Genomic DNA, 57671 nt, shown 5'->3' on the forward strand with positions numbered 1-57671 from the left:
CCGGCGCAACTGCTCGACCTCGCGGAACGACCCCGCGTCCAAAAGCAGCTCGATCCGCTCGCGCGCGGTCAGCTTGCCCTTCGCGTGCTGTGACTCCGTCGCCTTGTCGCTGGGTCCGGCCAGCGCCTGCGCACGGATCTCGTGCAGTTCGGAGACCTGATTGCGTGTCGTCACTACCGATAGCCGCCTCTCGGCCGGGGAACGGCCACCGTGGCGTTCGCCTCAACAGGGTGGAGGCGACGCCGCGATGACCGCCCGGGATGACCCGCGGCACGCCCGCCCAGCGGGTCTCGAGGGCGCGTCGTGCCGCGCGGAGTGGTCTTCGACGCTAGGCGGGCGCGCTCACACGGCGGTAACTCGGCCTCCCCGAGCCCCGGTTCGGCCGGGCCCGCTCAGTCGGTGGCGATGAGCGTCCGCACGAAGTACTGCGTGTCGAAGAACTCGCGCATGGCCTTGATCCGACCGTCCTGGATGGAGAACACCGAGACGATGTTCGCCTCGTAGGGCTCGCCGGAGCGGGCCGCGGCGCGGGCCACGCAGTCGAGCACGACCGTGTCGCCCTCGGCTATGACCTGCGAGATCTCGATGGTGTACGGGACCTCCGTGGAGAACAGGTCCATCAGCGGCAGCATGAACTTGTTGAGGATCTCGTCCAGGCCGACCCAGTTACCGGCGAGAGGGTGATCACCGGGAATGCGGAATTCGGCGTCCTCCCAGAGGGTCGCCTGAATGGCGTCCGGGTCCCGCTCGTCAATGGCCTTGAGATATGCGAGGACAACGCTCTTCGCGTCAGTGAACGTCATGACTGCTCCCGGTGTTGGGGTGGTTGACGAGAGGGGGCCGGGCTCCGGCTCTGCGACGGGGCTTTGGCACACCGTTCAAACGGAGCCGGCCCGAAGATCGCCACGTGCGGCCCGGCTTTCCGGACTGACGTGAACTCATCGGAGGCTACACCGGCCGGACCCCCGCACTTCCGGCCAGGAAAGCGCCGAACACCCGCCACAGAGACGGCGATTGCCGGGCAATGAGCAATCGAAGACGGAACAATGAGAGGGCAGCGGAAGCGGCCTTGACCGGCGGGAACGGCCGACGGAGAGCCGTCGAACGGAACTTCGAGCAGTGTCGGATACCACAGCTAGGCACTGTTAGTCACACTTGTTTTAGGGCATCACGATGGTTAGAGTGACCCTACTGGCCCAAAACGGTTGACCGCCGAGGGGCTTGTGTTCGTCACACACGGGGTACCGCTCGTGCCTCCGGGCATCAGCGGGTGACACACAAGGGGAGATACCGCACTTGCAACAAGCCTGTGCATCAGCCGTTTCAGCGTCACTCGTCGGCCTGCAGCCCGCTCCGCCCGTCACCGGCGCCGGGAGCCTGCTGCAAGAGCCCTGCGGAATCACTAATTCCGCCCCTTAGATCCGCCGTCGGTCCCGCCCATCGCGAGGGCGCGGGCCTAACCGCGGTTCGGCACAAGCCCCCGGCCCGGATACTCCCGGTAACCCGCCTCGGCCTGCCGGGGCACGGAACCGGAGGACGGGACAACCCACGGGCCGCCACTGGCTTTTCGCCCGGACCACGAAAATCGAATGCTCAACACCGAATGCTCAACAGAGACGCCAGTCTGCTGATACGGATTCAGTTAATTGAGGAGCAGTCATGTGGTTTCGAATACTCGGGCCATTGGAAGTCCTCGACGGCAGCCGACCCATCGCCCTGGGCGGGACCAAACAGCGCGCCACGCTGGGGTATCTGCTCCTGAACGCCAATCGGGTGGTCCCCACCCGAGAACTCCTCAGCGCGCTGTGGGCCGACGGAACACTGCCGACCACGGCGCGCAAAATTCTGCAGAACGCCGTATGGGGTCTGCGCGGCTCCCTCGCGGCCAACGGCGCCGACCGGCAGAACGGGCTCCTTCTCACCAAGGCTCCCGGATACGTCATGCAGGTCGAGCGCGACCAGGTCGACCTGCACCTCTTCCACCGCCGGATTCAGGAAGGGCGTACCGCCCTGGAGTCCGGCTCCCCCGCGCAGGCCGCGGTCATCCTCCGCGACGCCCTGTCCCTGTGGCAGGGCCAGGCCATGTCCGACCTCGTCGAGAGCGGGATCAACTGGCCCGAGCTCGACGCGGCGGAGAGCACCCGGCTCGGCGCCATGGAGGACTACTTCGAGGCCGAACTCCGCTGCGGGCGGCATCAGTCCGCACTCGGGGCACTGGAGTCGATGGTCGAGGCACAGCCCCTGCGCGAGCGCCTGTGCGGACAGTTGATGCTGGCCCTCTACCGGTGCGGCAGGCAGGCCGACGCGCTGAGCGTCTACAGCCGGGTCCGCGCGTCCCTGATCGAGAACCTCGGCCTGGAGCCGCGGCGTGAGCTGCAGTCCCTCCAGCAGGCGATCCTGACCCAGGACTCCGAGCTGTCGCCGCCCGAGACCCGCTCGCCGGCGCTCGCGCTGGTGCGCACGGACTCCGGCGCGCCGCGGGAGCACACCCCGGCGACCCTGACGCCGGCCCCGGCCCCCGCCCCGGTCCCGCCGAGTGTGCATGAGGCCGCGGTCCCCGAGAAGACGGGCCGCACGGGCCGCACGGACCACACGGACCACGACGACCCGGAGCACAGCAGGATCGTCACCTCCGACACGCACGGCTTCAGGACGCGCGTACGGGTACCGCGCCAGCCCACCGCTTCGGCGAGCCAACGCCGCCCGGTGAGCGTGCTGTTGCTCAGGACCGGACTCCGGTCGCCCGCGGGCGGCGGGCGGCCGAACAGCACCGACGAGGCGCGCGACCGCCAGGCCGACCGCATCCGGGAGCTCGTGGGTCAGCTCGGCGGTTCGGTGATCAGCTCCATAGGCTCCACGCAGCTGGCCGTCTTCGGTCCCGGCCGCGACGGTCACGACCACGCCGATCGAGCCGATCGGGCCATCAGGGCCGCCCTGGCCATCCGGGACGAGTTCCACACCGCGCCCACGGTCACTCCCCTTGACCGCTCCGCCCGGCGCACCGGCGGCGAGGCGGGGGTGCACGCCGCGGTGGCCACGGGAGAAGCCCTGCTGCGCTACGAGGCCGACGGCTCCGAGTCGCTGCGGTCGGCGGACGGAGCGCTGCTCGACGAGTGCCAGTCCCTGTTGTCCCGGGCCTCCGCGGGGGAGATCTGGGTCTGCGGGAACACCCGGCAGCAGACCGCCTCGGCGCACACCTTCGTCTCCGTCGGCGATTCGCCCCGGGCCTGGAAAGTGAACCGGTCGCGTCCGCGCGCCGAGCAGCCGCTGCCGGCGGGTGTGGTGGACAGGGAGATCGAACTCGACCTCCTGCGGGGCATGTTGGAGCGCGTCCGGCACCGCGAGACCCCCCACGTGGTCACGATCGTCGGAGAACCCGGCATCGGGAAGAGCAGGCTGCTCAAGGAGTTCGAGCGCCGCTCGATGGGACAGCCCGCCGCCACCTGGTTCCTGGGGCGCGGCGACACTGACCAGGAGCGCCGTCCGGCCCGCAATGCTCACCTTTTCCATTTGCGAAAGAGTCCGCTCTTCGATCCGTACGGGAACGAGACGCTGGAGATCGATCTGACGCAGGCCCTGAAGTCGGGCCAGAACCCCCTGGAGCGCATCGCGCAGGACTGCCCGCTCGTCATGTTCGTCGACGATCTGCACGAGGCGGACAACGCCCTGCTCGACTTCGTCGGCAGGATGAGCAGTGAGGTGGCCAGGGCTCCGTTATTCATCGTGGCCACGGCGCGCCCCCAGCTCTTCGACCGGCGTCCGGGCTGGGGCGGCGGGACACCGCACTTCACGACCATCTCCATCGATCCGCCCGGCATGTCCTGCCGCCTGCCGACGAGGCCCGGGGCCGCTCCCGCGAACCGCCCGCTCTCCGGTCTCGCCGACTGCACACCTTGACCGCCCCGACCCGCCGATCTCCGACCCGCGACCCTCCGACCTCCCCCTGCGTCAGTGGTGAAGTCCCTTCTTGCCGGGTGTCCAGAAGGGCTTGACCTTGATCTGCGTACGAGGCCACTTGCGCACGTGCACGAGGTGGTCCCGGACCGCCTGGCAGGTGCGCGCCTCACCCGCGACGTACGCCATGCCGACCTCCTCGGGGAGGCCGAGGTCGGACACGGCACCCAGCAGAGTCTGCGAGGAGACCGCGGAGGCACCCTTGCGGTGGGCGCGCCTGAGGACGTGCGGTCCGGGCACGGGCACCTCGTCGTCGGGGGTCTCGCTCTCCAGGACGCCGTACACATGCGCCTCGGGGCCGAGCGCCCTGATCATGGGGCCGAAGGCCGCGGTCGCCGTCTCCTCGCCGATGAACACGTGGTACGGAGCGTCCGGTTTGAGGTCGAAATCGCCCAACGGGCCCCAGAACGAGACCTCGTGACCCACCTCGACGTCGCGGACCCAGCGCAGTCCGATACCCTCGCCGTCATAAAGATGCGCCCGGATTTCAACTTCCCGGCCGTCATCCGACTGATCCCAGACCGAATAGGTGCGGAGGGTTTCTCCGGGGCGCAGGATCCCGTACAACGACAGAGGGTCGTTGATCTGGATCCGGATGTGGCGCCCCGGGGGGATGGCCGCTCCGCCCAACCCGTCGGCGGCGATCCTGATGCGCTTCATCGTCGGGGTCACCGATCCCGCCTCCGTGATCACCCCCTCGAGCCGCTGCTTGGCGAAGAGGTGTTCAAGGGGATTGAGTGACGGGCGCCGCGCGGGCTTCACCGTACCGTCCGGCATGGGGACTCCTTCTCATGATCAAGTGATGCCAGGGCACTTCGGCGCCCGTCTCCAGCGTGTCGATCAGCCGCTCGTCCGTCGGTCCCGGCGTCCCTCACTCACGCGCCGGCGCCGCCGCCTGCCGCATCGGCAAGCGCTTTCACACCCGGGCCCCGCGCATCGCGACCGTGGACCATGCGTCGCTTTCTCATTAATGTTTCACGCAATGACTTAGATTACTGCCACTAACAAACCATAGCTTGCCTATCATGTCAATGACTGGAAGTGAGGACTGAAGATGACGCAGCAGACGTCAAGCAGCCGCGTGCAGAAGCGTCGGCAAGCCACCCTGCTGGAGATCCGCAGCACGGCCCGCCAGCTCCTGCGCAAGCACGGGCCGACAGGCGTGACGGTCAACGCCGTGGCCCGTGAGATGGGCATGAGCGGACCCGCCGTATACCGCTACTACGCCAGCCATGACGCGCTGGTCGAAGCGGTGATCGCGGATTTCTACCAGGAGCTGACGACAACCATGCAGGCAGCTCGGGACGCCTGCCCGCCGGAACAGCCCGGCAGACGCCTCGCGGCCACATGTCGCTCGATGCGCGCCTGGGCGATCGACCACCCCGGCGAGTTCAGCTGGATGTTCGCGAGCCCGGTCCACGCGGCCACCCGCGAGGACGCGGAGTCGCCCCGACTGCGCGCCGGACAGCAGTTCGAGAAGGTCTTCCTCGACCAGTTCGTCGAGATCTGGGAGAAGAACCCCTGCCCGTCCACACGGTTCGAGGAGCTGGCCCCGTCCCTTCAGGAGCAGATCCTCGATTACGCGGCCAGGTCCGGGAGCCCGCTGCCGCCCGAGGCGCTGCACCAGTTCCTGACGAGCTGGATCAGGCTGTACGGACTGCTGTGCATGGAAGTCCTCCACCAACTGGACTTCGCCTACTCGGACCTCGAGCCCGTCTTCGAGGAGAACCTGAAGGAACTGTGCGCCATGCACAACCTCGAGTACGAGCCGCCGCAGGCGTCGTAGCGAAGCCCCGGCCGCCCGCCCCCGCCCTCTGGGAGAGAGGCCGGGCGCGGGCGGCCGGGACGCCTTCTCAGCGCGCGTCCGGCGCGGGGAAGTGGCCGACGCCCACGAAGAAGTCGACGTACTTGCGGAAGAGTTCCTCGGTGAGCGGAGGGCATTCGACGCCGGTGCCGACCAGGGCCGCCTCCGTGGAGGTCGTGTCGATGCCCGCGTTGGAGCCGTCGCCGCCGAGCGCGATCGCCTCGAAGGCGTCGAAGAGCGGCAGCATGGCGTTGTCGCGGTCCGCCTGTACGCGGGCGCGCCAACTGTCGTGGTCCGCCTCGTCGATCGTGTAGCCGTAGCCCCGCAGGTACTCCACGCAGGTGCGGAAGGTCGCCCCGCTCTGGTTGAAGAAGTGGAAGATCTGTCCGGACGCCTCCTTCTTCCCGGACAGGGCGACGATCCCCGCGCTGACGTAGTCGACGGGCACGAAGTGCACGTCCCCGCCGAGCCCCTCGGGGGCCGCGCCGGCCTGCACCAGGCCCTTGAGGCTGAGCCACACGAAGTCACTGGTCTGGCAGGCACCCCGCGCCTGGTCGCCCGAGATGACGTCGGCCCGGTGGATCGTCACCGGAAGACCCCGGTCGCGGGCGAGGCCCACGATCTGCTCCGCCACCCACTTGCTCTGCACATAGCCGGTGGGCTGCCGCTCGACGGGCGCGGTCGGATCCTCGGGCCTGCGGGGCAGGCCGCCGGGCTCGGAGCCGGCGAAGACGCCCGTGGTCGACACGTAGTGCACGGGCACCGAGCGGTGCCGTGCGGCGAGGCGCAGCACCTCGACGGTGCCGGAGACGTTGGGCGCCTTCAACTCCGTGTACGGGTAGAGCCAGTTGACGGTGGCGCCAGCGTGGTAGACCGCGTCCACGCGCCTGGCCAGGGTGTCGAACTCCTCCTCGTCGAGCCCCAGGCGCGGCGCGGCGAGGTCGCCGACGACCACGGAGAGGCGTGCGGGGTCGATCTCGTCCCAGACCCGGAACCATTCGAGGCCCGCCTTGAGCCGTGCCCGCGCGGCCTCTTCGTCGGCGCCGCGGACCAGGCAGTGCACCGTGCCGTGTCCCGTGCGCATCAGGTCGCGGAGCAGGAAGGCGCCGAGGAAGCCGGTGGCGCCGGTGAGCAGGACCTCTGCCGGGTCCGTGACCTCGTACGACACCTCGTCGGCGGGGACGATGTCGGCGGGCAGGTCGATCTCGGCGGCGAAGTCCACCGCGTCGCGCGAGGTGGACACCTGGTCCCCGAGCCGTTCGAGCAGGACGGTCCGCAGGAAGGCCGCGAGCTCCGTCGGTGTGGGCCGGTCGAAGACCACCGTGGCCGGGAGCCGGCAACCGGTGGTGCTCGCGAGCTGGTTGCGCAGTTCGACCGAGGTCAGGGAGTCGAAGCCGAGGTCCGAGAACCGCTGTTTCGGCCGGATGCCGTCGGCGTTCATGTGTCCGAGCACGGTGGCGGTCTCGGCGAGGACCAGGTCGAGGACCCGGCTCAGCTGCTCCTTCTCGTCGAGTGCGGCGAGGCGCCCGAGGAGGGTGTCGAAGCCGTTGTCGACGTTCTGGGCCGTGCGGCGCACCGGTGTGCGCAGGAGTCCCCGCAGTACGGCCGGTACCTGCGAGGGCCGTTCGCGCAGGGTCGCCGCGTCCAGCGGCATGCCCACCAGGGCGGGCGTCCCGAGCCGCAGCGCGGTGTCGAGCATGGCCTGACCCTGTTCCTGCCCGATGGGGCGGAAGCCGCCGCGGGCGATGCGGCTGAGGTCCGCCTCGTCCAGGTGTCCGGTCATGCCGCTGTCCTGGGTCCACACGCCCCAGGCCACCGAGGTGGCGGCGAGCCCCGCGGCGGCGCGGTGCTCGGCCAGGGCGTCGAGGAAGACGTTGGCGGCGGCGTAGTTGGACTGTCCGGCGCCGCCGATGACACCGGCGACGGAGGAGAACAGGACGAACGCCGTCAGGTCGAGGTCGCGGGTGAGTTCGTGCAGGTGCCATGCCGCGTCGACCTTGGGGCGCATGACCGTGTCGAGGCGCTCGGGCGTCTGGTCCTGGAGCAGCCCGTCGTCCAGGACACCGGCGGTGTGGACGACGCCGGTCAGCGGCCGGTCGGCGGGCACGCTCGCCAGCAGGGCGGCGAGGGCATCGCGGTCGGCGATGTCGCAGGCGGCGATGTCCACCTCGGCGCCGAGGCCGGTCAGTTCGCGGCGCAGCTCGTCGGCGCCGGGGGCGTCCGGGCCACGCCGGCTGACGAGGAGCAGCCGTGCGACGCCGTGCTCGACGACGAGGCGCCGGGCGAACAGGGCGCCCAGGGAGCCGGTACCACCGGTCACGAGGACCGTGCCGTCGGGGTTCCACCGGTTGCGGTCGGGGCCCGTGGCGGGGGTGGCGGGCGGTGCGACGCGGCGCAGGCGCGGTACGAGGACCGCGCCGTCCCGGATCGCCGTCTGCGGCTCCCGGGAGGCGAGGACCGCCGGCAGCGCGGCGACGGAACGCGGGTCTGCGTAGGGATCGCCGTCGCCGTCGCCTGTGAGGTCGAGGTCGAGGTTGCCGTCGAGGTCGACCAGGACGATCCGTCCCGGCGCCTCGGACTGCGCCGAGCGCACAAGGCCCCACAGTGCGGCGGCCTGCGGATCCGTCGTGCCCTCCCCCAGCGGGCTCATGGCTCCCCTGGTCGCGATGACCAGCGGGGTGGCGGCGAGTTGCTCCTGTGCCAGCCATTCCTGCAGCAGCGCCAGCATCCGGTGGGCCGCCGCGCGCACGAAGCCGGGGACGTCCGCTCCGGCCGGCGGCTCGTGCGGCCGGGTGAGGTCGAGCAGGACGGCGTCCACGGGTGTGTCGGCGGCCGTTACGGCGTCGATGCCGGCGAAGACCGGGGCGCCGGGCACGGTGAGGCCGGGGCGGTCGCCGAGGAGACCCCAGCGCGGGGCGCTCGCTGCGTCCGGCGATCCGTGCAGCGGTTGCCAGACCGTCTCGAACAGGGCGTCGTAGCTGTGCTTGAGCGACGTGTTGAGGGTCTGGGCGGTCAGGGTACGCGGGGTGACCCGCTCGGCGGTGAGGACGGGGTGCCCGACACGGTCTGCGGCCAGCAGGCTGAAGCCGTCCGCGTTCCGGTCGATGCGGACGCGCAGGGCGGCGGCCCCGGTGGCATGCAGACGCACGCCCCGCCAGTCGGCGGTGATCGGCGGGGTGGTGCCCGCCTGATCGTCTTCCGCCAGGCGTACGACCTGTGTAGCCATGTCGAGCAGTGCCGGATGCAGTCCGAAGTACGCGCAGCCCGACTGGAGTTGTTCGGGCAGGCTTACCTCCGCGAACAGGCTGTCGCCGGAGCGCCAGGCGGCGGTGGCGCCCGGCAGTGTCGGCCCGTGTCCGGTGGTGGCCCCGTCCTCCAGGGCGATTTCCTCGGCGCCGGGCGGCGGCCACTCCGTGATGCCCGTTTCGTCGGCCGCGGCGTCCGCGCTCAGGAAGCCCGAGGCGTGGACAGTCCAGAGCGTGTCGGCGGCGTCGGTGCGCGCCGAGACGGTGACGGTACGGCGGCCGGTGTCGTCCGGCGCGCCGACGCGGACCTGGAGTTGGAGCCCGCCCGTCTGCGGCAGCACCAGCGGGGCGGCGAGGGTGAGTTCCTCCAGGACCGTGCAGCCCGTCTCGTCGCCCGCGCGGACGGCGAGTTCGACGAACACCGAGGACGGTACGACGTCGGAGCCGAGGACCGTGTGCCCGGCGAGCCAGGGATGGGTGAGCCGGGACATCCGGCCGGTCAGCAGGACCTCGTCGCCGTCCGCGACCGGCACCGCGGCGCCCAGGAGCGCGTGCCCGGCACCGGCGAGGCCGAGGCTCGCCGCGTCGCCGGTCACGGCCTGCTCGTCGAGCCAGTACCGCTTGCGCTGGAACGCGTAGGTCGGCAGGTCCACCCGCCGGGCGCCCGCTCCGGCGAGGGCGCGGGACCAGTCGACGTCCACGCCCTGCACCCACACCTCGGCCAGCGAGGCAAGGAACCGCCCGAGGCCGCCCTCGTCACGGCGCAGAGTCCCCGCCACCACGACGGGAACCTCCGGGCGCGTGGCGTTCTCCAGTATTTCCTGGACGCTCATGGACAGCACCGGGTGCGCGCTGACCTCGATGAACGTACCGAAGCCCTCGGCGGCGAGGGATTCGACCGCGGAGTGGAAGCGCACGGTCTGGCGCAGGTTCCGGTACCAGTACCCGGCGTCCATCGTGGAGGTGTCCAGCCACTCGCCGGTCATCGTCGAGAAGAACGGCACCTCGGAGGGCTTGGGGCGCACGTCGGCGAGGACGCGGGCCAGTTCGTCCTCGATGCGCTCCACGTGCCAGGTGTGCGAGGCGTAGTCCACGGCGATCCGCCGGGCCCGCACGCCCGCCGTCCCGCACTCCGCGAGGAGCTCGTCCAGGGCGTCCGGGTCGCCCGCCACCACGACGGACGCGGGGCCGTTCAGCGCCGCGACCTCCAGGCGGCCCGGATACCGCGAAAGGCGCGTCTCGACGTCCGCGAGCGGCTGCGCCACGGACACCATCCCGCCCCCGCCGGCCAGGCCCGCGGCGATGGCCTGCGACCGCAGCGCGACCACGCGCGCCCCGTCGTCCAGGGTCAGCGCGCCGGCCACGCACGCGGCAGCGATCTCGCCCTGCGAGTGGCCCACCACCGCTGCCGGTTCCACGCCGTAGGAGCGCCACAGCGCCGCGAGCGACACCATCACCGCCCAGGTCACGGGCTGCACCACGTCGACGCGCTCCAGGGTCGGCGCCCCCGGGGCCTGGCGGAGCACGCCCTCCAGATCCCAGTCCACGAACTCGGCGAGCGCCCTGCCGCATTCGCCCATCCGCTCGGCGAACACCGGTGAGGAGTCGAGGAGTCCCACCGCCATGCCCGTCCACTGCGTGCCCTGGCCGGGCAGCACGAACACCGGGCGGCCCGCGGTACCGGCCGCGGTGCCCTTCACGACGCCCGGCGCGGACTCGCCGCGGGCCAACGCGCCCAGCCCTGCGACCAGTTCGTCGCGCGAGCCGCCGGTGACGACCGCGCGGTCCTCGAAGACGGCACGGCTCGTCACCAGCGACCAGGCCACGTCACGGGGCGCCGGGGCGGGATCGGCCTGCACGGCCGCGAGGAGCCGCGCCGCCTGTCCCCGTACGCCTTCGGCGGTGCGTCCGGACACGACCCACGGCACCACTGCCTGCGAACCACCGGAGGCATCAGCCTTGGCCGGCTCCGGCGCGGGCTCTTCCGGGGCCTGCTCGATGACCACGTGCGCGTTCGTCCCGCTCACGCCGAAGGAGGAGACGGCGGCCCGGCGCGGCGCCCCCGTCGCGGGCCACGGCCTGGCCTCGGTGAGCAGTTCCACCGCGCCGGAGTCCCAGTCCACCTGCGGTGTCGGCGCGTCCACGTGCAGCGTCTTGGGCAGGACGCCACGGCGTATCGCCTCGACCATCTTGATGACTCCGCCGACCCCGGCGGCGGCGACGCTGTGTCCGATGTTGGACTTCAGCGAGCCCAGGTACAGCGGACGCCCGTCACGGCGCTGCTGCCCGTATGTGGCAAGGAGGGCCTGCGCCTCGATCGGGTCGCCGAGGCGCGTCCCCGTGCCGTGCGCCTCCACCGCGTCCACGTCCGCGTACGACAACCCCGCACTGCCCAGCGCCTCCCGGATCACCCGCTCCTGCGACGGACCGTTCGGCGCCGTCAGACCGTTGGACGCACCGTCCTGATTGACCGCTGAACCCCGCACCACGGCAAGAATCCGATGCCCCAGACGCCGGGCGTCCGAGAGCCGTTCGAGCAGCACCAGACCCGCGCCCTCCGACCAGGCGGTGCCGTCGGCCGCGGCGGCGAAGGACTTGCACCGCCCGTCGGCGGCGAGACCGCGCTGCTTGGCGAAGTCGATGAGCCCGCCGGGGTCGCAGCTGACCGTCACACCACCGGCGACGGCCAGCGTCGACTCGCCGGAGCGCAGCGACCGTATCGCCGAGTGCATCGCGACGAGGGACGAGGAGCAGGCCGTGTCGAGCGACACCGCGGGGCCTTCGAAGCCGTACGTGTACGAGATGCGTCCGGAGGCGACGCTGCTGAGCTTGCTGGTCATGAGGTAGCCCTCGAACTCCTCGGGGGCGTTGAGCCCGAGGTAGCTCTCCTCCACGATGCCGACGAAGACACCGGTGCGGCTGCCCTTGAACGCGGTGACGTCAAGCCCTGCGTGCTCGAAAAGCTCCCAGGAGGTTTCGAGGAGGAGCCGCTGCTGCGGGTCCATCGCCACGGCCTCGCGCGGCGAGATGCCGAAGAACCCCGCGTCGAACAGGGGGGCGTCGTGCACGAAGCCCGCCTCGACCGAGTAGCTCTTCTCCTTGATCTTCTCGATGTCCCAGCCGCGGTCGTGCGGCAGTTCCGTGACCGCGTCGGTGCCCTGCTCGACCAGGTTCCACAGGTCGGCGGGCGATGCGACCTCGCCGGGGTAGCGGCAGGCCATGCCCACGATGGCGACGGGCTCGTCGTCGGCCGCCTCCCGCTCGGCCAGCCGCCTGCGGGTCTCCTGGAGGTCGGAGGTCACCCGCTTGAGGTAGTCGACAAGCTTGTCTTCGTTGGACGTCGGCATCGACTCGGTATCCCTTTCAGGAAGTTCGGGAAGTCGGGAAGTCTGTCTGACGGGAGGGCGGCGGGTTGCCGGGTGACGGGGCCGGCCGCCGGGGTGCCGGGGAATCAGTCGGCCGGGCCGGAGAGTTCCGTGTCGATGAGGGCGAACAGCTCGTCCACGGACGCGGACTCGATCCGGTCCGCCGGGGCCGGATCATCCCCTGCGGCGGTCGCCTGTGCCGGGATGTCGAGCCTGGAGGTGTCGAGCCTGGACGCCATGGTCTGGAGGCGCCGCCGGACCATCTGCCGGTGCCGCTCGTCCTCGGAGACCGCGGCGAGCATGGTGTCGAGGCGGTCGAGCTCGGCCAGGACGAGGGTGGACACGTCGGTCTCGGCAGGACCGAGGCGGTCGAGGACGTGACCGGCGATGTCGCGCGGGGTCGGGTGGTCGAAGACGAGGGTGGCCGGCAGGCTGAGCCCGGTCGCGGCCGTCAGCCGGTTGCGCAGCTGCACGGCCGCGAGCGAGTCGAACCCCATCTCCTGGAACGCCTGGTCCGCGACGATCGCGTGCGCGTCGGACCGGCCCGTCACGGCCGCCGCCTCCGCCCGCACCAGATCCAGGACGAGCGTCGTGCGTTCCGCCTCGTCCAGGTCGGCGAGCCGCTCGGCCAGCGTGGCGGCACCCGCGTCGGCAGCGGTGTGCGCGCTGCGGCGCGCCGGGCCGGGGGCCAGGTCGCGCAGCGCGGGCGGCACGGCCTCGTGGGCGCGCAGCGCGGCGCGGTCCACGACGCCCGCGATCACCGCGGCGGCACCGCCCGCGTCCTGGCCGAGGGCGAGTGCCCGGTCGAAGAGGCCGCGCCCCCGGGCCGCGGAGAGCGGAGCGAGCAGATCGAGACCGGAGCGCCGGGACTCGGCTTCCGGGTGTTCCCAGGCGGCCCAGGCCACGGCGGTGGCGGGCAGGCCGAGCGCCTTGCGGTGGCGGGCGAGGGCTTCGGCGTACGCGTCCGCCGCCGCGGTGTTCGCCCGGCCGGGGCCGCCGAACGTACCGGCGGAGGAGGCGCAGAGCACGAAGGCGGTGAGGTCCAGGTCGCGGGTGAGCTCGTGGAGGTTCCAGGCCGCGTCGCTCTTCGGGCGCAGGACGCGGTCAAGTTGCTGCGCTGTCATGGCGGAAAGGACGCCGTCCTCGAGCACGGCGGCCGTGTGCACCACCGCGGTCAGCGGACGGTCATCGGGTATCGCCGCAAGGACGGCGGCCAGCGCCTGCCGGTCCGCCGCGTCGCACGCGGCCAGGGCCACCCGGGCGCCCAACTCGGTTAGTTCTGCGGCCAGTTCGGTCGCACCGGGCGCGTCGGCGCCACGGCGGCTGAGGAGCAGCAGGTCCCTGATGCCGTGCTCGGCGACCAGATGCCGGGCCAGCACGGCACCGAGGGTTCCGGTGCCGCCGGTCACCAGGACCGTGCCGTCCGTCTTCCACGGCTGCCGGGCCGGGTCGTCGGCCGGGACCGGACGCAGGCGGGGCACGTGGAGCCGTCCGGCGCGCACCGCCGATTCGGACTCCCCGGCCCGCGCCGCGGACGCCAGCAGGTCAAGGGGCGGGGTGTCCGTGTCGGCATCGGCCAGTACGAGACCGCCCGCGCCCTCGGCGCCCGCCGTACGCAACAGGCCGCGTACGGCCGCCGCTTCCAGGTCCAGGCGCGCCGCGTCGTCGTCGCCGGTCACGACCGCGTCGCGGGAGAGCACCACGACCGGGGTGTCCCGCAGCGCGTCGGCGGCCAGGAGTTCCCGCGCGAAGGCGAGCGCCCGGTGGGTGCCCTCGTGCACGTCGCCCGTCGACCGCCAGGGCACGAGCAGCAGGTCGAAGGGCCTCTGGCCCGACTCGACGGCCCGTGCAGCCGCCGCGAGGTCGTCGAAGCGGGGGATGCCGGGCACGTCGGCGGCGACCGCCGCCCAGCGGGCAGCGGGTCCGGGAGCGGCGTCGTAGGGCACCCATTCGATCGCGGACAGGCCCTCGCCGCGCGGGGTCGCCGCGCCGAACTCCTCCTCGGGCACGACCCGGTAGGCGAGCGACCCGACGCCGAGCACCGGCCGTCCCTCCGGGTCGAGGAGGTCGAGGGTGACGGTGTCGTCGTCGAGGCGGGCCGAACGTACTCCTACGGTGTCGGCGCCCACGGCGTGCAGCCGTACGTCACGCCAGACGGCGGGTACGACTATGCCCTCTGCGCCGTCCGCCGCGGGGGACGGCGGGAACGCGGACAGTGCCGCGTCGAGCAGGGCGGGATGCAGGCCGTAGCCCGCGGCGTCCGCCAGCAGGTCTTCCGGGAGGCTGACCTCGGTCGTCCTGCCCTCATGGCCGCCGGGGGCCACCGCCGGAGCGCTCGGGGCCGCCGCCGGACCGTCGGCCGCGAGAAAGCCTTGGGCGCAGGCGGTCCATGGGCTGGGGGTGTCGGGGTCCGCGCCGTCGGGCCGGGCGTGGACGGTGAGGGCGCGGCGGCCGGTTTCGTCGGGGGCTCCGACGCGGACCTGGAGCTGGAGCCCGCCCGTCTGCGGCAGCACCAGCGGGGCGGCGAGGGTGAGTTCTTCCAGTACGGTGCAGCCCGTCTCGTCGCCCGCGCGGACGGCGAGTTCGACGAACACCGAGGCGGGCAGTGCTTCGGTGCCGGGGACGGTGTGGTCGGCGAGCCAGGGATGGGTGTGGCGGGAGACGCGCCCGGTGAGCAGGACTTGGTCCTGGTCGGCGACCGGCACGGCCGCGCCGAGCAGCGGATGCCCGGCACCGGCGAGCCCTAGACTCGCCGCGTCCCCGCCGCCGGCCCGCTTCTGAAGCCAGTACCGCTGGCGCCGGAAGGCGTACGTCGGCAGGTCCACCCGTCCCGCACCCGGCAGCACCCGGTCCCACTCGACCCGCCGCCCGCGGGTGTGCAGCCGGCCGAGCAGCGCGGCCAGGGTCTCCTGCTCCGGCCGGTCGGCCCGCAGCACCGGCGCGGCCAGGCCGGGGGCGCGTTCGGCCCCGGCCGAGACCAGGGCGCTGAGCACTCCGTCCGGGCCGAGCTCCACGAAGTCGGCGGCGCCCTCCTGCTCCAGGCAGCGCACCGCGTCGAAGAACCGTACGGCCTCGCGCAGTTGCCGCACCCAGTACCGCGGCGAGCACGCCTCCTGAGCGGACAGCACCTTCCCCGTCACCGTCGAGACCAGCGGGATGCGCGGCGCCCGGAGCGTCAGGCCGGTGACGACCTGCTCGAACTCGTCGAGTACGTCGTCCATGTGCGGCGAATGGAACGCGTGGCTCACGCGCAGCCGGCGCACCCGCCGCTCCTCCGCGCGCCAGCGGGCCTCCAGCTCCTCGACGGCGTCCGTGTCACCGGACACCACCACGTTGTCGGGGCCGTTGACCGCCGCGAGCGACACCTTGCCCGCCAGCCCGGCCAGGTCGCCGGCGACCTTCTCCGGGTCGGCCTGGACGGCGAGCATCGCGCCGCCCTCACGCGCCGAGCCCATCAGCCGGCCGCGCTCCGCCACCAGCCGGGCCGCGTCCGCCAGCGAAAGGACGCCCGCCGCGTGCGCCGCCGCCACCTCGCCCACCGAGTGCCCGGCCACGAAGTCCGGCACCACACCGAACCGCTCCAGGAGGCGGAACAGCGCCACCTCCACCGCGAACAGCGCGGGCTGCGTGAACTCCGTACGGTCCAGCAGCCGGGCCTGCTCCGAGCCCTCCTCGGCGAACACCACGTCCTTCAACGGACGTGCGAGGTGCGCGTCGAGCGCCCCGCACACCTCGTCGAACGCCGCGGCGAAGCCGGGAACCGACTCATACAGTTCGCGGCCCATGCCGAGCCGCTGGGCTCCTTGCCCGGTGAACACGAAGGCGAGGTCGGCGGCGTGACGTGTGCGTGACTCCCCCACCACCACCGAACCGTCGGGCGCACCCGACGCCAGGGCCGTCAGGCCGCGCACCAGCTCCGCCCGGGTGCCGCCGACCACCACCGCGGCGGTGTCGAGCACGGCCCGCTGCGACACCAGGGACCAGGCCACGTCTCCCGGCTCCGGGGCGGGATCGACCCGCACCGCCGCGAGCAGCCGCGCCGCCTGTGCCCGTACGCCTTCCGTCGAGCGCCCCGAGATCACCCACGGCACCACCGAAAGGCCGCCGGCGGCGGAGTCCTGCGACTCCTCCGACTGAGCGGCTCCCGCGGGAGCCTCGGGGGTCGCGGGAGTCGCGGGGGCTTCCTCCACGATCACGTGGGCGTTCGTGCCGCCGATGCCGAACGAGGAGACGCCCGCGCGGCGCGGCCTCCCGTCGGTCACCGGCCAGGGGGTGGCCCCGGTGAGGAGTTCCACCGCGCCCAGGTCCCAGTCGACTTGCGGCGACGGCGCGTTGACGTGCAGCGTCGCGGGCAGCACCCCGCGCCGCATCGCCTCCACCATCTTGATGACTCCGCCGACGCCCGCGGCGGCCTGGCTGTGCCCGATGTTGGACTTCAGCGAGCCCAGGTACAGCGGACGCCCGTCAGGCCGCTCCTGCCCGTATGTGGCAAGGAGGGCCTGTGCCTCGATCGGGTCGCCGAGCCGCGTCCCGGTGCCGTGCGCCTCCACCGCGTCCACGTCCGCGTACGAAAGCCCGGCACTCTCCAACGCCTCCCGGATCACCCGCTCCTGGGAGAGCCCGTTCGGTGCCGTCAGACCATTGGACGCACCGTCCTGATTGACCGCCGAACCCCGCACCACCGCCAGCACCCGGTGCCCCAGACGCCGCGCGTCCGAGAGCCGTTCGAGCAGCAGCAGACCCGCGCCCTCGCCCCACACCGTGCCGTCCGCCTCCGCCGCGAACGACTTGCAGCGTCCCGAAGGCGAAAGGGCCCGCTGCCGCGAGAACTCCACGAACGAGGTCGGCGTGGCCATCACCGTCACGCCACCGGCCAGCGCCAGGTCGCACTCCCCCTGGCGCAGCGCCGTCGCCGCCAGGTGCATCCCCACCAGCGACGACGAGCACGCCGTGTCCACCGCCACCGCCGGGCCCTCGAACCCGAACGTGTACGCCACGCGGCCCACGGCGATGCTGCTTGACGCGCCTCCCGCGACGTAACCCTGGATGTCGACGGGGACGTCGTCCAGGATGCTCGCGGCGAACCCCTGGTACATCAGCCCGGCGAAGACGCCGGTGCGGCTGCCGCGCAGCGCGGCCGGCACCAGGCCCGCGCTCTCCATCGCCTCCCACGCCGTCTCCAGGAGCAGCCGCTGCTGCGGGTCCGCCGCCAGCGCCTCGCGCGGCGACATCCCGAAGAACTCCGGCTCGAATCCGGCGACGTCCTGAAGGAAGCCGCCCTCGCGCACGTAGGTCTTGCCCGCACGGTCCGGGTCCGGGTCGTAGAGGTTCTCGTCCCAGCCCCGGTCGGCCGGGAACGGGGAAATCGCGTCCACCCCGCGGTCGAGGAGGTCCCACAATCCGTCCGGGCCGCTCACCCCGCCGGGGAACCGGCATGCCATTCCCACGATCGCGATCGGCTCGCTCGCCCGGTCCTCCACCTCGCGGAGCCGCCGCTTCGCGTCCCGCGCGTCCGTTATCGCGCGCTTGAGGTACTCCCGCAGTTCCTTCTCATCAGCCATCGGTTCCAACCGCTCCAAAGTCATGCGTACAGGCGAGGTGGGCAAAGAGACGGGCCGTGAATCGTGGGGCGATGAAATTCAGCGGAACCACAATCGCGCAAAGCCTAAACGGGGCTTAGTCACGACCCGGTAATTGCTGGCGCAGATGGTTTGGAGAGCGGCTCGTTACCGCGGAGTGCCCCGCTCACGAAAGGCCGACGACCGCAGGTCAGGGCGTGTACCGGCGGGGGCGTTCCGGTCATGTGAGCCGCCGGTTGACGGCAGATGTGCACGCCCGCTTAATCTTCAATCGAATTCGGCGATTTCGCGCCGCACAACACAGGGGGTATTCGGATCATGGATCTGAGGTATGCGGGGGAGTCCGTGTCGAGTGTGGCGCCGGGTGCGGGACGGTGGCCGTCGCGAAGTCCGTACTTCCGTACGTCGTCGAAGGAGAAGGCGATCTGATCACTCCGCCGAGCGCGGCATCACAACTCTTGTCACTCTCCGGGAAGGTGTGCGAGACCGACGTGGAATTCTCCGTACTTGGACCGCTGCGCATGAACGAGCGCGGCGAGTCCTACACCCCGACGGCGCCGAAGCAACGACAGCTGCTCACCCTGCTGCTCCTCAACGCGAACCAGGTCGTTTCCACCAACACGTGCATAGAAGAGCTGTGGGAGAACTCGCCTCCCAACAGCGCGCTTTCCACCCTCCAGTCGTACATACTCCAGCTGCGGCGCAGCCTGCGCCGGGTGCCGCGGATCGGCAGCCTGCAGGCCGCCCGCCTCATCCTGGAGACCCGTGACGGCGGCTATCTCCTCGCGGTGCGCGGCGACGAACTCGACACCAACCGCTTCTGGGCGCTGGTGCGCGAGGGGCGTGCGGCGCTCCACCACGACGACGTACGGGCTTCGGCCTGTCTCTCCGAGGCCCTGCTGCTGTGGCAGGGGGCCGCGCTCTCCGACGTACAGCGAGGTCCTGTCCTGCGGGCCCATCTCGTGGGCCTTGAGGAGGAGCGGACGAGCGTGCAGGAGCAGCGCATCGGCGCGGATCTGCGCCTCGGCCGGCACCAGGAGCTGCTCGGCGAGCTGAGCCGGCTCACGGCCAAGTATCCGATGCACGAGAGTCTGCACGCCCAGTTCATGCTCGCGCTGCACCGCACCGGCCGTCGCACCCAGGCCCTTGAGGTGCTGCGGCGGCTGAGCACCGTGCTGCGCGAGGAGCTTGGCCTCGATCCCTCGCCGCGGGTGCGTCGGCTGCACCAGGCGATCCTGGCGGGCGACCCCGCTCTCGACCTCCTGGCGCACACCGACTCCGTGCTTGCCGCGGAGCCCGGCGCGCCGAACGGGCGGCTGGTGCCCGCGGGCGGTGAGCTGGTGACGGCGGGGGCGCCCGCGAGGCGCCGGGAGCAGCTGGTGCGGCGCTGACCTGACCGTGCCACGCGGCACTGTGACGAGGTACGAGATACGAGGGCTGAGGTGACCCCTTGCCGGGGCGGCGCCTCAGCCCTTCCCGCTGCCGCCCGAAGCGGCCTTCCCTGGCGGCGGGTTGGCCGCGAGGAAAGCGTCGGCGACGGTGTGCACGTACTCCGCGCCGAAGGTGCGCTCCGCGAGGAGCCTGCGGAACATCAGCGGGCCCGCGAGTTGGTCGATGGCCAGCTCGGTGTCCAGGTCGCCGGGCAGTTCGCCGTTCTCCTTGGCCAGCTCGACGATCGCGCGGAACCCTCCGGAGCCCGCCTGGTACAGCGACTCCTTGAGCTCGGCGAACGTCGGGTCCACACCGGCGCGTTCGATGACCACCCGCATCCCGCGCTCCCCCACCGGGTCGTGCAGCAGGGCCCGGAGACCGTTGAGCTGCCCGATGAGATCTTCACGCAGGATGCCCGTGCGGGCGGGGCGGGCGTTCGCGATGCGCTGGGCGATGGCCTCGTAGATGAGGGACGGGGAGTCGGGCCAGTGGCGGTACAGGGTCGTGCGGCCCACCCCGCTGCGTGCGGCGACGGCGACATGGGTGACCGCGGCCCAGCCCTGTTCGACGAGCAGCTCCTGCGCCGCCGCGAGAGCGGCGGCCCGGCTCCGGGCCGCCCGCGGGTCCATCCCGCGCCCCGGCACCCGGCTGCGACCTGCGGCATCGGCCTGCGTGGCCATGGCGGCTCCCCGTGGTTCGGTGATCTGTTGTCCGGTACAGAGTGTGCCACTTCGCTCCCCTGCGGGGCGGGTCCCGGAGGGGCACGGTCCGCCTGGGGCGGCGCCTGGGTTCGCCCGTGGCGGCGCCCGGGTCCGCCTGAGCCGGTGGGCGGGTCCGCCCGGGCCGGTGGGCGGGTCCGCCCGTAGCGGCGAACTTCGCTCCCCTGCGGGGCGGGTCCCGGAAGGGCGCGGTCCGCCTGGGGCGGCGCCCAGGCCCGCCTGGGCGGTGGACGGGTCCGCCCGTGCCGGCGCCAGGGTCCGCCTGGGCCGGTGGACGGGCCGCCCGTAGCGGCGCCCGGGTCCGCCTGAACCGGTGGGCGGGTCCGCCCGTGACGGCGCCCGGGTCCACCCGGGCCGGTGGACGGGTCCGCCCGGGAAGTGTGCGGCTCCTCCCGAGAAGCCCGCCGGCCCGCCCGAGAAGAGCACAGGCCCGTCCGGGAGGGCGGGCATCCGTCCGGGAAGGCGGGCACCCGTCCGGGAAGGCGGACACCCGGCCAGGGAAGGCCGCCACCCGTCCGGGAAACCGGGCCCCGGCCAGGAAGGCGGGCCCCCGGCCGGGAGCGCGCACGCCCGTCCGCCGGCCCACCCGGGGATCTGCGCACGCCCGTCCGCCGGCCCACCCGGGGATCTGCGCACGCCCGTCCGCCGGCCCACCCGGGGATCTGCGCACGCCCGTCCGCCGGCCCACCCGGGGGCCTGCGCGCGCCCGTCCGCGAAACGTGCCGCGCGCAGGCCCGCCCGGAAGGGCCCCGCGTTCGTCAGGCGCGGTAGAAGTCCAGGTGGTCGTGCGCCCAGGTGGCGAAGGAGCGGGGGGCGCGGCCCAGGACGCGCTGGACGTCGGGGGAGAGCCGGCCGTGCAGTTCGCTGCCGTGCTCGATCGCCTCCTCCAGTGTCGTGATCACCCCGTTCACGGTCTCCTCGGAGAAGTGGCGCAGCATCATCTCCCGGTGCGCGGCCAGCGGCACCGTCTCGAAGCGCAGGTCGCGCCCGAGCAGTGAACCGAGCACGGCAAGCTGCTCGCGGCCCGTCAGCGCCTGCGGCCCCGTCAGTTCGTACACCCGGCCCTCGTGGCCCTCTTCCGTGAGCGCACGCACCGCCACCTCGGCGATGTCACGGGGGTCGACGATCGCCTCCGGCACGTCCGCGAGCGGCCCGCGGGCGACCCCTTCGGCCTTGACCGAGGCGGCCCAGCCGAGGTTCATGCTCATGAAGCCGTTCGGCCGCAGGATCGTCCACGGCACCCCGGACTCCCGCAGCGCGTCCTCGGCGACGCGGTGCCAGTGGCCCAGCGGGTTCTTCTTGGGGTCCTCGGCCATCTCCACCCCGAGGGTGGACAGCTGCACGATGTGCTCGACGCCCGCCTTGCGCGCGGCGGCCACCAAGTGCGCGTCGTGCGTCGCCTTGTTGGCGCCGAGCGACATCAGGAAGACCTTCTGTACGCCGTCGAGCGCGGCCGGCAGCGTCTCCGGGCGCCCCAGGTCGGCGGCGACCACCTCCAGGTCCGCGCCCGTGTCGAACGCCGCCTTGGCCGGGTCGCGGGTGAGCGCCCGCACCTTGTGCCCGTCGGCGCGCAGCAGCGAAAGGACTTTGCCGCCCACGTTTCCCGTGGCTCCGGTCACCAGAATCATCGTCGTCTCCTCGTTCGTCGTCCGTACAGGGGTGGGTGGGTCGGAACCGGGCTAGCCGGCCGCCGGGCCGGGCCGGTCGAGGACCGTGCGCAGGGCGTTCTCCAGGGCCTCGCCCGCGGCGTCGGTGTCCGCGGGCGCGCCGCCCGCGCGCCAGGCGACGAAGCGGTCGGGCCGTACCAGGACCGCGCCCGCCGCGCTCACGCCGTAGCTCTTCTCCCACTCGGTGCCCGCGAGCCGGTGCACCGGCAGGGTGATGCCGAGCCGGTCCGCCGCGCGGTCCGCCGCGGCCGTCCACGCCTCGCCCGTGCCCTCGCCGGTGAGCAGCACGAAGGAGCGGCCGAACAGGGCGGTGGTGGACGCGGCGGGCGAGCCGTCGGGCAGCGCCACGTAGGGCGCCCGCGAGCCGGGGCGGCCGGTCGGGGCCGCCGGGTCCTCCAGGAGTTCCCCGGCGTCGTCGGCCTCGCGGACCACGGCACCGGCCGCGCACCGGTAGCCGAAGGCCTGCACGACGGGCGGCAGCGGCGCGGCGAGCGCCCCGTCGTCGAGGTAACCCGCGAGGCGTTCCACGGTGTTGCGCAGCTGCTGCTCGCCGATCATCTCGGAGACCGGACGGCGTTCCGCGTCGTGGCTGTCGAGCAGTCCGGGCCCTGCCTCGCCCTTGACGACCATGGCCAGCTTCCACGCGAGGTAGAAGCCGTCCGTGATCGCGGTGTTGCCGCCGAGGCCGCCCGGCGCGGGCACCAGCCTGGCCGCGTCGCCCACCAGGTGTACGCGGCCCTCGCTGAACCGGTCGGCGATCTCGCTGACGATGTCGGTGCGGCCCGTCTCGACGACCTTCAGCGGCAGGTCGGGCAGGCCGAGGCCGGTGCGGACGAGGTCGGCGCACCGCTCCTCGGTGAACGTGCCGAAGTCCGGCGGGTTCTGGGACATGCCGAGCACATAGCCGTAACGGCCGGGGACGTCGGTGGTGTAGAAGACGCCGGGTGCCGGCTGCTGCAGCCAGAAGAGCGCGAACTTGCGGCCCTCGGCGACGCCGGGCAGCTGCCGCAGCGGCTCGCTCAGGTCGGCGTCGAAGAAGACCCGGAAGATCTCGCCGAGGTTCCCGCGGCCGTGCATGCCGATGCCGAGCTCCCGCCGCACGGGGCTGTGCGCGCCGTCGGCGCCCACCACGTAGTCGGCGGTCACCGTCCGCTCGGTGCCGGTGCCCACGTCCCGCAGTACGGCGGTGACCAGGTCCGGCGACTGGGTGAGCGAGAGAAGTTCGGTGTCGAAGCGGATCTCGGCGCCCAGTTCGGCGGCCCGGTCGGCCAGGATCTCCTCGGTCCGCTCCTGCCCCGCCATCGCCCAGTCCTCGGGCGAGACATGGCGCATCGCCATCTCGCCCTCGGTCATGATCCGCTTGAGGACGGGTCCGGCCAGGCTGTCGGCCACCACCATGTAGAACTCGCCGGTGCCCTCGTCGGGGCCCGCGGCGGCGATCCGGTCGGCGATGCCGCCGATCCGCAGGGCCTCCATGGTGTGGGGGTACTGCCCGCGCGCCTTCATGATGACCGAGGTGCCCGGGTGTTTCTCCGCCACCAGCGGCCTGACGCCGTGGAGTCCCAGGAACAGCGCGGTGGTCAGGCCCGCGAGGCCGCCGCCCACGATGAGAACGGGTACGTGCTCGTCCGACACGGCCACTCCTTGGTCGCTTGGGTCTTCTCGCCTCGACCCGGGCCGGCTCGGGGCCGGCTCGGGTCGTCGGGGGGCCGTCGCCACAGGTCCGGACGGCCGGGCGCCCAGTCTGCGGACGGCCGTTGGAGGTCCGATGGGGTTCCGGTGGGCGGCGGCGTCCTCCACCACCGCCCCAACAGCCCATCAGCGGACGCCTCGAAGGTGGCAGCAGCGGCTCGCGCGAGCGCCGCCCACCCTTCGAGACACAGGAGTCGTCGTGGTCGTCTTCGTCAACAAGCTGACACTCACCGGAGCGGCCGAGGACCTGGAACGCATCTACGCCCATGTCGCCGAGTTCATGCGCACCCGTCCCGGTCTCATCCGCTACCAGCTCGTCCGCTCGCAGAGCGACCCGTCCGTGTACTTCAACGTCGCGGAGTGGGAGGACCAGACGTCCTTCGAACAGGCCCTGAAGGAGCCGGAGTTCCGCAACCGCCTGAAGGCCCTGGGTACGGTCATCAAGGGTGAGCCGCACCTGTCCGACCTGGTCGAGTCCGGCGTCGGGGAGGCCTGAACCATGCCAGGACCCCTCAAGATCACCACCCCGGTCGACGCCGAGACGTACTCCCGGATCACGCAGTTCTACGCCCACCAGATGCAGCTCCTCGACGAGCGGGCGGCCGAGGAGTGGGCCGACGGATTCACCGAGGACGGGGTCTTCGCGCAGAACGTGAAGCCGGAGCCCTGGACGGGCCGCGCGGTCATCGCCGAGCGGATGCGCGCCGGCATGGACCGCCTCGCCACCAAGGACGTACAGCGGCGGCACTGGTTCGGCATGGTCGCCACCGAGCGGCAGGACGACGAGACCGTACTGACCCGCTATTACGCCATGGTCTACGAGACCCCGCGGGGCGGCCGTGCCGCCACGTATCTCAGCACCACCGGCGAGGACGTCCTGGTCCTCCAGGACGGCCAGTGGCGGATCAAGCACCGCCTCATCACCCACGACGGCACCTGATCCGGCCGGCACCCAGGAACGAAAGAAGGTTTTGAGCATGACCGAGCTGACACGCGAACGGGTGGCGGCGGCGTACGCCTCGCTGGTGACCGGGGACCGGGAGCAGATTCTCCAGTACTGGTCGCAGGACGTGCGCTTCCAGATGCCCGGCAACCACCAGTACGCAGGCTGGTTCGTCGGTCTGGACGACTATCTGTCGAAGATGGGCAAGCTGATGGCCGCCACCGGCGGGCGCATCTCCTCCGAGACGCTCGACGTCCTGGTCGACCAGGAGGCCGGTGTGTCGATCGACGTGTACCGCCTCGACGGCTACCGCGAGCACGCCAAGGAGGGCGCGACCTCTCCGTACGAGCGCCTCCAGGTCGAGGGCGTGCACGTGCTGCGCTGGCAGGACGGCCGGATCGTCGAGGGCCGCAGCGCCCTGTTCGCCGACGGCGTCACCCAGGGCAACCTGTGGTGGTCCCCGGTCGGCGCCGACGGCGAGCGCTACGAGTACTGAGCCACGAGTACTGAGCCACGAGTACCGAGCCACGACTACCGACACCCCGCGAGGCCGTCCGGGCGCGTGTCCCCGGCACGGCCCCGCGCATCCCAGCGAGGCAACGCGACGCAGCGAGGAAACGCAGCCATGACTGAGCCAGCACAGGGTCTGCTCCAGGACCGGGCGGTGGTGATCACCGGGGGCGGTACGGGCATCGGCCGGGCAGCCGCGCACGCCTTCGCCGCCGAAGGCGCCCGGGTAATGGTGGTCGGCCGCAGGACAGCCGTACTCGCCGAGACGGCCCGCGGTCACGCGGGCAGCATCCATCCGTTCGGCGCCGACCTCTCGGACCCGCGGACACCGCGCGCCGTGGTGGCGGCGGCCGAGCGCGAACTCGGCGGCATCGACGTCCTGGTCAACAACGCCGTCACGATGGGCTCCGCGCCGCTGGGCCGCATCGACCCCGACAACACCCGCGACCAGGTGGCCGTGAACCTGCTCGCGCCGCTGTTCCTGACCCAGGAGGCGCTGCCCGCGCTCGAGTCCTCCAAGGGCCTGGTCATCAACGTCACCACGGCCGGCAACCAGCGCGGCTGGCCCGGCCATTCGGTCTACGGCGCCACCAAGGCCGCCCTCGACTTCCTCACCCGCACCTGGGCCCTGGAGCTCGCCCCCAAGGGAGTCAGGGTCGCCGGCATCGCCCCCGGCCCGGTGGACACACCGATCGCGGAGCACGCCGGGCTCGACCCCGAGGGCATCGCGCAACTGCGCGCACGCCAGCGCGGCCGGGTGCCGCTCGGCCGGGTGGGCCAGCCGGAGGAGGTGGCCTGGTGGATGGTCGCCCTGGCCCGCCCCGAGGCGTCGTTCGCCACCGGTCTCGTCCTGCCCGTGGACGGCGGCGCGAGCGTCGTCTTCTGACCGCACTCCCGGGCCGCCCAACAACCTACGGAGCCAGCATGCAATTCGGCATCAACTTCTTCCCCACCGTCGGGCCGGACGACAAGGACGCGGCGGACTACTTCGAGGAGAGCCTGAACCTGGTCGAGCTCGCCGAAGAGCTCGGCTTCGACCACGTCAAGACGGTGGAGCACTACTTCTTCAAGTACGGCGGCTACAGCCCGGACCCGGTCACGTTCCTGACCGCCGCCGCGGCCCGCACCAAGCGCATCAAGCTGGTGACCGGCGCCGTCATCCCCGCGTTCACGCACCCGCTGAAGCTGGCCGGCAAGCTGGCCATGCTCGACAACATCTCCCGCGGCCGGCTCCAGGTGGGCTTCGGACGCGCCTTCCTGCCCGACGAGTTCGACGCGTTCGGCATCGACATGGACGAGAGCAGGGCGCGCTTCGAGGAGGGTCTGCGGGCCTGCCAGAAGCTGTGGAGCGAGGAGGACGTCGTCTGGAACGGCAGCTTCCACTCCTTCGGCCCGGTCACCCTGCTGCCGCGCCCCTACCAGCGCCCGCACCCGCCGATCCTGGTGGCCACGGCGAAGACGCCGTCCTCCTGCGAGCAGGCGGGGCGTGACGGCCACGGCCTGATGATGGTCCCCTCGATCAACAAGCGCGAGGTCGTGCAGGACATGCTCGGCCTCTACCGCAAGGCGTGGGCGGACGCGGGCCATCCCGGCGAGGGCGAGGTCCACATGAGCTACAACTGCTACCTCAGCGAGGACCCCGCCGAGGCCAGGGCCAAGGGCAAGGAGTACTCGCAGCGCAGCAACCTGGTCATGCGGGACGCGGTGGCCGCCTGGGGAGAGCGGCGCAGCGAGGTGTACGCGGGCTACGAGAAGGTCGTGGAGAACATCGCCAGGGCCGACTTCGACCGCTCGCTGGCCGACAACAAGGTCCTCGTCGGCACCCCGGACGAGGTCACCGAGCGGCTCCGGACGATCCGGGAGTGGTTCGGCGACATCGCCGTCAGCCTGCAGGTCATCTCCGGCAACCCCAGCCACGAGGAGTCGGTGCGCAGCATGCGGCTCTTCGCCGAGCAGGTCATCCCGCGCTTTAGCGACACGTCGGCCGCCGTCTCCTGAACCGGCGGCACACCGTAAAGGGCTCCCCCGGACCTGGTCCGGGGGAGCCCTTCGCCGATGGACCCGGGGCCGGTCAGGGGCGGACCAGGTCGTCGACGAGCAGCGAGGTCACGCGTGCCGCGACGGCGGCCACGGTCAGCGCCGGCGGGACTCCGGTGCCGGGCAGCAGCGAACCGTCCACCACGTAGAGGCCGTGGTAGCCGCTCACCCGTCCCGCGTCGTCGGTCACGGTGCCGAGCGGTACGCCGCCGCACACGTTGCCGCCGGTGGTGCCGATGCGGCTGAACGCCGTACGGGTGCCGGTGTTGGCCTCGTTGAGCCGGTCCAGGGTGTGGGTGATGGCGGACTGCGCGCGGGCCAGGGCCGGGTCGTCGGCCGGCCAGTGCAGGACGACGTCGTCCTTGTCCGGGTCGTAGCGGAAGGCGCCGAGGGCCGGTGCGGGCACGGCTCCGATGGTGGTGGTCCAGCCCTCGCCCTCCGGGGCGTCCGGCCAGGGGAAGTTGAGCAGGGACACCGGGCCGAGGGGGTTCTCCTTCCAGTCCTGCGCGAAGATCGCCGCGGGGCCGCCCTGCCGGGGGTTGTTCTCCGCCATGCCGGTACGGGCCGTGATGACCTCGCTGTTGCCGACGCGCGTGCCCAGTGCGTCGTGCAGGGCGGGCAGTGCGCCGCTCTGCTTGGCGCGCAGCAGCAGCCGGTTGGTGCCCAGGGTGCCTGCGGAGAGGATCAGGCGGGTGGCGGTGACGCGGTGGTGTGCGCGCACCTCTCCGCGCTCGTCGATCGTCTCGTAGTCGACGTGGTATCCGGCGCTGCCGTCGCCGCCGTCGACCGGGTGCACGGCGGTGACGACGCTGAGCGGCCGTACGTCGATGTGGCCCGATGCCTCGGCGCGGGCGAGCAGCGTGCGGTCGAGGCTGCGCTGGGCGCCGCTGTTGACGCCGAAGACGTTGAGGCCGTCGATCTGGGAGCGCACCCGGGTGCCGGCCATCTCCTCGCGGACCACGTCCCAGTCCACGGCCAGGTCGACCTTGGTCCACGGGATTCCGGCCTTGTCCAGCTGGTCGGCGAACGAGCGGGCCGACCGGTAGAACTCGGAGTGGTAGATGTCGTCGGGGATCGGCGCGCAGCCGATCAGTTCGCGTGCCTGCGGATACCACCGCTCGGTCATCTCGCGGTGGTCCAGGACGTCGCCCAGGGTCTGTCGGAACAGTTCGGGCGACGGTTCGCACATCGTGCCGTTGGTCGCCAGTGAGGCGCCGCCCACACCGGTGCCTGCCAGGACGTTCATGCCGCTGCCCTCGACGAACTCCAGGACGCCGGTGTAGACGTCGAGCTTCGCGTCGGTGAGCGGTGATGTCTCGCTGAGCCATGCGGCGCGCCCGTCGGGGGCGGTCTGTGTCGCGAAGGTGTCGCCCGCGTCGTCGACGGGCCAGCGCCGTCCCCGCTCCAGGAGGACGGCGTCGACCCCCGCCTCCGCCAGCCTGAGGGCGGCGATCGAACCTCCGTAACCGCTGCCGACGATCACCACGTCGGCGCGGTGCTGCTGCCTCTCCACTGAGCGGCCTCCCTGCCTTTTTCGTCCCGTTCTTTCGGACAGGTCGAACATCCCGGACGGCGATGGAGGCTCACTGTGAAGCCGCTGCAGAGCCGATCAGTCCGGCGACAACGCCAACGGCCGCCGGACGACGGTGTGGTGACCGTGGTCCGGCGGCCGTGTGCGGTGGGCGCGCGCTGAGCCGAGGGGGACGGATCACGTTCCGTCGGCCGTGCTTCCCAGTGTGGGAAGCGGGCCCGGGAAGCAGCTGGGGGCCCGCTGGAGAGCCGTCGCGGGGCGCTGCCCGAGATCGAGCCTCCAGGGCGTGCTGCGAGGGTGCGGCTGTTCCTGTCTACCGTCTCGCGCCGAGCCGTACCGGCCCCGTCCCCAGGAGGCAGCCATGTGCCCGAACACTCCCCCGCCGCCGGGTCCCGCACCACGCGGTGTGGCCCTGCTGTTTCCCGGCCAGGGCGCTCAACAGCCGTTGATGTCGGCGGGGTTGTACCGCGCCCATCAGCCGTTCCGCCGTCTCATGGACGAGGCGTTCGAGGTGTGGGGCGCCGAGGGCGCCGCGTTGCGGGCCGACTGGCTCTCGGATTCCCCCGCCGTGGATCTGGACGGCGTGCGCAGGGCCCAGCCCCTGCTGTTCGCCGTCGACTGGGCGCTCGGCCGAATGGTCCTCGACTGGGGGGTGCGGCCCGCCGCCCTGCTCGGCCACAGTGTCGGCGAGGTCGCGGCGGCCACCCTGGCCGGTGTCTTCACGCTGGAGGAAGCGGCCGGGCTGATGGCCGAGCGGGTGGCGCACATCGAGTCCGCCCCGGCGGGCGGCATGCTCGCCGTGCACGCGGCCGCCGCCGACATGGCGCCCTATCTGCACGCCGACGTGGTCGTCGGCGCCGTCAACGCGCCCCGCCAGGTGATCCTCGCCGGTTCCGAGGCGCCGCTCGCCGCGTCCGAGGCCCGGCTGCGCGCGGCGGGATTCACCTGCCGCAGGACCCGCGCCCTGAGCCCGTTCCACAGCCCGGCGCTCGCCCCGGCCGCGGAGGCGGCGCTGCCCTCGCTGGCCCGCCTTCCGCTGCGGGCCCCGCGGCTCCCGGTCGTCTCGGCGTACACGGCAGGACCGCTGACTCCGGCCGAGGCGGCCGATCCGCGGTTCTGGGCCGGGCAGCCCGCCGCCCCCGTGCTCTTCGGTCCCGCGCTCGACACGCTCCTGTGCACCGGCGAGCTGCTTTTGCTCGAAGCCGGGCCGGGGCAGGGTCTCACCGCTCTGGCCAAGCGGCATCCGGCGGTCGGCACCGGCCGCTCGGCCGCCCTGGGACTGCTGCCCGCGCGCGCCCGGGGCGACGCGTCGGACCTGCACACCCTGCGCAAGGCGGTCGAACGTCTTTTGTCCGAGGGGCAGTTGGCGCACGACCCGCTGCCGTTGCCGTCCCCGGCGGGCGCGCCGTAGCCAGGACCAGCACGCAACCAGAGGCCCACCATCCCGCCTCCAGGCAGGACTGCGAGCGTGACAGCTCGGGGCCGGTCACCGGCCGGACCCCGCCGACTGTGAGTGAGGATGTCATGGAGCGTCGCATCGTCATTACGGGGATCGGTGCAGTGGCCCCCGGCAAGCCGGGCGCGAAGGAGTACTGGGAGCTGATCTCGAACGGCCGCACGGCCACGCGTACGATCTCGTCCTTCGATCCCGCGCCCTACCGGTCCCGGGTCGCCGCCGAATGCGACTTCGACCCCATCGCCGCCGGACTGCGCCGGCAGGAGGTCCGGCGCATGGACCGGGCCACGCAGTTCGCCGTCGCCGCCGCCCGCGAGGCCGTCGGCGACAGCGGGCTCGACCTGCCCGCGGCCGACCCCACCACCGTCGGGGTGTCCCTCGGCAACGCCGTGGGCTGCACGACGAGCATGGAGCGGGAGTACACCGTCCTCAGCAACGAGGGCGCCGACTGGCTGGTCGACCACCGCTACGCCGTGCCGCATCTCTACGACCACTTCGTGCCGAGTTCCATCGCGGTCGAACTGGCGCGCCTCGTGGGGGCGCAGGGCCCGGTGGCGCTCGTCTCGGACGGCTGCACCTCGGGCCTCGACGCGATCGGCCACGCCACGGACCTGATCCGTGAGGGCAGCGCGGACGTCGTGATCAGCGGCGGCACCGACGCCCCGATCTCGCCGATCACCCTGGCCTGCTTCGACGCCATCAAGGCGACCACGCCCCGCAACGACGACCCCGAGCACGCCTCGCGTCCCTTCGACGCGACGCGCAACGGGCTCGTCCTCGGCGAAGGTGCCGCCGTGCTCGTCCTTGAAGAGCTGGAGCACGCCAGGCGGCGCGGCGCCCGGATCTACGCCGAGGTCGCCGGGGTCGGCACGCGCTGCAACGCGTATCACATGACCGGACTGCGCTCCGACGGCACGGAGATGGCCGACGCCATCACGCACGCCCTCGCGGAGGCCCGCCTCGCGCCGGAGTCGATCGACTACGTCAACGCCCACGGGTCGAGCACCAAGCAGAACGACCGGCACGAGACCGCCGCCTTCAAGACGGCGCTGGGCAAGCACGCGTACGACGTGCCCGTCAGCTCGGTGAAGTCGATGATCGGGCACTCGCTCGGCGCGATCGGCGCACTGGAACTGGTCGCGTGCGTGCTCGCCATGCGCGACGGGCTCATCCCGCCGACCGCCAACCTCCACGAACCGGACCCGGTCTGCGACCTGGACTACGTGCCGCTGAAGGCCAGGGAGGCCGAGGTCGACAACGTACTGAGCGTCGGCAGCGGTTTCGGCGGCTTCCAGACCGCCGTCGTTCTGGCCCGTCCCGAGCGGGTCGCGGCATGAGCGTCGACACCACGGTGCGCACCGTGGTCACCGGGGTCGGCGTGGCCGCGCCCAACGGCATGGGCACGGAGGCCTACTGGGCGGCGACGCTCGCGGGCCGCAGCGGCATCGCCCCGACGACCCGCTACGACGCCTCCGGATATCCGCTCCAACTGGCGGGCGAGGTACCGGACTTCGAGCCCGAGCAGCACATCCCGAGCCGCCTGATCCCGCAGACCGACCACGGCACCCGGCTCTCCCTGTACGCGGCCGACGAGGCGCTGCGCGACAGCACGCTCGACCCGGGGCAGCTCGATCCGTACGGCATGGGGGTGGCCACGGCCTCGTCGATGGGCGGCTTCGAGTTCGGGCAGCGGGAGCTGCAGAACCTGTGGAGCAAGGGCGGGCGGTTCGTCAGCGCGTACCAGTCCTTCGCCTGGTTCTACGCCGTCAACACCGGCCAGATCTCCATCCGGCACGGCCTGCGCGGCTCCAGCAACACCGTGGTGACCGACGCGGCGGGGGGTCTCGACGCGGTGGGCAATGCCCGGCGGCAGATCCGCAAGGGAACCACCGCGATGCTCACCGGCGGTGTCGACGGCGCGCTGTGCCCGCTCGGCTACGCCGGGCAGTACAGCTCCGGCGCGCTGAGCACCGCCGGCGACGCGGACCGCGCGTTCCTGCCCTTCGCCGACGACGCGCCCGGCCAGGTGCCGGGCGAGGGCGGCGCGTTCCTGGTCCTGGAGGACGCCGCGAGCGCGCGGCGGCGGGGCGCGCGGAGCTACGGCGAGATCGCGGGCTACGCGGCGACGTTCGACCCGGGTCCGCTGCCGCCCGGTCAGGAGGGTACGGGCCTGGTGCGGGCGATCCGGCGGGCACTGCGGGACGCCGGTACGGCCGCGGAGGACGTGGACGTGGTGTTCGCCGACGCCGCCGGTGTGCCCGACCTCGACCGCGCCGAGTCCCGCGCGCTCGCCGAGGTGTTCGGCCCCGGCGGTGTGCCGGTGACCGCCCCCAAGAGCATGACGGGCCGGCTCTTCGCGGGCGGGGCATCGCTGGATCTGGCGACCGCGCTGCTCGCCCTGCGGGACGGCACGATCCCGCACACCGCGAACGTGTCGCGCCCGGGCTCCGGGCATCCGATCGACCTCGTCACCGGGGAGCCGCGCGAGGCGGACCTGCGCCGCGCGCTGGTCGTGGCGCGCGGTCGGGGCGGCTTCAACGCCGCGGCGGTCGTACGACGGGACGCCTGACGCCCCCTCCCTTTGCACATCCACGCACGCACGCACGCACGCCTGCCGAAAGGAATCTCATGAGCGACGCCAACGCGACTGTGACCGGAGTGACCGAACTGACCGTGGAGGACCTCACCCGCATCATGCGGGAGTCCGCGGGCGAGGACGAGTCGGTCGACCTGAGCGGCGACATCCTCGACTCCGACTTCACGGAGCTCGGCTACGACTCCCTCGCCCTCCTGGAGACCGCCGGGCGGATATCCCGTGACTACGGTGTCGAGCTGAGCGACGACGACCTGGACGGCATCGCGACGCCGCGGGAGTTCCTGACGGCCGTCAACCGGACGCTGACCGCCGCCGCGTAACCCGGCGGTCCGGTCGCGCGGACGGGCGGGCGGGGCACACCCGGTGCGGTGTGCCCCGCCCGCCCGTCCGCGTGTCAGCGGCGCGCGGCCGTGTCCCCGTGCCGGACGCCCGTCTCCTCCAGGACGCGGCCCAGCAGCCGGGTGGCGTTGCGGTGCAGCGGGAAGTCGGTGCCGGGCGGCATGATGCCGCTCTCCTCCAGGAGCCGGGTCACCCGTGCGGTGAGCACGCAGAACCGGAACGCGGCGAAGACCTCGTAGTACTCCAGGTGTTGTACGACGTGCCCGGTGATCCGCTCGTAGTGGCGCACCGTCTCGGCGCGGTCGGGGAGCCCGGCGAGCCGGACCGCGCCAATGCCCTCGCTCAGATGCCGGTCCAGGTGCAGGAACCAGGCCAGGTCCGACTCGGGCCGTCCGAGGGCGGCCATCTCCCAGTCCAGTACGGCGGCCGGTGTCTCGCCGGCGTAGATGATGTTGCCGAGCCGGGCGTCGCCCCACAGCAGGCGGGGCGGGCCGGGCTCCTCGGGCTGGTGGTCGTGCAGCCAGGTCAGGGCCGTCGTCGCGGTCTCGTTGTCGTGCGCGCCGTAGTACGGCAGGAGCTCGGTGAACTCGGCCAGTTGCTGCGTGAGGTGGCCGGTGCCGTGCTGCGGGCGGTCGAGGAAGCCGAGGCCGAGTGCGAGCGGGTCGAGCCGGTGGATCGCGGCGAGCATCTCGACGCCGCCGAGCCAGACGGCACGGCGGCTCTGCGGCGGCAGCCCGGCCAGCCAGCCCTCGCGGTGGTACGAGGGGAAGTCCGCGGGCACCTCGCCCTCGATCCGGCGCATCACCAGGAACGGCGCCCCGAGCACGGAGGACCCGGGTTCGTGCCCCAGCAGGGGGGCCACGGGCACGTCCGTACCGTCGAGGATCTCCAGCAGCCTGACCTGCTCCGTCCAGCGGTCGTCGGGGTGGACGCGGTGCCCGGTGGGGGCCACCCGGACGGCCAGGGGTTCGCGGCGGGCCGTGCCGCCCCCGTCCTCGGTCCACTCGGCGTCGCACAGCAGGATCTCTCCCGAGAATCCGGCGGCGCCCGGCACCCGGACCGGGCCGACCCGCACCTCGCCGGCGCGGGGCCGCCGGCGGGCCGTGAGCCAGTCGGCCAACGCCCGGCGGGTCTGTTCGGGGTCGCGCTGCACGGGAACGGGCACGGACTTCCTCCTTCAGGATGTGACCGGGGTGCCCCGGACCACGGCGTTCGTTCGTCGCGGGTCCGGGTCCGGGCGGAGCCCGAGTCTCGCCGGGGCCCCTGGCACCTGAATCCAGCGGCGCTGGGGAGCGGGCGTCACCGGGTCCGGGGAACGGCCGTCACCGGGTCCGGGCGCCGCCCGTCTCCAGCCGGTCTCCCTCACCTCGCCATCGCCCCGGAGCAGCATCGTGCTCCCGGACTCCGCGGGCTCTTCTTCGCGGGCTCTTCGACCCGGGCCCTCTCCCTGGCCGGAACACAGGAGGAGCAATGCAGTTGCAGGGCAGGACCGCCGTGGTCACCGGCGGAACGCGCGGTCTCGGCAGGGCCGTCGCGCAGGCGCTGGCCGACGAGGGCGCCATCGTGGTCGCCGCGGCCAGGGAGGTGGAGCCGGACTCCCCGGAGCGGGGCGGCAGGATCGTCCACGTCAAGGCCGACGTCACGGTGCCGCAGTCGGTCGCCGACCTGATGCGTACGGCCCACGAACGGTACGGCGGACCGCACATCGTGGTCGCCAACGCCGGGGTGAGCAGGCCGGGTCCGGTGTCGGCGCTCTCCGACGAGCACTGGGAGGCCGTGATCGGCACCAACCTGACGGGCGTGTTCCACACGGTGAGGGCGGCGGTGCCGTATCTCCGGGACGCCGAGGCGGGCCGGATCATCACCATGTCCTCGCTGCTCGGGCGGCGTGCCATGCCCGGCGCCGCCGCGTACTGCGCCTCCAAGGCGGCCGTCGAGCGGCTGACGGAGGTCTGCGCCCTCGAACTGGCGCCGCAGGGCATCACGGTGAACTGCCTCTCCCCCGGCTTCATCGACGAGGGCCAGGGCCGGGACCTGATGGCCAACGAGACGATCTGGCCGCGCCTGCAAGGCACCTTGGCCACGGGCCGGGCGGGCACGGGAGCCGAAGTCGCCCGCGCCGCCGTGTTCCTGGCGTCCGCGGAGAGCAGCTACGTCAACGGCGCGGTGCTGCCGGTCGACGGCGGCGTGCGCTGGTGACCTCGGCTCGCGCTTCCCGGTGACCCACTCCGACGACACGACGACACGACGGCACACAGACACGAAGACCCGAAGACCCGACGACAGCCCCGGAGGCGACACCACGTGCAAGCACTCACCACTCCCGCGGACGGCGGCACCCGGGTGCGGCCGGCAGCGGTTTCCGAGCCCGAACCCCGCCCCGACCAGGCCGTCGTGGAGGTCAGGGCGGTGTCCGTGAACCGCGGTGACCTCTCCCTGCTCGGCATGCTGCCGCCGGGCTCACGGCTCGGCTTCGACGTGGCCGGCACCGTGGTGCGCGCGGCGGCCGACGGCAGCGGACCGGCGTCCGGCACCCGGGTGGCGGGCGTGGCCGAGCGGGACGGCTGGAGTGAACGGGTCGCCCTGTCGACCACCCGGCTCGCCCCGGTCCCGGACGGCGTCGAGTGGACCGACGCGGCGGCACTGCCCGTCGCCGGACTCACCGCGCTGTACGCCATGCGGCACGCCGGCTCGCTCCTGGGCCGCCGGGTCCTGGTCACCGGCGCCAGCGGCGGGGTCGGCCGGATCGCCGTCCAGCTGGCCAGGGCCGCGGGCGCCGAGGTGGCCGCCTGGGCGGGTTCGGCGGAGCGTACGAAGGGCCTGGCGGAACTGGGCGCCGCCGACGTGTCCACGTACGACGCGGGCCCGGAGGCGACGCGGCCGGTGCACGTGCTCGTGGACAGCGTGGGCGGCGAGGTGTTCCGCAGTGCGTTCCAGCTGGTCGAGCCGCGCGGCGTCGTCGTCTGTTACGGCAACACCACGCGCGCCGATCTGTCCCTGCCCTTCGACTGGGGTCACGCACGTCCCGGCGTCCGTATCCGCTATCTGCACCTGTTCGACGAGATGCCGCGCAGGCCCGTCGGGAACGACCTCGCCATGCTGCTGCGGCTCGTCGCCGACGGCGCCCTCGACCCGCACGTCACGCTCGTCGGCGACTGGGCGGACCCGGAGCCCACCCTGCGCGGCGTCGGCGACCGCCAGGTCAACGGCAAGGCCGTGCTTGTGCTCTGAAGCCCTCTCGCCCGAAGGCGACTGCCCCGGACCGCATCGCGCGGTCCGGGGCAGTCGCTTTCTGACGGGGCCCGATGCCGGACGCACCGGGGGATTACACGTCCGGCACCGGGGTCTTGGTGGCCGCCGAGTCCAGGCAGGCCAGGAGGGCCAGGAGGGTCAGGCGGCCCTGCCCTTCCAGGGGGAGTTGCGCTCGTACTTGGGGCGCCACACCGCGCGGTAGACCAGGCGCAGCGGCGGCGGGACCTTGTCGAGCACGGTGCGCCGTTCGGCCTCCGGCACCCCGTCGAGCAGCCAGGGGAAGAACGTCGCCGCGCCCTTGATGCCGACCTGGCTGCGCTGCTCCGACACGAAGGCGCCCCACTCCGCCGCCGTGAGCTCGCTCTCGATGAGCGGCAGGGCTTGGGCCTCCTCGTGGTCGAGGTGGTCGGTCAGGCAGGCGATGACGTCGTCCATGAGTCCCGGCAGGATCTTTTCGCCGCCCTCCTGGCCGAGCGCCGCGTCGATCTTCTCCACGGCCGTGTCGAGCTGGGCGTGTTCCAGCTCCATGGCCCGGAGCATCCTCAACTGCTCGTCCTGACCGTCCAGTTTGGTGCGCAGGACGGGCCACAGCGAGTGGTCCTCGGCCAGGTGATGGATCGTCAGGTAGTTCTTGAAGAGCTGCCATCCCTGGCGGAAGGCGGCGACGTCGTCGTGCTGGGCCGCCGCAAGCAGCCGCAGATCCCGCCGGAAGGCGTGGTGGATCGCGTACATCATCGTCAGGTCGACGGCGGGTGCGCCGCCGGTCTGCGCTCGGGCGTTCACTGCGGACTCCTCATGGTCGGGTACGGCTTGCGGGCTCGGGGCGATGGGCCCGGCGAGCGTCGGGGAGGCTCAGATCACGACGCCCATCTCGGCGTTCTCCGCGTCCTTGGAGGTCACCCGGATCACCAGGACCGCCAGGACGAACGCGCCGAGCAGGACGAAGCCCGTCACCAGGAACGCCGTACCGTATCCGTGCGCGAGCGAGTCGAAGACCGCCTTGCGGACCTGCGGCGGCATGTGCGCCGCGTCCGCGGGCCCGTAGCCGTCCGCCGCCTTGGCCGCGGCCGGGCCCATCAGCTCCGTGAGCCGGTCCTTGGTGGCGGTGACCGCGATCGTGCCGAGTGCGGCGAGACCGAGCGCGGCGCCGACCTGCTGCCCGGCGTTGAGGAGGGCGGACGAGACACCGGCCTGGGCCTTCTTCACCCCTGCCACCGCCGCGAGGGTCAGCGGCACGAAGCACAGGCCCACGCTGCATCCGGAGAGGACGAGCGGGCCGAGCAGGTCACCGGTGTAGCTGCCGTCCTCGCTGAGCCGGGAGAACCAGAAGAAGGCGACGGCGGCGAGGAGCGTTCCGGCGCCGAGCAGGATGCGCGGGCCCACCCGCCCCACGACCTGGCTGCTGATCGTCGCGAAGACGGCGGCGCCCACGGCGAACGGCAGGAAGGAGAAGCCGGTCTTGAGCGGGCTGAAGCCGAGCACGATCTGCATGAAGAGGGTGAGGAAGTAGAACAGGACGATCATGCCGGCACCGAGGGCGAGCATGATCGCGTATGCCCCGGAGCGGTTGCGGTTGCGGAAGATGCTGAGCGGCATGAGCGGGGAGGCGCTGCGGACCTCGATGAAGAGGAAGAGGGCGAGCAGTGCGACGCCGACGACGAGCGGGGTGACCGTACCGGCGCTGCCCCAGTCCTCGGTCGCCGCGTGGATGAGGCCGTACACCACGAGCGACATGCCGACGGTCGAGGTGACCGCGCCCGGCAGGTCGAGCCGCCGCCCTTCGGTGGTGACGCGCTCGGCGGGGAACGCCTTGACCGCGGCCAGGAACAGCAGGATGCCGATGGGCACGTTGACGAACAGGACCCAGCGCCAGCTGAGCGCGTCGGTGAAGACGCCGCCCAGTACGTTGCCGAGCGCGCCGCCCGCGCCACCCATGGCCGCGTAGATGCCCATGGCCTTGTTGCGTTCGCCGCCCTCGGAGAACGTGCTGGCGATCAGCGCGAGCGCGGCGGGGGCGACCAGTGCTCCGGCCATGCCCTGCACGGCCCTCGCGGCGATCAGCCAGCCCTGATTGGTCGCCACGCCGCCGAGCAACGAGGCCACCGTGAGCAGGGCGACGCCGAAGAGGAACGTACGACGCTGGCCGTACATGTCCGCGATCCGCCCGCCGAGGAGCAGCAGTCCGCCGAAGGCGAGCGCGTAGGCGTTGACGACCCATTCCAGGTTGGTCGCGGAGAAGTCGAGGGCGCTCTGGATGGACGGCAGCGCCACGTTCACGATCGAGACGTCGAGTACGACCATCAGCTGGGCGACCGCGATGGCGGTCAGCGCCAGACCTTTGCGGGAACCGGCGCCTGCCGCCGCGCCGGCCTGTGGGGGAGCGGTCGGGGACACGTAGGCCTGCCCCGGGGATCGTTCGGACACCAGATCTCTCCTGCCGCTGAGCTGAGCTTGGGGAATGGGGGGATACGGGGATGTGGGATTTACGGGGGTACCGGGGCAGCCGCTTCCTAGATACGGAACAACTTGCCCCACAACTACGGAACAGTATGTCCCGCAGAAATCTCCGGTGCAAGCTGTTCCACACGGCGGAGTCGGCGGCTCCGCCGGTCCCCCTGCCCGCGGCGACCCGGCCACGTCCGCCCCTCCAGCGGGACGGCAGATCGTGAGGACCGCACGTCACGCCGCATCCGCCTCCGCCTCCGCCTCCGCCTCCGCCCCGGAAGGGAACCCCCGATGACCCAGCCGTCGGCCACGCCCCACCCCGGCGCCCCGCCCGCCGCACCGGCCCCTCCCCGCCTGGAAGAGCTCGCACCGGGCGTCCACGCCTACATCCAGCCGGACGGGGGCTGGTGCCTGAACAACGCCGGCGTACTGATCGGCGACGACGCGGTGGCCGTGGTGGACACCGCCGCCACCGAACGGCGGGCCCGTGCCCTGCGCGCGGCCATCGCGGCCCGCACCCCCCTCGACGTGCGCACGATCATCACCACCCACCACCACGGCGACCATCACTTCGGGAACTCGGTGGTCGCCCCGTACGCCACCGTGGTGTCCCACGAGGTCACCCGGGCCGAGATGGCCCGGCGCGGCCTCGCGATGCGGGAGGTCTGGCCGGACACGGAGTGGGGCGACATCAGCCTCGCGCTCCCGGCCCTCACCTTCCGCGAGCGCACCACGCTCCATGTCGGCGGCCTGACCGCCGAGTTGATACACGTGGGCCCCGCGCACACCACGAGCGACATCGTGGTCTGGCTCCCCGAACAGCGCGTCCTGTTCGCCGGTGACGTGCTGCTGCCCGGCTGCACGCCCTTCGTCCTCATGGGCTCGCTGAGCGGCACCCTGGAGGCGATCACGCGGCTGCGCGCCCTGGACCCGGCCGTCGTCGTGGGCGGCCACGGTCCCGTCGCCGGTCCCGAGGTGCTCGACGCCACGCGGGACTACCTGCTGTGGGTACGCGACACGGCCAGGGCGGGTCTCGCCGCCGGGCTCTCCCCCTTGCAGACCGCGCGTGAGAGTGACCTCGGCCCGTACGCCGGACTCCGTGACCCCGAGCGCCTGGTGGCCAACCTGCACCGCGCCTACGTAGAGGAGTCGGCGCTGCCGCGGGACACCGAGATCCGCTCGGCCCCGGTCTTCGGGGAGATGGCGCAGTTCAACGGCGGCCGTCCCGTCGCCTGTCACGCTTGAACGGCGGGCTCGCACGTCGGCGATGGCCCCGTATACGCCGGTCGGCGTGTACGGGGCCATGTGGTGCCGGAGCCATGTGGCGCCGCGGTCAGCGGGCGGGGCTGCGCTCGGTGAACTCCTTGGCGTGCCGCAGCGTCGCCAGGCTGTTGGTGCCCAGGGCGTCGCGGATGAAGGACCGCGCGTCGGCGACGGTGGTGTCCGGTCCGAGCAGGGAGAGCGAGGCCGGGTTGATGACGACGGTGTGGCGTGCCACGGCGGTCGTCACGCCCTCCGACTCGTCGAGGAGCCAGGCCCCCACGTGCGCGGTGAGCAGCGGCGGCACGCGGAGCTGCTTGTAGACGATGCGCGCCGAACCGAGGCTGACCCGTACCGACTCGGTGGTGTGCCGGGAGCCGTCCCTGGCGATGGTGTCCATCTCCAGGACCTGGATGTCGGTGTCCGGCTCCGTCAGCTTCACCCGGGCCACGTGCGGGAGGCGGTCCTGCCACTCCTCGCCGCGCCACAGGAACGCGTGCACGTCGGCGCTCGGGGCCTCGATGCGCACCTGGTCCTCGAAGGTGCAGAGCAGTTCGCCGAGTTGCCCGGCGGACTCGGCGGTGGCCTTCATCCGGTCCAGCTCGGCCTCGCTGTTGTGGTCGAGGGCCCGGTTGATCCACTCGACGTTCTCGGGGGTGTCGCCCTCGGCCGTGAAGTCGTGCAGCAGCACGACCTCGCACCGGTCGTCGGACAGCGGCCGTATCTGCCATTCACCGCCCATCGACGTCGCCGGAGCCGTCGTCTTCTCCTGCCGGAAGCCGACCGTGAGCGCCTGCGGGTCGAGCCGGCGCCGGGACTGCCAGGACTTGACCTCGTCGTTGGCCGTGGCCCAGATCCGCAGGGTCTCCTCGCCGTCGCCGAGCGGCGTCTGCTCCACGTGGACCGACGGGGGGAAGACGCGCGGCCAGTCGGCGGCGTCCGCGATGATTCCGTACACCGTCCGCGCCGGAGCGTCGACGGTGATCGTGTGCCGGGCGCGATGCGTCACTGCCATGGTGGGTACGGCTCTCCTTCGAGTCGGGAGGGGGTCGTGTCGGCGGACAAGCCCCGTACGGGACTCGCCGGACGCACCTCAGTAGTTGCCGAGGCCGCCGCAGACGTTGATGGCCTGGGCGGTGATGGGGGCGGCGGCGGGCCCCGCCAAGTAGGCGACCAGGGCGGCGACTTCCTCCGGGGCGGTGTAGCGACCCAGCGGGATCTTGGCCTCGAACCGCTTGAGCACCTCCTCCTCGGCGATCTCCCAGTGCCCGGCGTAGCCCTCGCGGACCGTCCTTGCCATGGGGGTCTCCACGTAGCCGGGGCAGACGGCGTTGACGGTGATCCCGGTCTTGGCCAGTTCGAGGCCGAGCGACTTGGTGAAGCCGACGACCGCGTGCTTGGAGGCGCTGTACGGGGCTCCGAGCATCACGCCCTGCTTGCCGCCCGTGGAGGCGATGTTGATGATCCGGCCGACGGACTTGGCCGCCATCCCGCCCGCGTTGAGCACCTCGCGGGTGACGCGGAAGACGCTGGTCAGATTGGTCTCGACGACGTCGTTCCACAGCTCGTCCGAGATCTGCGCGGTGACCCCGCCGCCACTGCGGCCCGCGTTGTTGACCAGGATGTCGATGGGCCCGAAGCGATCGACGGCCGCGGCGACGGAACGGACGACATCGTCACCGGAGCGTACGTCGGCGGCGGTGCCGTCGGCGGTGATGCCGTCCTCCGTGAGCTCCTTCACGGCGGCGGCCACGTCCTCGGCGTTGCGCGAGGTGATGAAGACCCTGACACCGTCCCTGCCCAGGGTCTCGGCCACCGCACGGCCGATCCCCCGCGTGGCCCCCGTGACCAACGCGACCCGAGATTCCCCGCTCTGCGGCTCCGCCGACATGATGCTCCCTCCGACCTGCCCGACCTGCCCGACCTGCGCGCACCGCGTGCGTTGCCCGCATCGCGTGCACTGCCTGTACATGGCCGAGCCTGGCGGGCGGTCCTGGAGGATGGCTGAAGACCCGGGAGTGCGATCGGCGCACGGCTCCGGCCGGCCCGCCGCCGTGCACGAGCGCCGCTTCGAGGAGGTACGCCGACCCTACGAGGAGGTACGCCACCGCTTCGAGGAGACACGGCACCGCTTCGGTGAGGTACGCCCACTCGCGGCGGGCGGGTCTAGCCGCGCCGCTCGTACACGGTCACCCGCCGCCCGCGGACCCGGTCGTCGGCCACGATCGTGAAGTGCTCGCGCAGCGCGGCGGTCTTGGCCTTGTCCCGCTCGGCGGACACCGGCCTCGCCACCCCGGGGGCGTCGCTGACCAGCACAATCCGCTGCTGCGCCAGTACCGCGGTCCGTATCCGGCCCGGAGTCGCCTCCTCGCCTTTGAGGGTCCCGGACGTCACGGGGTCCGCCACGAGCGCTATGTCCCGCAGCCCGGCGAAGGCGCCGGGGGAGACAAGCGCGGTGTCGCGCCGGGCCGCCGGTATGAACAGCACCGCGTCCCCGTCCTTCTTCAGCTGCCGCACATCAGCCGCGACCGCCAGGACGTCGTCCACCCGGCTCGCGGCGGACCGCTTGGCCAGCGCCTGCGGCAACAGCGCCGCCACCGCCACCACTGTCACCACCGGGACGAGCCCCCGTGACGCACGCGGGAACCGCCTGGCCTGCCGCGCCGCCACGTCCAGGGCCGTGCCGATCAGCAGCGCGAGACCCAGCATGCTGAACAGGACGTAGCGGTCCAGGAACAAGGGCTGGACCAAGGAGAGGCCGATCAGACCGACTTGTGGCACCGCGAGCAGCGGCAGCGCGACGGACGCGAGGGAGAGGCGGCCCGACCGAGGCCGGTCGAGCAGGGCACCGACAGCGCCGATCGCCAGCAGGACCGCGGGGCCGATCATCATGTGCCAGGTCAGCGGCGGTATCCAGGACACCTGGTTGGCCTGGGTCCGGCTGAACAGGATCAACGGCAGTGCACCTGCCACGGCAGCCGTGGCGGCCAGCGCCCAGGGCACATATGTCCTGCGCCCGGTCCTCGCCCAGAGCAGGGTCACCAGGTGGGCGGGCAGGATCAGCAAGGAGAGCCAGTTCAGCAGCGCGCACATCAGGACCGTGCCGCCGTAGGCCGTCCAGAGCGCTGCCCGGCCATGTCCCCGGACCAGGGTCACGAGGAGCAGCGTCGAGATCCCGGCGCCGGCCGCGACCATGGCGTACGGGCGTCCCTCCTGGAGGTAGAACTGCACGGCCGGTAGCAGCCCGAGCACCATCCCCGCACCCAGGCCCGCCCTGACTCCGGCCAGCCGTTGGCCGATGACCGTCACACACGCCGACGCCACCGCCATGGCAAGCACGGAGGGCAGGCGCAGGGTCGTCGTACCGGGCCCGAAGCATTCGAAGAGTCCGTGCATCAGCAGGTAGTAGAGCCCGTGCACGGCATCGACCTGCCCGAGCATCTCCCAGATGTCGGCGGCGGACCGCCGGGCCACCTGCCAGGTGGCGGCCTCGTCCCGCCACACACTGTGCTGCCGGGACAGCCCCCACAGGCCGAGGGCGAGGTTCCACAGGAGCGGGATCAGCCAGATGGGCAGGGCGCGCAGAAGGGTGGTGGTGCGGCGAGTCATAAGGGCGTTCAGGTGTCCTCGGTCGGCGGCGCCGACCGAAGTCAGCCTCGGGCAGACTCGGGAGCCCTGCTCCTGCCCGTGGGCAGGACGCATTTGAGGTGACGGACGTGATCACGACAGCGTTCGCACTGTTTCCGGGCACGTCAGAGACCGCCGGCACGGCTGCGTGGTCGAGGCCTGGCCGAATGGCCGAAGCCCGGTCGAAGCACGGCCGGACGGAATCTGAGTGCTGGTCCCCCTGCCCCCGAGGTGCCACCCGTTGTCGGTGGTCGGCCGACCGGGTGGCATCGCAAAGCCTATGGGCGCCGACGATCTTCGGCGAGGGCTGAGGGCGTGGGGACAAACACGCATAACGTGGGGAACCTTGACGCGCTGGGCTGTCGTGAATGTCGCGTTTAACGGAAATGGCGGCTATCGATGGCAGCCGACCCTCCCGGACCAGAACTCAGCCAGAACTCAGGTCGAGGGCGAGGGCGAGTGGAAGGCGACCTCCGGGTTCTCCTTCGACGGTCCGTCAAACAGTGCTGTGTTCCGGGACCGGAGATGCTGGTCGAAGAAGGCCGTTACGTAGTCGGCGGTGATCTCGCCCGAGCGCTTTCCGGACAGCGGGGCCGAGGGGTCGGTCATCCCGAGCTGACCGCCGAGTACCGGCATGTCGGTGAAGGTGAGGTGCCCGGAGTCGGCGACCGTGAGCCAGCGCTTCCAGCCGTGCAGGCGCTGCCACTCGCGCGGCCAGGACGCGTCTTCGGCGGTCGGGGTGTGGCCGCTGCGGGTGCCGAGCATGAGGACCGGGCGGTCGGTGGCGGTAGCCGGGACCGGGGCGAAGAAGGTGCCGTCCAAGTTGGCAGCGGCGCGGATGCGGTGGTCGGCGCCCATGGCCGTGGCGGCCGCGTTGCCGCCGAGGGAGTGACCGGCGGCGCCGATCTTCCGGGGGTCGATCAGGTCCCGGTAGTCGGGATGCCGTCCGTCGTCGGTACGGGGCCGGCCGCCCATCAACTCATCGACGACGAAGGAGATGTCGGCGGCCCGGTTACGGGCGGCTTTGGCCATCATCCTCTTCTCCCCCGCGTCACCGTGCGGCGCGTCCTCGACCTTCGCGCAGGCGACACATGTACGCATGTGCAAGGCCCCGCCCTCGCCCCGGGCCTTCCCCTTGCCGGGAAACTCCGTACCGAAGGACTCGTAGGCATGATCGATGACGGCTACGACGTAACCGCGCGAGGCCAGTTCCTCCGCGAGGCCGGTGAGCGTGGCACGGTGCAGGGTGAAGCCCGGCGAGAGGACCACGAGCGGATGCCTGCCCTTGGCCGGGCGGGCGGCGGGCCTGGCGTTCGTGTCTACGCCGGCCACCTGCTCACCGGCGATGACCTGGTCCAACTTCTGCCCCTTCAGAAGCAGTTCGGCTTCCTCGACCCCGATATACGGAGCACTGTCGCCGACGAAGCCGCCGTCGCCGCCGCCGCGCCGGGCCGGATAGAAGACGGACACCATCAGCTCGCGGGCACCGGACGAGGGCACCCACATGTCGCGGCGGCTCGCGTCCACGAGGTGGAGGGTGTCGCGTCCGATGCTGTGGGACCCGGACGGGCGGGGCAGGGAAAGCCCGTCTTCCCGCGTGGCCGGGGCGGACGCGGATACGGGTGCATGTGCAGCCCCGGCCGCAACTGCCGGAGTGTCCGCAACTGCCGGAGTAAGGAAGGCGAGGGAGGCGAGGGAAGCGACGGAGGCGACGGAGGCCACGGCTGCTGCGGCTCCGCGCCGCCGGATGCGGTTTCTGATCATGCCCCGGAGCGTACGAACCTCGGGGTGGTGCCCGGCACCGGCGAAAGTGGGGAGGTCCACTTAACTTTCGTCAGGTGCGGCACACTTCGGCCACCGACCGGGACACAACAGAGCCGCCCGCCGGGTTTCCCCGTGGCGGACGGCTCATGTCCGGGTGTCCAGAGATCAAAATCGGCGGCGGCAACGTAAGCGTCATGGGCCGCTGGACGACACCGACCGGGGCCGGCGACGGGATTCGAACCCGCGTTGCTCTCTTTGCAGGAGAAGTAGCCGCAACCTGCGCACCTGAACGAGGTACACGGTAGCTGTGACGGGTGGGCGGGGCACGCGAATTAGCATGCCCACCCGACTGCTGCCGCCCTCAGTTGCCGGTGCTGCTACCGCTGCCACCAGTCGCCCCCGCTGCTGCCTGCTGCACTTCCACCACCCTCCCCGGTACCAGTACGGCAAGGGTCCTGCGCGCTTCCCGCCGCAGCGACCGGCGCCGGGCGAAGGTCGCGGTGAGAGCGAGGATCGAGACCGTGCCTCCGTAGAGCATCGCGGTCATCGTGGAGAGGAGCCCGATCGTCATCGGGCACGCACCTTTCTTCCCCCATCCGGCCCGCCCGGCTCATGGCACGGGGCGGGCGTTGATGCGTTTCCCCACCACCGTACCCACGCCGACACCCACGTCAACTCCCCATACGCGCTCACCACTCGACATGCACGGTAAGCCGGGGGCGCGGGGGTGCGGCCCGCGTCCGCGGGGTGATCGTTCGGCGAGGGCCATTGTCAGTGGCTCCGCATAGAGTGAAATCACTCGGGAAGCTCGGGGAGAAGCCCTCGGAGAAGGAGCAGAAACATGTCCGCCAACAGGATTCAGCACAAGGTGAATCACGTCGCTCTGGTAGTGGACTGTTCGGGTTCCATGCGGCCGCATGAGAATCAACTCATTCGGGTGGTGGATGAGTTCGTGGCGGGGTTGAAGGCCGAGTCCGACAGCCTCGGCCATGAGACCCGGATCAGCCTCTACTCCTTCGATCACAGGGTGGAGAATCTCGTCTGGGACATGGACGTGAAGCACCTTCCGTCCATGCGGGGTCTTTATCAGGTGAACAACGGAGCCACGGCGCTCATCGAGGCCTCGCTGAAGTCCCTGGACGACCTGGGTCATATCTGGGAGGAATACGGAGAGCACAGCTTCCTCCAGATCGTCGTGACGGACGGCGAGGAGAACGCCTCCGGCGGCGACCGGCGGCACGACGGCGACATGACCATTCTCGGGCCGTGGCTCGACAGGATCTCGGCGAAGATGGGCGGGCTTCCCGGTCACTGGACGTCGGCCATCCTCGTGCCGAACTCGCTGGCCAAGCGGACCGCCCAGAATTACGGCTTCCCGGCCGGCAACATCGCCATCTGGGACGCGGATTCGAAGGAGGGCGTCGAGGAGGCGATAGGCACCGTCCGCGCCGCCGCCACCAGTTTCCTGCGGGCCCGCGAACAGGGCGTGCGCGGCACGAAGAACCTGTTCGCGGTCGGCCAGGACATATCCATCGACGAGGTGCGGGCGAATCTGGAACCGATTCCGGCCGACAGGTACCGGCTCCTGAAGGTCGACAAGGAGATCGAGATCCGCCCCTTCGTCGACTCGCATCCGGGCGTCACGTACGAACGGGGGGCGTGCTACTACCAGTTGGGTGCGCGGGCCCAGGTCCAGCCGAACAAGGAAGTCATCGTGGTCGAGAAGGAAACCGACCGCGCCTATACGGGAGACGCGGCGCGCAGCCTCCTGTTCGGTACGGGAATTCAAGGAACCGTCTCCGTGAAGGCGGGGAACAATCCCAATCTGGAGGTCTACGTACAGAGTCGTTCGGTGAACAGGAAACTCAAGCCGAAGACGCGTCTGCTCATCATGCTCTGAGGAATTCCGCTCGCCTTTCGCGGGCCGGGGTGGTGCGGGTCGGGATGGCGCGGGTCGAAGTGGCGCAGGGCCTGCGAGGCGCGCGGGGCTGTGCTCAGCGGTAGGGCGCGAGCATTCAGTAGCCTGTGCGAAGGAACTGTCGGAGCGGCGCCGAACTGCCCTTATTTCCCGGGCGGTCGGCGCCGTCGCCGGTGCAGAGAGACCGTCAACGTCCACCGACCTCAGGAAGTCGACATGCATCCTCAGTCCTCCGCTGATCCGTCTATTCCGTCAGCTCCGGCTGGTCCCTCTGCTCCGTCCCGAATGCGCGTCGATCTGCTGACCAAGGAATTCCCTCCGGAGATTTACGGGGGCGCCGGTGTCCATGTCGCGGAACTCGCCCGCGAGATGCGCGCCCTGGTCGATCTCCGGGTGCGCTGCTTCGGCGCGCCGCGCGAGGCGCCCGGCGTGACGGCCTATGCGGAGCCGGAGCTGCCGGGTGACGGGAACCCCGCGCTGCGCACCCTGGGGACCAACGTCGAGATGGCCGCGGCGTGCGCGGGGGCGGACGTGGTGCACAGCCACACCTGGTACGCCAACGCCGCCGGCCGGCTCGCGCAGGTCCTGTACGGCACGCCCCATGTCGCCACCACGCACAGCCTGGAGCCACTGCGCCCCTGGAAGGCCGAGCAGTTGGGCGGCGGCTACGCGCTGTCCTCCCTGGTGGAGCGCTCCGCCCTGGAGAGCGCCGACGCGTTGATCGCGGTGTCGCACGGCATGCGCCAGGACATCCTGCGCGTCTACCCGGAGGTGGACCCGGAGCGCGTACACGTGGTGCACAACGGCATCGACACCAGCGTCTACCGTCCCGACCACGGCACGGCGGCCCTTGAGCGGCACGGCGTGGACCCCGACCGCCCCATCGTCCTGTTCGTGGGCCGGGTCACCCGGCAGAAGGGGCTCGCGCATCTGCTGCGGGCGGCTTTCGAGCTGGACCCGCGCGCCCAGCTCGTGCTGTGTTGCGGGCAGCCCGACACGGCGGAGATCGGGGCCGAGACGGCACAGCTGGTCGAGGAGTTGCGCCGGGTGCGCGACGGGGTCGTCCGTATCGACGGCATGCTCGACCGGACCTCCTTGCTCCAGTTGCTCACCCATGCGTCCGTGTTCGTCTGCCCCTCCCTCTACGAACCGATGGGCATCGTGAATCTGGAGGCCATGGCCTGCGGCACGGCGGTCGTGGCGACCGGGACGGGCGGCATCCCGGAGGTCGTATCGGACGGCGAGACCGGGCTCTTGGTCCCCGTCGAACAGGAGCAGGACGGCAGCGGTACGCCGCTCGCGCCCCAGCGGTTCGCCTCCGACCTGGCGGCCGCCGTGAACCGGCTCCTGGCCGACCCGGACCACGCCGACCGGCTGGGGGCGGCCGGGCTCGCGCGGGCGCAGAAGGAGTTCGGCTGGGATGTGGCGGCGCAGCGTGCGCACGCCGTGTACCGGTCCGTGCTGGGCCGCCGCTGATCCCGCGCTGTTCCGGCGCTGATAGACCCTGGTCCGGCACTGATTCGGCGCTGCTCCGGCGCCGATGCGACACCGACCCGGCGCCGGTCCGCCGCCGATCCGCCGCGAACGCCGCAACCTCTGGTTGTCTGTTTGATCTCTTTGACCGGACCACCGTGGCCGCCGCTACGTTCCCAGACATGTCTCACACGACTTCCGCGCAGGATGCAGAAGGCGTCGTCGTCCCGGAGAATGTCGGGTCCGCAGAGGACGAGGCCGCTCCGGAGAGCGCGACCCGGGTCACGACCCTGGAGTTGTTCTTCGATCTCGCGTTCGTCTTCAACTTCACCCAGCTGGCCAGGGTGCTCAGCCGGGACATGACGCTGCGCGGTGTCGTCCAAGTACTGCTGATCTTCTGGCTGTTGTGGTGGATGTACGGCGGGTACGCCTGGCTGACCAATCATCTGCCGCCGCACCGCAGGCACCACCGGGTCCTGCTGCTGCTCGGCATGGCCTCCTTCCTGGTCATCGGACTCGCCACGCCCAACGCCTTCAGCGGTGACGGCGTCGCGTTCGGCATCGGCTATCTCCTGATCGTCTCCGTGCACGCCGCGCTCTTCGCGTTCGGCGGTCCGGGAGCGGCCCGCAACATGCTGCGTATCGCCCCGTTCCACACGGTGGGAGCGCTGCTCATCATCGGGGCCGGCTTCCTCGACGGCTGGGTCGTGTACGCGCTGTGGGCCACGGCCGTCACGCTGGAGATCATCGCGCCGATGGTCACCGGAGTGTCGGGGTTCGAGCTGAAGCCGGGTCACTTCGTGGAGCGGCACGGCCTGTTGATGATCATTGCGCTGGGCGACTCGTTCCTCGCGCTCGGCATCGGCACCAACGGCGGCCAGGCCGGCTTCGGCGTCGTGACCACGGCCATGCTCATCTTCGTCATCCCCGCCTGCCTGTGGTGGGTGTACTTCGACGAGGCGGAGAAGGCCCGGCGCGCCGAGCTGGCCCTGGAGCGGGAGGGCCCGGCCCAGCGCTCACGCCTCGCGCTCACCGCGTTCTTCTACGCCCATGTGCCGATGCTGCTCGGGCTGATCCTGATCGCCGCGGCCGTCAAGAAGACCATCGTGCACCCCTACGACGCGCTGGCCCTCGCCCCGTCCGTGGCCCTCGCCTGTGGCGTCGCGCTCTACCTCGCCGGAATCGCCTGGTTCCACGGGATTCTCAAGATCGGCCCGCAGCGTTTCCATTTCACGGCCGCGTTGCTCGCCGTCGCGGCAATTCCCGTGGGTCATTACGGAACGGCCGTGGCCGAAGTCGTACTGCTCGGTGTCCTGATCGGCACCGCCCTGCTCAGCGATCACCGCTGGACCAAGCAAATGGCGCACCTTTATCAGTGAGGCGCGCCCATATCAGTCTGAGTGAGGCGCGCACATATCAGCCGAACGCGCTTCCATCAAATAAAAGAGAAGGAGATTCCATGAGTTCCGCGGTGGACCGCCTGGACATCATCGAGACCTGCACCCGCATGGGCTGGTACATCGACCAGCGTGAGTGGGAGTCGCTCGGCGATGTGTTCAGCGACGAGATCAAGCTCGACTACACCAGCCTCAACGGCGGCGAGCCGGGCACCGTCACCGGCAAGGAACTGGTCGCCGCGTGGTCCGGGCTGCTCGGCAACTTCGCCGCCACCCAGCACCTGCTCAGCAATTTCCTGGTCGACGTGCAGGGCGACACGGCCGTCACGACCGCCATGTTCCAGGCCACGCACCGCATGCCCAACGACCACGGCGGGCCGCTGTGGACCCTGGGCGGCACCTACCGCATCGACCTGGAGCGCACGGCGGGCGGCTGGCGGATCAACGGCATCGTCATGACGACCACGTGGGCCGACGGAAACCAGCACCTCTTCGCCCGCGCCGCCGCACAGGCGGAGTCCGCGAACTCCTGAGCCCCGCCGCCACGCGGATACGCCAGTACACCGGTACGCCGATACGCCGATACGCCGGTACGCCGGTACGCCGGTACGCCGGTACGCCGGTACGGCCGCGATATCAGAAAGTCGACCACCTTTTCCTTGCTGGCTCCTGATTGCCTCGTTCAGGATTTCCATGGGATTCCTTCCATTTCTAGGAGCAGTTATGAGCAACACCACGGAAGAGACCAGGAAAGTCGTCCAGCGGTGGTTCGACGCACTGACGTCGGGTGATTTCGAGACCGCGCTCGACACGCTCGCCGAGGACGTCGAGTGGATCAACTACACGCCGGTCCCCGGCTACAACGACGACATGAAGTGGATTGGCAGCTACCGCGGGCGTGACGCCGTCCTCGAAACCCTGCAGATCTTCACCGGCGCCGTGGACGTGCGCTTCGAGAAGCTGGTGAACCTCGTCGTCGACGGCGACCAGGCCGCCGGGGTCATCCACGAGCTGTCGACCGTGCGGGGCACCGGCGTCGAGTTCGAGATCGAGTTCATCCAGTGGCTGACGGTCCGCGAGGGGAAGATCGCCCGCTGGAAGTCCTACACCGACCCTTCGCAGATCATCCGGGCCCTGCGGGGCGACACGTCGGGGCAGGAGGCCGCCTGATGAGTGCCGAACTGATCGCCGCCGTACGCGGCCGGGACACCGCGCGTGTCACCGCCCTGCTCGCGGACGGCGCCGACGCCGGTCACCGCGAGGCCGGCACCGGCCTCACCGTCCTGATGATCGCCGCGGGTCAGGCGGACGCCCCCACCGTCCGCGCCCTGATCGAGGGCGGCGCCGACGTCCTGACCGCCGACAGCCGGGCCGGCGCGACCGCGCTGCACAAGGCCTGCCAAGGCGGCAGCCTCGACGTCGTGAAGGCGCTCGTCGAGGCCGGTGCCTTCGTGGACGCGGTCGCGCCCACCACCGGGCACACCGCCCTGATGGACGCCCTCTGGTACAAGTACCCGGACATCGCCGAGTACTTGCTCGCGCGGGGCACCGCGCTCCAGGTCTACACGCACTACGGCTTCTCGCTGGAGCAGCACTTCGCGTACGAGCTGAACGTCAACACGTTCGGCAAGGACAAGCTGCTCAAGGCCGAGGAACACCTCAACGCACGCCGCGCCGACGACGAGCGGGCGGTGGCCCGCCAGGAGCTGATGGCCGCGACCGCGGAGGGCGACACCGAGCGGGTGCGCAAGCTGCTCGACGCCGGCGCGGAGGTCGACGAGCGCTCCCCCAACCTGAGCGGCTTCAACGACAGCCACACCGCGCTGCTCGTGGCCTGCCGCGACGGCCACGACGAGATCGTGCGGCTGCTGCTCGCCGCGGGCGCCGACGTGAACGCCGTCGAGCCCACCTTCGGCGCCGTGCCTCTGCACAAGGCCGTCTACAACGGCCACGCGGGCATCACCGCCGACCTGGTCCGCCAGAGCGGCATCGACCTCGACTTCCAGGGCGCGACGAACGGGTACAGCCCGCTGCACGACGCCCTGTGGCACGGCTACGAGGAGTGCGCGCGCACGCTCGTCGAGGCCGGCGCCCGGCTCGACCTGGTCGGCCACGACGGCAAGACGCCGCTCGACCTCGCCGTCGAGGTGTTCGGCGCCGACCACGCACTCACCGGCCTGATCCGTACGCGCGCCGCCGGCTGATCCGTATCCACGCCCCGACGACTCTGCACAGGCAGGGAGTTGCAGCATGTTGTTCTACGTCCAGATGAAGTGGAAGCACGAGGGACGCATCACCCTCGACGAGCTGTGGGAGCTCGAACAGGACGAGGCGGCCCACGCCCAGGAGACGGTGGATTCCGGCTTCTGCGTGGGCATCTGGAAGGTCGCCGCACAGAAGCGCGTGATCGCCATCATCGACTCGCCGGACGCCGAGGAGCTCGACCGCACCGCGCTCGGCCGGCTCCCCATGCGGGAGTACCTGGAGTTCGAGACCGTCTGGCCGCTGCGCGACTACCTCGGCTTCGCCGAGGACGTCAAGCAGCGCTACAAGGTCTGACCCGGAGCGGGGAGTCCGAGGACGTGAACCGGGAACGCAACCGCACCGCCCTTGTCACCGGGGCCAATCGGGGCATCGGCCTGGAGACCTGTCGTCAGCTGGATCTGGCTGGTCTCGACGTCGTGCTCGCCTCGCGTGACCCCGACCGCGGCCGGGCAGCCGCACGGACGCTGAACAGCCCGCGCATCCGGGCGGAGGAACTGGACGTCACCGATGCCAAGAGCGTCCGGCGCTGCGCGGAGCGGCTGGACGACGCCGGGGTCGAGGTCGATGTCCTGGTCAACAACGCCGGGATCTATCCGACCGTCTCGTACTTCTCGCTCGACGAGGACGTCATGCGCCGGGCCCTTGACGTGAACCTCATGGGGGCCTTCCACACCTGCCAGGCCTTCGTCCCCGACATGGTGCGGCGCGGTTACGGCAGGGTGGTCAACGTCTCCTCGGGGCTCGGCGCCCTCACCGAGAACGTGCCGTCGCCCGCGGCCTACGGCATCTCCAAGGCGGCGCTCAACGCGCTGACCCTGGTGGTGTCCGCCGCGGTCCCGCAGAGCGTGAAGGTCAACGCGGTCTGTCCGGGCTGGGTCCGTACGGACATGGGCGGCCGTGGCGCGCCGACCAGCGTCGAGAAGGGCGCCGACACCGTGGCGTGGCTCGCGCGTCTTCCCGACTCCGGGCCCACCGGGGGCTTCTTCCGCAATCGCAGAAGGATCGACTGGTGAGCGCGCTCCGCAAGGCCGCGATCGTGGTGGCCATCGCCGTCGCCGCCCTCACCGCGACGATCATGACGAGCGACTACGTGCGCGCGGTCGCCAAGGAAGCCGTACGCGACACACCCTCCGCGCACGACCCGGCGGCCCTCGCCGCGCTCGAACCGGCCGTGCGCGGCTATGTCGAGGCCGTCGACGCCGGGGACCCGGACGCCCTGGTCACCGTCTTCGCGCCGGATGCCACCGTCTCCGACACGGGCCGCGGCTTCCGTGGTCGCGCGGCGATCGGGGACTGGGCCCGCGACGAGGTGATCGGCGGCGAGCTGACCGTGCTGCGCACCACGCACGGGCCGAAGGGGCCCACGGTGCTCCTCCGCTTCGATCCCGAGGGGCTGATGGCCGGCTTCCGGGCCCGCTACACGTTCGACGTCGAGAACGACCTGATCACCCGGATCACCCTGCGCTACGCCTGAACCGTCGACTCCCTCAGGAGCCATCATGCCGAGCACCCGACCCCTGATCCCCGCCCTCGCCCTGTCCGCCGCGCTGCTGCTCGCAGGCTGCTCGGAGGGCTCCTCCGACCAGCCGGACAGCCCGTCCGGCTCCACCCAGCAGGCCGCGGCCCCCGACAAGGACGCCAAAGACACCAAAGACACCAAGGACTCCAAGGCCACCAAAGACGAGAACCGGAAGGACGAGGGAGTGGAACCCGCGGCCCAGGCCTATGTCGACGCCGTGGCCGACGAGGACCTCGAAGGACTGGTGGACGCCTTCCACTCCGACGCCCAACTCACGGACGTAGGAAGGAAGTTCAACGGCCACGACGAGATCCGCGACTGGGCCCGCAATGAGGTCATCGGCGGCAAGCTCACCGTCCTGAAGGACACCCCCCAGAGCAACGGCACCACGCTGCTCGTGCGCTTCGCTCCCGGCGGCACCGGCGGCTTCGAGGCCAACTACGAGTTCCAGGTGCGCGACGGCCGCATAGCCAAGCTCAACCTCCAGTACGCCTGATCGCTCGGTCGCCGTCCAAGTTCACCGGCTCAGTCACCGGCTCAGTCGCCTGATCGCTGATCGCGCCTTCCCGTACCGCTTCCGTCCCCCTCACAAGGAGTGGCTCTCATGAGTACCGCCACCGCAACGGGGCCCGGCGAGACCCGCAACAAGCTCGCCCTGGGCGCCCTCGGCCTGGGCGCCTTCGTCATCGGCACCGCCGAGCTGGTCATCGTCGGCGTCCTCAACCTCATCGCCGACGATCTGGACGTCTCGCTGAGCACGGCGGGCCTGCTGGTCACCGCCTACGCGCTCGGCATCTCCATCGGTGGCCCGATCGTCACGGCCGCGACCATCAAGGTGCCGCGCCGCACCCTGCTGTGGGGCGCGCTCGTCGTCTTCGTCCTCGGCAACCTCGCCGCAGTCTTCGCCGGGATCTTCGGCCTGCTCGTCGTCGCCCGGGTGCTGTGCGGCGCCCTGCACGGCCTGTTCCTGGGTGCCGCGTCCGCCGTCGCCACCAGCCTGGTCGCCCCCGAGCACCGCGGTCAGGCCGTCGGCCTGGTCTTCGGCGGCATCTCCGTGTCGACGGTGCTCGGTGTGCCGCTCGGCACGCTCCTCGGCCAGAACCTGGGCTGGCAGGCCACGTTCGCCGGTGTGGTCGTCCTCGGCCTCGTCGCCCTCGCCGTGATCATGGCCTTCGTGCCGTCCGTCGCGAGCACCGGCTCGACCGACCTCGCCTCCCAGGCCAAGCACGCCTTCCACCCCAGGGTGCTCGCCATGCTGGCGGCCGAAGTCCTGCTCATGGGCTCCCAGTTCATCGCCTTCACCTATCTGGCGGCGTTCCTGGAGGACGTCACGGGCATCGAGGGCGCCGCGGTCAGCGCCTTCCTGATGATCTTCGGTGTGTTCAGCGCCATCGGCACCATCGCCGGCGGACGCTTCGCCGACATCAACGCCTCGCGCACCCTGCTCATCGGCAACAGCGTGCTCATCGTGGCCCTGCTCGGCCTCTACTTCTTCCGGGAGAGCCCGCTGCTCGTCGGCGTGGCCCTCGCGGCCTGGGGCATCGTCGGCTTCGGTGTCACTCCCTCGCTCCAGCTGCGCGTCATCTCGCTGGCCGGCGAAGGCGCCGACCTGGGCGCCACCCTGGGCGCGTCCGCCGCGAACGTGGGTGTCGCTTCGGGTGCCGCGGTCGGCGGCTGGGCCCTCGCCTCCTTCGGCATCGCCGATGTCCCGCTGACCGCGCTGATCTTCTCCGTCATCGCGCTGCCCGCCGTATGGGCCACGCGCTTCCTCAAGGTGCCCGTCGCGCAGGGCCCGGCCGCCGGTCCCGCGCCGGCCGCCGCCGCGAGCGACAACACGCCCGTTTCCGCCAGCAGTTGAGCCCCGTAACACGCCCCGCATCCCAGAAATCCCCGTCAGGAGTAACGACGTGACCGACACCGGCCACCAGACCGTACGCGAAGCCACCCTGGATGTACTGCGGCAACTGGGCCTCACCACGATCTTCAGCAATCCGAGCCACAGCGAGATGAAGCTGTTCGAGGCCTGGCCCGACGACGAGTTCCGTTTCGTGATGGGTCTCCAGGAGGCGTCGGTCGTCGGCATGGCCGACGGCTACGCCCAGGCCACCGGCGAACCCTCCCTGGTCATCATCAACGGCGGCCCGGGCCTCGCCAATGCCATGGGCAGCGTCTACACCGCCGCGTCGGCGAAGACCCCGATGGTGATCCTCGGCGGGCAGCAGGCCCGCAAGATGCTGCTCGGCGAGCCGTTCCTGGTCGCCAAGGACTCCACCCAGCTGCCGAAGCCGTACATCAAGTGGGCCGGTGAGCCCGCCCGGCCGCAGGACGTCCCGGCGATGATCGCCCAGGCGTACCAGATCGCCAAGCAGGCCCCGCAGGGCCCGGTGTTCGTCTCCGTCCCCGAGGACGACTGGGTCAGGCCCGCCGACCCGAACCCGGTGCGGATCGCCCGGGTGACCAGCGCGGTCGCTCCGTCCGACGAGGCACTCGCGGAGATCGCCGCGGCCCTGGACGGCGCCGAGCGGCCCGGCATCGTCGCCGGCGGCCCCGTCGACGCGCAGGGGGCACGCGGCGCCCTGATCGAACTCGCGGAGAAGCTCAACGCCCGGGTGTGGGGCGCGCCGGTGTGGAACCGCGGCGCCTTCCCCGAGAACCACCCGCTCTTCGCGGGTGTCCTGCCGCCCATCCCCGAGCTGATCGGCGAGCGGCTCTCGGCGCAGCACGATGTGGTCGTGGTGTTCGGCGGCCCGGCGTTCACCCTGTTCACGGCCTGGGACCTCTTCTCGACCGCGCCGGCCGACCTCGACCGCAGCCCGCGCCCGACGCTGCCGGACTCGGTGCGGTTCCTGCACGTGACCGACGATCCGCAGGCCGCCGCGGCGACGCTCGCCGATCACAGCTTCGTCGCCCCGCCGGGAGCGGTCGTCAAGGCGCTGGTCCCGCGCGTCACGCAGCGGGAGCGGGCGGAACTCGCCCCCGTGCGCGAGCCGGTGGCGGTCCCTGAGCCGTCCACCCCGCTGACCCAGGCGTACCTCTTCCACCTGCTGTCCAAGGAACTCCCCGACGACGCGGTGCTCTTCGAGGAACTGCCCATCGCCCGCGCCGACTTCCACGAGCAGATCCCGCTGGGCGCCGACAACGGCTACTTCGCCACGGCCAGCGGCGCGCTCGGCTTCCCCTTCGCCGGCGCCGTCGGCTACGCGATCGCCAGGCCCGACCGGCGCGCCGTGGTCGTCGTGGGCGAGGGCTCCGCCCAGTACACGCTGCACGCGCTGTGGACCGCGGCCCAGCAGAACGCGCCGGTGACGTTCGTCATCCCGGACAACTCGGGCTATCTGTCGCTCAAGTACTACTTGCAGGACCAGAAGTCCTGGGAGAAGGGGTACGACCTCAGCGGCGTCGACATGGCCCAGCTGGCCCGCGGCTTCGGGGTGCGCGGCGAGCGGATCACGACGCCCGAGGGGCTCCAGGAAGCGCTCAGGGACTCCCTGAACGCGGAAGGTCCTGTCCTGCTCGACGTCATGGTCGACGACCCCGGCCTGTTCCGGCTCTGAGGAAGGAAACGCCCATGACCACCACGTCCCAGCCCCTCGGGGCCGACGAGGCGCCCTACCACCCGGAGGGCGACGTCATTCACCAGGCCGCGGGTCAAGGCAAGTCCATTTGGTTCGGCGACGCCATCTACACCTTCAAGGCGACGCGCGAGAACACCAACGGGTCGCTGACGCTCGCCGAGGCGACCGTGCCGCCCGGCGGCGGACCGCCGCCGCACATCCACCCCCATGCCGACGAGGCGTTCTTCATCCTCAACGGCACCATCGAGTTCCTCAACGGCGAGAAGACGTTCCTCGCCGGTGACGGCGACTTCGTGTTCGTGCCGCGC

At 71.6% G+C, this 57671-nt stretch carries 45 protein-coding genes and 1 pseudogene (1 of these 46 running past the window's edge); 28 read left to right on the plus strand and 18 right to left on the minus strand.

Annotation, left to right across the window (positions count from 1 at the left end; all coding sequences use genetic code 11):
• Positions 1 to 174, minus strand: a 174-nt coding sequence (locus tag IE226_RS35435) for a carboxyl transferase domain-containing protein (RefSeq protein WP_308429583.1), incomplete at its 3' end; no start/stop codon positions are given.
• A gap of 218 nt (positions 175 to 392) precedes the next feature.
• Complete coding sequence (locus IE226_RS35440; RefSeq protein ID WP_190085589.1) at positions 393 to 803, minus strand: nuclear transport factor 2 family protein; 411 nt, start codon at positions 801 to 803, stop codon at positions 393 to 395.
• An 856-nt stretch (positions 804 to 1659) separates the two neighbouring features.
• On the opposite strand from IE226_RS35440, the gene IE226_RS35445 reads away from it, so the two are divergent.
• A complete protein-coding gene (locus tag IE226_RS35445; protein WP_190085590.1) occupies positions 1660 to 3897 on the plus strand; it encodes an ATP-binding protein in 2238 nt (745 codons plus the stop codon).
• 51 nt (positions 3898 to 3948) lie between these two features.
• Here IE226_RS35445 and IE226_RS35450 read toward each other — a convergent pair whose 3' ends face one another.
• A complete protein-coding gene (locus IE226_RS35450) occupies positions 3949 to 4731 on the minus strand; it encodes a siderophore-interacting protein (protein ID WP_190085591.1) in 783 nt (260 codons plus the stop codon).
• A 277-nt stretch (positions 4732 to 5008) separates the two neighbouring features.
• Here IE226_RS35450 and IE226_RS35455 point away from each other — a divergent pair, with 277 nt between their 5' ends.
• Positions 5009 to 5740, plus strand: coding sequence for a TetR/AcrR family transcriptional regulator (locus IE226_RS35455; protein WP_190085592.1), 732 nt, complete (start codon positions 5009 to 5011; stop codon positions 5738 to 5740).
• Positions 5741 to 5807: 67 nt separating this feature from the next.
• Here IE226_RS35455 and IE226_RS35460 read toward each other — a convergent pair whose 3' ends face one another.
• From IE226_RS35460 to IE226_RS35465, 3 genes and pseudogenes are all read right to left on the minus strand, one after another.
• On the minus strand, positions 5808 to 12350 hold the full coding sequence (locus tag IE226_RS35460; RefSeq protein ID WP_190085593.1) for a type I polyketide synthase: 6543 nt from the start codon (positions 12348 to 12350) through the stop codon (positions 5808 to 5810).
• A 104-nt stretch (positions 12351 to 12454) separates the two neighbouring features.
• Positions 12455 to 13129 (minus strand): acyl carrier protein, encoded by a 675-nt coding sequence (locus tag IE226_RS45470; RefSeq protein WP_444546089.1) that lies wholly within the window; start codon positions 13127 to 13129, stop codon positions 12455 to 12457.
• A gap of 90 nt (positions 13130 to 13219) precedes the next feature.
• Positions 13220 to 17974 (minus strand): annotated as a pseudogene (locus IE226_RS35465) (SDR family NAD(P)-dependent oxidoreductase); the annotation flags it as partial.
• A gap of 347 nt (positions 17975 to 18321) precedes the next feature.
• On the opposite strand from IE226_RS35465, the gene IE226_RS35470 reads away from it, so the two are divergent.
• Positions 18322 to 19338, plus strand: coding sequence for an AfsR/SARP family transcriptional regulator (locus tag IE226_RS35470; RefSeq protein WP_308429581.1), 1017 nt, complete (start codon positions 18322 to 18324; stop codon positions 19336 to 19338).
• Between the two features lie 75 nt (positions 19339 to 19413).
• Here IE226_RS35470 and IE226_RS35475 read toward each other — a convergent pair whose 3' ends face one another.
• The 3 genes from IE226_RS35475 to IE226_RS35485 all read right to left on the minus strand — a co-directional run bounded on the left by IE226_RS35475 (position 19414) and on the right by IE226_RS35485 (position 23399).
• Positions 19414 to 20058: a TetR-like C-terminal domain-containing protein gene (locus IE226_RS35475; protein ID WP_190085595.1), complete on the minus strand. Its 645-nt coding sequence runs from the start codon at positions 20056 to 20058 to the stop codon at positions 19414 to 19416.
• A 797-nt stretch (positions 20059 to 20855) separates the two neighbouring features.
• The gene (locus IE226_RS35480; protein ID WP_190085596.1) at positions 20856 to 21725 is read right to left on the minus strand and encodes an SDR family oxidoreductase; all 870 of its coding nucleotides are present in this window, start codon (positions 21723 to 21725) and stop codon (positions 20856 to 20858) included.
• Between the two features lie 51 nt (positions 21726 to 21776).
• Positions 21777 to 23399: an FAD-dependent monooxygenase gene (locus tag IE226_RS35485; protein WP_229871742.1), complete on the minus strand. Its 1623-nt coding sequence runs from the start codon at positions 23397 to 23399 to the stop codon at positions 21777 to 21779.
• Positions 23400 to 23655: 256 nt separating this feature from the next.
• On the opposite strand from IE226_RS35485, the gene IE226_RS35490 reads away from it, so the two are divergent.
• From IE226_RS35490 to IE226_RS35510, 5 genes are all read left to right on the plus strand, one after another.
• On the plus strand, positions 23656 to 23952 hold the full coding sequence (locus IE226_RS35490; RefSeq protein WP_229871743.1) for an antibiotic biosynthesis monooxygenase family protein: 297 nt from the start codon (positions 23656 to 23658) through the stop codon (positions 23950 to 23952).
• A 3-nt stretch (positions 23953 to 23955) separates the two neighbouring features.
• Complete coding sequence (locus IE226_RS35495) at positions 23956 to 24396, plus strand: nuclear transport factor 2 family protein (RefSeq protein WP_190085599.1); 441 nt, start codon at positions 23956 to 23958, stop codon at positions 24394 to 24396.
• A 37-nt stretch (positions 24397 to 24433) separates the two neighbouring features.
• Positions 24434 to 24895 carry a nuclear transport factor 2 family protein gene (locus IE226_RS35500; RefSeq protein WP_190085600.1) on the plus strand — a complete coding sequence of 154 codons (462 nt, stop codon included), beginning with the start codon at positions 24434 to 24436 and terminating at the stop codon, positions 24893 to 24895.
• Between the two features lie 129 nt (positions 24896 to 25024).
• Positions 25025 to 25795, plus strand: coding sequence for an SDR family NAD(P)-dependent oxidoreductase (locus IE226_RS35505; protein ID WP_190085601.1), 771 nt, complete (start codon positions 25025 to 25027; stop codon positions 25793 to 25795).
• Positions 25796 to 25833: 38 nt separating this feature from the next.
• On the plus strand, positions 25834 to 26907 hold the full coding sequence (locus IE226_RS35510; RefSeq protein WP_190085602.1) for an LLM class flavin-dependent oxidoreductase: 1074 nt from the start codon (positions 25834 to 25836) through the stop codon (positions 26905 to 26907).
• A 73-nt stretch (positions 26908 to 26980) separates the two neighbouring features.
• Here IE226_RS35510 and IE226_RS35515 read toward each other — a convergent pair whose 3' ends face one another.
• Positions 26981 to 28459 carry a GMC oxidoreductase gene (locus IE226_RS35515; protein ID WP_190085603.1) on the minus strand — a complete coding sequence of 493 codons (1479 nt, stop codon included), beginning with the start codon at positions 28457 to 28459 and terminating at the stop codon, positions 26981 to 26983.
• Positions 28460 to 28838: 379 nt separating this feature from the next.
• On the opposite strand from IE226_RS35515, the gene IE226_RS35520 reads away from it, so the two are divergent.
• The 4 genes from IE226_RS35520 to IE226_RS35535 all read left to right on the plus strand — a co-directional run bounded on the left by IE226_RS35520 (position 28839) and on the right by IE226_RS35535 (position 32849).
• Positions 28839 to 29888: an acyltransferase domain-containing protein gene (locus IE226_RS35520; RefSeq protein ID WP_190085604.1), complete on the plus strand. Its 1050-nt coding sequence runs from the start codon at positions 28839 to 28841 to the stop codon at positions 29886 to 29888.
• A gap of 113 nt (positions 29889 to 30001) precedes the next feature.
• The gene (locus IE226_RS35525; RefSeq protein WP_190085605.1) at positions 30002 to 31270 is read left to right on the plus strand and encodes a beta-ketoacyl-[acyl-carrier-protein] synthase family protein; all 1269 of its coding nucleotides are present in this window, start codon (positions 30002 to 30004) and stop codon (positions 31268 to 31270) included.
• Entirely contained in the window at positions 31267 to 32502 is a 1236-nt protein-coding gene (locus IE226_RS35530) for a ketosynthase chain-length factor (RefSeq protein ID WP_190085606.1), read from the plus strand. Before IE226_RS35525 ends, IE226_RS35530 begins: the two co-directional genes overlap by 4 nt.
• A 59-nt stretch (positions 32503 to 32561) precedes the next feature.
• The gene (locus IE226_RS35535) at positions 32562 to 32849 is read left to right on the plus strand and encodes an acyl carrier protein (RefSeq protein WP_190085607.1); all 288 of its coding nucleotides are present in this window, start codon (positions 32562 to 32564) and stop codon (positions 32847 to 32849) included.
• Positions 32850 to 32923: 74 nt separating this feature from the next.
• Here the strand turns inward: IE226_RS35535 and IE226_RS35540 are convergent, their stop codons facing one another.
• A complete protein-coding gene (locus IE226_RS35540) occupies positions 32924 to 34033 on the minus strand; it encodes a phosphotransferase family protein (RefSeq protein WP_190085608.1) in 1110 nt (369 codons plus the stop codon).
• A 305-nt stretch (positions 34034 to 34338) separates the two neighbouring features.
• On the opposite strand from IE226_RS35540, the gene IE226_RS35545 reads away from it, so the two are divergent.
• Both IE226_RS35545 and IE226_RS35550 read left to right on the plus strand, forming a co-directional pair.
• Positions 34339 to 35067: an SDR family NAD(P)-dependent oxidoreductase gene (locus tag IE226_RS35545; RefSeq protein WP_190085609.1), complete on the plus strand. Its 729-nt coding sequence runs from the start codon at positions 34339 to 34341 to the stop codon at positions 35065 to 35067.
• 105 nt (positions 35068 to 35172) lie between these two features.
• Complete coding sequence (locus IE226_RS35550; protein ID WP_229871744.1) at positions 35173 to 36099, plus strand: zinc-binding dehydrogenase; 927 nt, start codon at positions 35173 to 35175, stop codon at positions 36097 to 36099.
• Between the two features lie 159 nt (positions 36100 to 36258).
• Here IE226_RS35550 and IE226_RS35555 read toward each other — a convergent pair whose 3' ends face one another.
• Positions 36259 to 36903, minus strand: a complete 645-nt coding sequence (locus tag IE226_RS35555; RefSeq protein WP_190085610.1) for a hemerythrin domain-containing protein — start codon at positions 36901 to 36903, stop codon at positions 36259 to 36261.
• Positions 36904 to 36972: 69 nt separating this feature from the next.
• On the minus strand, positions 36973 to 38544 hold the full coding sequence (locus IE226_RS35560; protein WP_190085611.1) for a DHA2 family efflux MFS transporter permease subunit: 1572 nt from the start codon (positions 38542 to 38544) through the stop codon (positions 36973 to 36975).
• Between the two features lie 312 nt (positions 38545 to 38856).
• Between IE226_RS35560 and IE226_RS35565 the strand changes: the two genes are divergently transcribed.
• Positions 38857 to 39810 carry an MBL fold metallo-hydrolase gene (locus IE226_RS35565; protein ID WP_190085612.1) on the plus strand — a complete coding sequence of 318 codons (954 nt, stop codon included), beginning with the start codon at positions 38857 to 38859 and terminating at the stop codon, positions 39808 to 39810.
• An 88-nt stretch (positions 39811 to 39898) separates the two neighbouring features.
• Here IE226_RS35565 and IE226_RS35570 read toward each other — a convergent pair whose 3' ends face one another.
• From IE226_RS35570 to IE226_RS35590, 5 genes are all read right to left on the minus strand, one after another.
• A complete protein-coding gene (locus tag IE226_RS35570) occupies positions 39899 to 40840 on the minus strand; it encodes an aromatase/cyclase (protein ID WP_190085613.1) in 942 nt (313 codons plus the stop codon).
• 78 nt (positions 40841 to 40918) lie between these two features.
• Positions 40919 to 41716, minus strand: a complete 798-nt coding sequence (locus IE226_RS35575) for an SDR family NAD(P)-dependent oxidoreductase (RefSeq protein ID WP_190085614.1) — start codon at positions 41714 to 41716, stop codon at positions 40919 to 40921.
• A 275-nt stretch (positions 41717 to 41991) separates the two neighbouring features.
• On the minus strand, positions 41992 to 43434 hold the full coding sequence (locus IE226_RS35580; RefSeq protein ID WP_190085615.1) for a glycosyltransferase family 39 protein: 1443 nt from the start codon (positions 43432 to 43434) through the stop codon (positions 41992 to 41994).
• Positions 43435 to 43890: 456 nt separating this feature from the next.
• Positions 43891 to 45216, minus strand: a complete 1326-nt coding sequence (locus IE226_RS35585) for an alpha/beta hydrolase family protein (protein WP_190085616.1) — start codon at positions 45214 to 45216, stop codon at positions 43891 to 43893.
• A 361-nt stretch (positions 45217 to 45577) separates the two neighbouring features.
• Positions 45578 to 45787 (minus strand): hypothetical protein, encoded by a 210-nt coding sequence (locus IE226_RS35590; RefSeq protein ID WP_190085617.1) that lies wholly within the window; start codon positions 45785 to 45787, stop codon positions 45578 to 45580.
• A gap of 270 nt (positions 45788 to 46057) precedes the next feature.
• Here IE226_RS35590 and IE226_RS35595 point away from each other — a divergent pair, with 270 nt between their 5' ends.
• The 13 genes from IE226_RS35595 to IE226_RS35655 form a co-directional block, all read left to right on the plus strand.
• Positions 46058 to 47116 carry a vWA domain-containing protein gene (locus IE226_RS35595; RefSeq protein ID WP_190085618.1) on the plus strand — a complete coding sequence of 353 codons (1059 nt, stop codon included), beginning with the start codon at positions 46058 to 46060 and terminating at the stop codon, positions 47114 to 47116.
• A gap of 303 nt (positions 47117 to 47419) precedes the next feature.
• Entirely contained in the window at positions 47420 to 48610 is a 1191-nt protein-coding gene (gene glgA, locus IE226_RS35600; RefSeq protein ID WP_190085619.1) for a glycogen synthase, read from the plus strand.
• Between the two features lie 179 nt (positions 48611 to 48789).
• Complete coding sequence (locus tag IE226_RS35605) at positions 48790 to 49986, plus strand: low temperature requirement protein A (RefSeq protein ID WP_190085620.1); 1197 nt, start codon at positions 48790 to 48792, stop codon at positions 49984 to 49986.
• An 80-nt stretch (positions 49987 to 50066) separates the two neighbouring features.
• Positions 50067 to 50537 (plus strand): nuclear transport factor 2 family protein, encoded by a 471-nt coding sequence (locus IE226_RS35610; RefSeq protein WP_190085621.1) that lies wholly within the window; start codon positions 50067 to 50069, stop codon positions 50535 to 50537.
• Positions 50538 to 50727: 190 nt separating this feature from the next.
• Positions 50728 to 51174, plus strand: coding sequence for a nuclear transport factor 2 family protein (locus IE226_RS35615; RefSeq protein WP_190085622.1), 447 nt, complete (start codon positions 50728 to 50730; stop codon positions 51172 to 51174).
• Positions 51174 to 52208: an ankyrin repeat domain-containing protein gene (locus IE226_RS35620; protein WP_190085623.1), complete on the plus strand. Its 1035-nt coding sequence runs from the start codon at positions 51174 to 51176 to the stop codon at positions 52206 to 52208. The genes IE226_RS35615 and IE226_RS35620 overlap by 1 nt, the downstream gene beginning before the upstream one ends.
• Positions 52209 to 52254: 46 nt before the next feature.
• Positions 52255 to 52563: a muconolactone Delta-isomerase gene (locus IE226_RS35625; protein WP_161304493.1), complete on the plus strand. Its 309-nt coding sequence runs from the start codon at positions 52255 to 52257 to the stop codon at positions 52561 to 52563.
• A gap of 23 nt (positions 52564 to 52586) precedes the next feature.
• Entirely contained in the window at positions 52587 to 53282 is a 696-nt protein-coding gene (locus tag IE226_RS35630; protein ID WP_190085624.1) for an SDR family NAD(P)-dependent oxidoreductase, read from the plus strand.
• The gene (locus IE226_RS35635) at positions 53279 to 53743 is read left to right on the plus strand and encodes a nuclear transport factor 2 family protein (protein ID WP_190085625.1); all 465 of its coding nucleotides are present in this window, start codon (positions 53279 to 53281) and stop codon (positions 53741 to 53743) included. The genes IE226_RS35630 and IE226_RS35635 overlap by 4 nt, the downstream gene beginning before the upstream one ends.
• Before the next feature lie 25 nt (positions 53744 to 53768).
• The gene (locus IE226_RS35640; protein WP_190085626.1) at positions 53769 to 54284 is read left to right on the plus strand and encodes a nuclear transport factor 2 family protein; all 516 of its coding nucleotides are present in this window, start codon (positions 53769 to 53771) and stop codon (positions 54282 to 54284) included.
• Between the two features lie 108 nt (positions 54285 to 54392).
• A complete protein-coding gene (locus IE226_RS35645; protein ID WP_190085627.1) occupies positions 54393 to 55646 on the plus strand; it encodes an MFS transporter in 1254 nt (417 codons plus the stop codon).
• A 49-nt stretch (positions 55647 to 55695) separates the two neighbouring features.
• Positions 55696 to 57342 carry a benzoylformate decarboxylase gene (mdlC, locus tag IE226_RS35650; RefSeq protein ID WP_190085628.1) on the plus strand — a complete coding sequence of 549 codons (1647 nt, stop codon included), beginning with the start codon at positions 55696 to 55698 and terminating at the stop codon, positions 57340 to 57342.
• 14 nt (positions 57343 to 57356) lie between these two features.
• Positions 57357 to 57671 carry the 5' portion of a cupin domain-containing protein gene (locus tag IE226_RS35655; protein WP_190085629.1) on the plus strand. It continues 201 nt past the right edge of the window, so only the first 315 of its 516 coding nucleotides appear in the window; it begins with the start codon at positions 57357 to 57359; the stop codon falls past the right edge of the window.

The organism is Streptomyces longisporoflavus (genome assembly GCF_014649775.1).
GTDB classification, from domain to species: Bacteria; Actinomycetota; Actinomycetes; order Streptomycetales; family Streptomycetaceae; genus Streptomyces; species Streptomyces longisporoflavus.

Bases quoted from the DNA above. Each gene is read 5' to 3' on its own strand.
- IE226_RS35580 (WP_190085615.1), bottom strand. From the start codon at position 43,434: ATGACTCGCCGCACCACCACCCTTCTGCGCGCCCTGCCCATCTGGCTG.
- IE226_RS35440 (WP_190085589.1), bottom strand. From the start codon at position 803: ATGACGTTCACTGACGCGAAGAGCGTTGTCCTCGCATATCTCAAGGCC.
- IE226_RS35545 (WP_190085609.1), top strand. From the start codon at position 34,339: ATGCAGTTGCAGGGCAGGACCGCCGTGGTCACCGGCGGAACGCGCGGT.
- IE226_RS35455 (WP_190085592.1), top strand. From the start codon at position 5,009: ATGACGCAGCAGACGTCAAGCAGCCGCGTGCAGAAGCGTCGGCAAGCC.
- IE226_RS35510 (WP_190085602.1), top strand. From the start codon at position 25,834: ATGCAATTCGGCATCAACTTCTTCCCCACCGTCGGGCCGGACGACAAG.
- glgA (WP_190085619.1), top strand. From the start codon at position 47,420: ATGCGCGTCGATCTGCTGACCAAGGAATTCCCTCCGGAGATTTACGGG.
- IE226_RS35500 (WP_190085600.1), top strand. From the start codon at position 24,434: ATGACCGAGCTGACACGCGAACGGGTGGCGGCGGCGTACGCCTCGCTG.
- IE226_RS35530 (WP_190085606.1), top strand. From the start codon at position 31,267: ATGAGCGTCGACACCACGGTGCGCACCGTGGTCACCGGGGTCGGCGTG.
- IE226_RS35495 (WP_190085599.1), top strand. From the start codon at position 23,956: ATGCCAGGACCCCTCAAGATCACCACCCCGGTCGACGCCGAGACGTAC.
- IE226_RS35570 (WP_190085613.1), bottom strand. From the start codon at position 40,840: ATGGCAGTGACGCATCGCGCCCGGCACACGATCACCGTCGACGCTCCG.
- IE226_RS35575 (WP_190085614.1), bottom strand. From the start codon at position 41,716: ATGTCGGCGGAGCCGCAGAGCGGGGAATCTCGGGTCGCGTTGGTCACG.
- IE226_RS35535 (WP_190085607.1), top strand. From the start codon at position 32,562: ATGAGCGACGCCAACGCGACTGTGACCGGAGTGACCGAACTGACCGTG.
- IE226_RS35595 (WP_190085618.1), top strand. From the start codon at position 46,058: ATGTCCGCCAACAGGATTCAGCACAAGGTGAATCACGTCGCTCTGGTA.
- IE226_RS35460 (WP_190085593.1), bottom strand. From the start codon at position 12,350: ATGCCGACGTCCAACGAAGACAAGCTTGTCGACTACCTCAAGCGGGTG.
- IE226_RS35480 (WP_190085596.1), bottom strand. From the start codon at position 21,725: ATGATTCTGGTGACCGGAGCCACGGGAAACGTGGGCGGCAAAGTCCTT.
- IE226_RS35450 (WP_190085591.1), bottom strand. From the start codon at position 4,731: ATGCCGGACGGTACGGTGAAGCCCGCGCGGCGCCCGTCACTCAATCCC.
- IE226_RS35445 (WP_190085590.1), top strand. From the start codon at position 1,660: ATGTGGTTTCGAATACTCGGGCCATTGGAAGTCCTCGACGGCAGCCGA.
- IE226_RS35645 (WP_190085627.1), top strand. From the start codon at position 54,393: ATGAGTACCGCCACCGCAACGGGGCCCGGCGAGACCCGCAACAAGCTC.
- IE226_RS35505 (WP_190085601.1), top strand. From the start codon at position 25,025: ATGACTGAGCCAGCACAGGGTCTGCTCCAGGACCGGGCGGTGGTGATC.
- IE226_RS35565 (WP_190085612.1), top strand. From the start codon at position 38,857: ATGACCCAGCCGTCGGCCACGCCCCACCCCGGCGCCCCGCCCGCCGCA.
- IE226_RS35625 (WP_161304493.1), top strand. From the start codon at position 52,255: ATGTTGTTCTACGTCCAGATGAAGTGGAAGCACGAGGGACGCATCACC.
- IE226_RS35605 (WP_190085620.1), top strand. From the start codon at position 48,790: ATGTCTCACACGACTTCCGCGCAGGATGCAGAAGGCGTCGTCGTCCCG.
- IE226_RS35585 (WP_190085616.1), bottom strand. From the start codon at position 45,216: ATGATCAGAAACCGCATCCGGCGGCGCGGAGCCGCAGCAGCCGTGGCC.
- IE226_RS35525 (WP_190085605.1), top strand. From the start codon at position 30,002: ATGGAGCGTCGCATCGTCATTACGGGGATCGGTGCAGTGGCCCCCGGC.
- IE226_RS35520 (WP_190085604.1), top strand. From the start codon at position 28,839: ATGTGCCCGAACACTCCCCCGCCGCCGGGTCCCGCACCACGCGGTGTG.
- IE226_RS35640 (WP_190085626.1), top strand. From the start codon at position 53,769: ATGCCGAGCACCCGACCCCTGATCCCCGCCCTCGCCCTGTCCGCCGCG.
- IE226_RS35620 (WP_190085623.1), top strand. From the start codon at position 51,174: ATGAGTGCCGAACTGATCGCCGCCGTACGCGGCCGGGACACCGCGCGT.
- IE226_RS35615 (WP_190085622.1), top strand. From the start codon at position 50,728: ATGAGCAACACCACGGAAGAGACCAGGAAAGTCGTCCAGCGGTGGTTC.
- IE226_RS35590 (WP_190085617.1), bottom strand. From the start codon at position 45,787: ATGACGATCGGGCTCCTCTCCACGATGACCGCGATGCTCTACGGAGGC.
- IE226_RS35475 (WP_190085595.1), bottom strand. From the start codon at position 20,058: ATGGCCACGCAGGCCGATGCCGCAGGTCGCAGCCGGGTGCCGGGGCGC.
- IE226_RS35610 (WP_190085621.1), top strand. From the start codon at position 50,067: ATGAGTTCCGCGGTGGACCGCCTGGACATCATCGAGACCTGCACCCGC.